The following is a 57,671-nucleotide window of genomic DNA, read 5'->3' on the forward strand; positions in this document are numbered from 1 at the left end:
GACGTTATATGCTGCATGAGGAAAAGTTGATTCAGGCGATTACGGAGCATGACCAATTAATGCATGACCTGAGGCGGGTTCGCAGTCTTGATCTGCCTCAGTGTTACATAGGTGCGGGGTATATTCGCAATTATATCTGGGATGTGCTTCATGGCTATCCTCTTCGCGAACTACACAGCGATATTGATGTGGTTTACTACGATACGGAAGACATGCGTGAGAAGCGTGACCTGCTGCTGGAACAAATGCTTCGCGATCAGACAGGCAATTCCAAATGGTCGGTGAAAAATCAGGCTAGGATGCATCTGCGCAATGGAAACGAGCCCTATCAATCCACAGAAGATGCCCTTCGATATTGGCCAGAAATCGTCACAGCCATAGGTGTGCGGTTAGATGAACAGGGTCAGGTGCGTATCTGTGCCCCACATGGGCTGGAGGATCTGTATGCGTTAATCGTACGCCAAAGTCCGTTTTTCTCGGATGCAGGCTACTATAATCATCGTGTTGAGAAGAAATGCTGGCAACAGCAGTGGTCCCAGCTCACGATCATAAAATCCTGAATCAAGGCATGTGACGGTAGTGAAGGTCCGAGAAGGAGTGTTACTGGATTTATGAAAAAGTTTATACGAGAAAAAGGCCTGATCCTTGATCTTATTTTCATTGCATGTTTTGTGTTCTTCCTTGTTTTCTGGGGCTGGAACTTCGCGGTGAAGTTTTTTGGCATGATCACTGTAGCCTTTATCGTGTTAAGGCGAATTGATTATCAAAAGCATATCCTGTTGAAACGCATTCTGCTTACTGGCTTCGGGATTGCTGCAGTTTCATTTGTTATTATTGAAGCCCTTGTGTTTACTCAGCTTAACGCGAATGATCCGGAAGAAGCGGACTATGTCATTATTCTCGGGTCGGGCATCAAAGGAACGGAACTGTCATTGACTTTGAAACAAAGGCTGGATGCCAGTCTGGACTATATCCGCAGTCATCCTCAGACGCCTGTGATTGTATCCGGCGGTCAGGGGCCGGGGGAATCCATTCCTGAAGCACTCGCCATGAAAAACTACCTTGTTGATCAGGGGATCAGCCCCACACAAGTCATTATGGAAGATCGATCGACGAGCACTCAGGAGAATATGGCTTTTTCCAAAAAAATCATTGATGCATCCGGGCTGGAGCATCCCAAGATCATGATTGTCACAAGTGATTATCATATGTTCAGATCCAAGTACCTGGCCGCTAAGAACGGTTACGCTGCCGAATACGGCATCTCCGCTCCTTCACCGGGTTATTTGAAACCGATCAATATGATACGGGAGTATTTTGCATCGGTTAAAGCATTTATTTAATGGATAATGCGCGAATTCAGTAATGGATTACAAACTTCAAGATATCAGATCCAAAAAAAGGCAACGATCAACTCCTAATCGAGTGAACGTTGCCTTTTTTGTTATTTCTTATCGTACGTTTTGAAAATTTCAGTGATCACATTGAGAGTCATAGCTATTTCATGTGGTTCATTGGTTCTCAGGATGGTAATTAGTTTCTGAATGTTGCTATCTTCATAGGAGAGTTGCCTCGTTTTCATTCACATAGGCTGTTTTTTGTTGGAACACGCCATCAATTGAAAGAATCTTGTACAATGAGGTAGTTGGAAAATTGAAACATAAATAGGGATAAACATGAGAGGATGCATTAGTTACTAATCAAGATCATTTTATGTGAAATAGAAGAGCGGGATTAAAAAGCATTTTATCCAGCTGCGGGATTCAAATGATGCCCACAACTAATTTTTGAGAATGGCCCATGATCATCTGATCAGAAATAACATCAGTATGCTTTAAAACTTTTGCGGACTGATATGTATCGAGGGTAGAAGGATAAAAAGAAGGGGGGCAGCTGATTTGAAAACATACATATTATTATTTGAAGGATACGTATCATTTGAGATTATGTTAGCCAGCTATTTTATGAAAACGCAAGGAGACATCATAACGGTGGCGTTGGAAAAGGGACCGTTACAGTCATATGAGGAATTTTCAGTTAATCCCTCTGTTCTATTAAATGAGATTGATCCGTCCCAAGTGGACCTTTTCATAATTCCCGGAGGAGATGTTGAGGCGATGCTGCAACGTCCGGAGTTGCTGAACTTCATCAAATTACTTAATGAGCGCAAGACGCCCATTGCAGCCATCTGTGCAGGAACATTATTGTTCGGTCAAGCGCAAGTATTGGAGAGCAGAGCATTTACCACTAATGCTGAATCCGAGATGAGAGCAGTCACGGCCCAAGGGGAATATGTGAATGAAGGTGTTGTTGTTGATGGACATATCATTACAGCCAAGGCGAGTGCTTATGTGGATTTTGGAATCGAAATCGGTAAAGTTATGAATATCTATTCAGGTCCTGAAGATCTGGAAGAAACGATTCAAGTGTTCAAATATTTCAATGCCAAATCATGATATAATATATGTCATTAATAGAAGAACGATGTAGGAGTGAATGATCATTACAGCATATATGTTACCTGCTCTCTATGAGCAAAAGAAAGTTTCAGCGCACGACATGGAAGAGATTGTACGTCTGTTGGCACACGCACCATTACTATACGATGACGGGCTGACAATTCAAGTTCAGGACTTCATGGAAGGGTTGGAAATCGAGCTTGAGCATGAGGTACGGCGCGCAGTTATCGAGTTGTATGAGCTGGCTGTGCAAGCTTGTCGTCCCTTCTACGAGCCATCTGCTTATGAGCAGCTTCAGGATGCACTTGGATTACAGGCCGAACTATGGCAGGCAGAAGTGCTGACGCTTGCCGAATGGATGGAATGGTTGAAGCAGATCGGTAAAGGACAAAGAAAACTGCCTGAATACAATTTTACAGCCATGCTGGGGAATTTGCCTGAAGGGTTCATGATTCATGATTTCCATGATGAGCTTATGTATCAGTTGGAGCAAAATTCAACGAACGCATGGGCGATTGAAGAACGCAATCGTTTATACGCAGCATTGGGCGCAAATTAAAATCAAACAAAACGGTCGCAGATGGTGTTAGTCCTATATAGCGTACTTGCTTTACCCAGTATGGGGAAATGAGGGGATACCGTGAAAAAGGTTGTGTTGGCGGGTGGAACAGGGTTTGTAGGTCAGGATTTTGCCCAAAGATTCAAGAAGCTTGGTTATGAGGTGTTTATTATCTCACGCCAGCCCGGTCATATTGCCTGGGAGAACCAGGCTGGAATTATACAGGCACTTGAAGGTGCAGAATTGCTGATTAACCTGGCTGGAAAATCCGTAAACTGCCGTTACACGGATGAGAACCGCAAAATCATTTTGGAATCCAGAACACGCACAACCCGCATTTTGGGCGAGTCTGTTCTGGCTTGTAGCAATCCTCCTGAACTATGGATTAATTCAAGCACAGCCACCATATACAGACATGCAGAAGATCGTCCCATGACGGAGAAAGAGGGCGAGATTGGCTCTGGATTCTCGGTGGATGTCGCCAAGGCGTGGGAAAAGGCTTTTTTTGAATTCAGTCTGCCGTCTACACGTCAGATTGCATTACGGATTGCCATTGTGCTTGGAGAAGGTGGCGTCATGGAGCCACTGACCAATCTGGTCCGCTTTGGGCTGGGTGGATCACAAGGACCTGGAACCCAGCAGTTTAGCTGGATCCATATAGAGGATTTGTTCCGCATGGTTATCTATGTTCAGCAGCATCCGCAACTGGAGGGTGTATTTAATGCTTCCTCTCCGCATCCTGTCACGAACCGCCAGCTTATGGAGAGTCTGCGGCGGCAGATGGGAGTTCGGATTGGACTTCCTTCGCCTCGCTGGATGTTAGGACTGGGAGCGCGATTCATTCGGACCGAAACGGAACTGGTTCTCAAAAGCCGTTGGGTTATTCCCGAGAGGCTGGAAAGAGAAGGATTTACATTCAGATATGATACGCTCGATCTTGCACTGGCCGAGATCTTGAAGTAAGGAAATGAATCAACATGACTGAATAAAAAAAGATAACACAACGGGAGGGCAGAGATATCTGCCCTTCTGCTGTATTTTCTTCACTTCGTCATGGCGTTTAGCCAGGCGGAGTGAAGTGTAAATTCAATTAGATATATCTGCTAAACATCTACACGATAACAGCGAGTGAAAGGTTGTTCTGTCATCGGAGTGTTAGTGTAAATATTTATTAGTTGAACTTATATCGTCAGTCAGAAGAAGAGAAAGAGGTAGGTCATATGCAGCTTAGAAGAGTGAGAATTGTTGGAACAGGCAAGTATTTGCCTGAACAGGAAGTAACCGACGAGGAGTTAAATCGCCGTTTGCAGGTGCCTGCGGGCTGGGTCAGCAAAGCAACAGGTGTAGGTGTTCGCCATTACGCTTCGGGTGTAGAGACCTCTTCCTTCATGGGAGCGAGGGCTGCCGAAGCCGCACTTGCCGATGCGGGATTGACGTTCGCAGATATAGACTGTCTGGTATGCACGAGCGGTACGAAGGAACAACCTTTACCCAGTACGGCGGTATTCATTCAGCAGGCGATGGGACAGCAGGATTCAGGTGTACCGGCTTTTGACATCGATGCGACCTGCTTAAGTTTCCTGAACGGGTTGGATGTTATCTCCTATATGGTGGATGCCGGGCGTTATAAAAGGGTGCTGCTTGTAGCTACGGAGATCGCTTCAAAGGGGTTGAATTGGTCGAACAAGGAAAGTGCTGCCCTGTTCGGTGATGGAGCTGCTGCTGTGATTATTGAACGCTCTGCTGAAGGAGAGTCTTCGCAGATTGTGCACGCCTCGCTGAAAACATACAGCCGCGGCGCGCGGTTATCAGAAATTGCTGGTGGGGGCACTCGTCTGCATGCCTCAAATTATGTGGCAGAGCAGCCGGAGCCCTATCTTTTTCATATGGATGGACAGGCCATCTTCCGTATGGCTTCCAGGTTGCTGCCAGCATTTATTGACGATATGTTGCAAGCAACCGGTAATCAGATGAAGGATTTCCAATTGGTAATTCCGCATCAGGGAAGTGCCATGGCGATGAGGCTGATCCGCAAGAAGCTAGGAATCGAAGAGGAACGTTTTATGGACATTACACGAAATCATGGCAATACCATTGCCGCTTCCATTCCGATGGGTCTGCATGAAGCGATCAAGCAGCAGCGCATTCAGAGGGGAGATCGGGTGCTAATGATCGGAACAGCCGCCGGATTATCACTGGGAGGACTTATTTTTGACTACTAGATTCATGAAGAATGAACATCAAGCATCTACGTCCTTAAATGTGCTGCTCACGGGCGGCCGGGCTCCGGTAACCCTCGATTTGGCGCGAATGTTTCATCGTGCAGGTCACCGGGTTTACGTCGCGGAGAGCATGGTGCATCATTTGTGCAGATTGTCGAGTGCGGTGGAGCAGTGCTTCATGGTTCCATCTCCACGTCATGAAACAGAGAATTACTTGTTAGAGATGGAGAGTCTGGTTCAAACCTGGCAGATCGACTTGTTGATTCCAATGTGTGAAGAAGTTTTTTATATTGCTCAAGGAGCAGAGCGACTGCGTGATCACTGCCGTGTACTTGTTTCGCCTATAGAGCAGCTGCATGATTTGCATCATAAATATCACTTTATCCAGCTTGCAAAGTCGCTTGGTCTTTCGGTTCCAGATACCCGTCTGATCAACAGTCGGCAGGAGTGGAGGGAAGCGCAGGCTGTTCTAGAAATAGAGGGGGAATGGGTATGGAAGCCCGTATACTCCCGTTTTGCTGCCAGAGTTCGTATGCCGCCGATATCCTCCACAACAGACTTTGATGGAGACGCACCTGATCAGAAGATATACGCAGGTAAAATGAAGCAGCACCGTTTGCGGAATGATCCTCCTGGTGACACGGAAATATCCTCGGCTTCCCCTTGGGTTGCACAGGCTTATGTTGCCGGGCAAATGTTATGTACATACAGCGTAGCTTATGAAGGGAAAATCGTTGCTCATACGACCTACGACAGTCGCTATCGAACGGGTAGCGTAGGGGCGAGTGTTTTTTTTGAACATGTGGAGCATGAAGGAATTTACGAGTGGGTAAGGCAATTTGTACAGGCGACAGGGCTTAGCGGGCAGATTGGTTTTGATTTTATCGAAACAGAGGACGGACAAGTGTATGCTATTGAGTGTAATCCGAGGGCGACCAGTGGAATCCATTTGTTTCACCCTGGTGATGGCTTGGTACGTGCTTTAATTGCACCAGAAGAACTGGTGAAAGCAGCAAAGGTGATCATCCCCAAGCAAGGAAGCAAAGCGATGTTGATGCTTCCGATGTTGGGAAGTGGATTGCAGCAGCTCTGGGGGAAGGGCAGCCTGCGGACATGGATGACAGCCTGGCGGGGAACGAGAGATGTGGTGTATCTGAGACTCGATATGAAACCTTTGTTTGAGCAATTTGCAATTGTACTCTCCGCCTGGCGTCTGGCAAGGAAACATAAGTTTTCGCTGACTGAAGCTTTGACTCACGACATAGAATGGAACGGTGAACAACGATGAATAGAGCTTTGGTTACAGGAGCAACCGGATGTCTGGGCAGGCATCTGGCGATACGGCTTGCAGAGCAAGGCTGGGAAGTTACGGGGATGGGGCGCCAGCTAAAGCACGGTGCACAGCTTGAGGCAGCAGGCATTCGATTTTATAACGGAGATATACGGGATCAGGCGGCGGTGATTGAGGCCTGTTCGGGTCAGGATGTTGTGTTTCACTGTGCGGCGTTATCGTCGCCATGGGGCAAATATCGGGATTTTTACAGCAGCAATGTGGAGGGGACACAGCATTTGGTGGACCGTTGTATGAAAGGTGGCATACAGCGCTTCATTCATGTATCAACGCCGAGCTTATATTTTAACTACAGTCCGCGATATGACATACATGAGAATGACCCCTTGCCATCCAAACCAGCTAATCATTATGCAGCCACCAAGCGGCTCGCTGAGCAGGTGGTTTTACAGGCTCATGCCAAGGGACTTCCATCGATCATGATTCGTCCGAGAGCTATTTTTGGCCCGTATGACCAGACCCTTTTTCCCAGAATCGTAGCAGCAAATGGCAAATCGGGTGTACCTATGATCGGAGGCGGACAGGCACTCATTGATCTGACTTGTGTGGATAACGTGGTGGATGCGCTGTTGTTATGCAGGGATGCCAAGACAGAAGCGCTGGGTCGTGCCTACAATATTTCCAATGGAGATCCGAGACCGTTCCAGGATTTGGTGAGAAAGTTATTTGGAATGCTGGAAATGCCTTTACGCCGTCGAAACATTCCCTACAGAGCAGCATACGGAGCAGCCTCCGTGCTGGAACGTGTACATCGCTTGATTCCTGCGTTAGGTGAACCTCAATTGACGCGTTATACGGTTGGTTCGTTATCTATCCCGCAGACGCTGGATATTACGGATGCCCGTAAGAAGCTGGGGTATGTACCTCGGTTGACCATTGATGAGGGGTTACAACAATTTGCTAACTGGTGGAGGGCTGAATCATGCTGACAACAACTTCGGTAAAGCTTCATCTGGGCGCAGCAGGTTACTGTACACATCCGGAGTTTCTGACGATGCGTGGTGGAAGTTTGCGTCCGGTGGCCTTTCCGGCCGGCTTTGCGTGTATCATTCATCCTGTACATGGTCCGATTCTGTTGGACACGGGATATAGCTCCCGTTTTTTCAAGGAAACCGCTCATTTGCCAAACGCGCTGTACCGTCATATTACACCTGTGGTCTATCGTGAAGAAGACAGTGCGGTACATTTTCTGGCTCGTTTAGGGCTGAAAGCATCGGATATTCGGTACATCATCCTCTCGCACTTTCATGGGGATCATATTGCAGGTGTGCGGGATTTCCCACAGGCGCAATTGATCTATCTGCCAAGAGCCTATGACGCCGTGCGTTCACTTGGACCCATTGCGGCTGTAAAGGCAGGCTTTCTGCCCGGCCTGCTGCCAGAGGACTTTGATGCCCGATCATTGCCTGTTACGAAGCAGCCGGAGCGATGGGTGAGAGCGGGTGAGGATTTTCCTTTTCCCGAGGTATACGATATTTTCGGTGATGGCAGTCTGCTGGGTGTTGACGTATCGGGTCATGCGGAAGGCATGATGGGAATTTTGCTTAGTACGGAGTCGCATGACTATTTTCTGTGTGCGGACGCGGTGTGGTCGAGTCGTGCTTTTCAGGAACAACGCAGACCTCACAAACTCGCTGGAATTATTATGTCGGATCGTCAGGCGTATCGAAGAAACTTTGACAGACTCGTTCAGTTGTATCAGCAGTTTCCAGCGATTCGGATTGTGCCTAGTCATTGCCGTGAAGCGTTGAATGCTTGGGGTACAGAGGGTGAGCACATATGAGCAGTACACTGCGGATTGTCTATCATTATGCACTTGCAAGGGGATTGAGAAAATGGAAAACACGAGCGCAGCTTGAACGCTGGCAGGAACGCCAGATCATTCAGCAAGTGGAGCGGGTTCGTAAAAAGTCATCTTTTTACCGGGAGTGGTGGGGTGATGTTGCTGCATCCAACTGGAGAAGCTTTCCGCTAATTGACAAAACGATCATGATGCAGCATTTCGATCGGCTCAACACAGTGGGCATTTCCAAGGACGAGGCGATGGCTCTCGCCGGGGAGAGCGAGGAAACGCGTGATTTCAAGCCATCGGTTCAGGGAGTGACGGTAGGCTTGTCCTCAGGGACATCAGGCAACCGGGGGCTGTTTCTGGTGAGTGATCAGGAGCAGGATGCTTGGACAGGGACTGTGCTGGCCAAGCTCCTGCCTGGCGGACTGTGGAAGCCGGCCAAGATCGCCTTTTTCCTGCGAGCCAACAGTAATCTGTATGAATCCGTGCAGCGGGGTAAGCTGCAATTTCAATATTTTGATCTGCTGGAGCGTGTCGATACCTTGGTTGAACGTATGGAAACATACCGACCCACCATATGGGTAGCGCCGCCCTCCATGCTGAGAATGTTGGCTGACGCTTATACGTCAGGCACATTGACCACTGTACCGGACAAAATCATTTCGGTTGCTGAAGTGCTGGACCCGCTGGATCGCAAGGTGCTGGAGAGTGTTTTTGGGCAAACCATTCATCAGGTGTACCAGTGTACTGAGGGATTTCTGGGCGCAACCTGCCGCTTCGGCACTTTGCATTTGAATGAAGATATCGTTCATATTGAAAAAGAGTTCATTGATCCCACGACCCGGAGGTTCGTGCCTGTGATCACGGACTTCTCCAGAACCTCACAGCCGATTATCCGGTATCGGCTGAACGACATTCTGACCGAGGCAGCGGTTCCTTGTGCCTGTGGGTCTTCGTTCACTGCCATTGAGCGGATCGAAGGCCGGTGTGATGACACGCTTTATTTTCCACATCGACAAACGGGCGAAGCCGTACCTGTATTTCCGGATTTTGTTACGCGTGCAGTGATTGCAGCCTCTCCGGCTATTGAGCATTATCGGGTCGTACAGCGAGGTAACGGGGTGTTGGAAGTATCACTTCGGCTTGGAGGAGGAAAAGGGATGCAGCAGGTGGAAGCCAATGTGAAGCGGGAGATGACGAAGCTGGGAGAGCGGCTGGAATGCACGGTACCCGAGATCGGATTCGTTCCTTATACGTTTGAACCGGGAATAACGAAGCTGCGCCGAGTGGAGAGACAGCACACTTGAGTGAAGCGTTTTGATGATAGTCTTAACGAAGGAAAATCCATCGAGGGAAGAGGTGAAGCAGATGACAGAACAGAAGATACAGACAGAGGACGATCATATACAGGGCGAAACAGGTTCAACCGTGGGGAAACCGGAAGAGTTCGACTCAAACGCTCCTATTGCGTTAATTACCGGGACATCGAGTGGGTTCGGTATGCTTACGGCGGTTACGCTGGCTAAACAAGGATATCGTGTTGTGGCAACGATGCGAGATTTGAGTCGGAATGCGGAATTGGTAAGGCTGGCGGAGCAGGCGGGCATCTCGGATCGGTTACAGGTTATTCGGCTGGATGTAACGGTTGCTGATTCGGTGCAGGAGGCTGTTCAGACGGTACTTCAAAACTATGGGCGGATCGATATGCTGGTGAACAATGCAGGATTTGCACTTGGCGGATTTATTGAGGAAGTATCCATGGATGATTGGCGTCGGCAAATGGAAACGAATCTGTTCGGCTTGATTGCCGTTACACGTGCGGTCCTGCCAGTCATGCGTGAGCAAAAGCAGGGATTGATCATCAACTTGTCCAGCGTCAGTGGATTGTCCGGTTTTCCAGGTTATGCGCCGTATGCTGCATCCAAATTCGCCGTGGAAGGTTTCACGGAAAGTTTGCGTCATGAGATGTCTTCGTTCGGCGTCCGGGGTGTGCTCGTAGAGCCGGGTGCTTATCGTACACCCATATGGAGTAAAGGTTTGGGTGAAATTCACAGGAGCGAACATTCTCCATATAAAGATAAGCTGGATGCGGTTCTTCGATATTCCCAGCATGCTGGGAATACTGCACCTGATCCGCAGGAAGTGGCCGATCTGATTGCTCGCATTGCACGGATGCGTGCACCAAGGCTTCGTTATGCGCTGGGCAAAGGTTCGCGTTTGCTTATCATCGGCAAGCTGCTGCTTCCCTGGAAATGGCTGGAGTGGATTATTGCGCGTGGACTGAAGTAGGGCAAAATGCACTCAACTAATATGCTGGGGGTAAAGAGCTATGTTCGAAATCATCGTCATTATTTTACTGCTATCCATTGTTGGCCTGCTCTTCCGTATCAACAGTAAACTACCAGAACGTGATTGGGTGAAGGAAGCCATGGAGCGGGATGCGTCGAAATAAAAAACACTGGAGGGCTTCATATGAAAATCGCTTTTGTTTTGTTTGATGGTTTGACTTTCCTTGATTTTGCAGGATTTTATGATGTGATCAATCGGTTGAATTTCTTTGAACAAACCAAAGGCACAACGTGGGAAACATGTGCGATGACAGATCAGGTTACGGACGAATCAGGCCTAACGTTGAAGGTGGACCGGGTGAAGCCTAATTTGGCGGAATATGATCTCGTTTTTGTGCCTGGTGGCATGGGAACACGTAAGCTTCGATTCGATGAAGCTTTTGTGGGCTGGCTGAGACAGGCCGAGAATGTTCCACTGAAGGTATCTGTGTGCACAGGCTCTCTGCTGATGGGGGCAGCGGGGTTTTTAACAGGTAAAAAAGCAACAACGCATCCCAATGTCTATGAACTGCTTGAGCCATACGTTGCCGAGGTGATTCAAACCCGGATTGTGAAAGACGGAAATGTGATTACAGCCGGCGGGGTAGCGACGTCCATTGATCTTGGGGTCTATGTTGTAGGTTTGCTTGCAGGCCAGGAAGCTGCAGATAATGTGAAGCTCCAGATCGATTATCCTTATGACATGCAGGGAGTGGTTGAAGCATGAATGGAGGTCAAAAGGAGAACGTGTTCATCCTTCGCAATTTACGCAGAGATGAGGCAGAGAAATATTGGCCTTTACGGCTGGAAGCGCTGAAAAAACATCCGGAAGCCTTCGGGGCTTCATTTGAAATGTCCATTCAGCTTCCCATGAGTGAAGTGCAGGAACGTATACATAATGAAGCTGATGATTACATTCTGGGTGCATATACAGAAGAAGGCATCCTCGCAGGAACGATGGGGTTCAAAAGAGAACATGGACTAAAGCTGAGGCACAAAGGATACATCTGGGGAGTTTATGTCTCACCGTCTTATCGTGGATGTGGACTTGCTTCCCGCTTGCTCCGCGAAGTGTTGGATCGGGGCAGGGAATTGGAAGGCATAGAGCAAATCAATCTCAGTGTGGTTACCACAAACGGGTCAGCAAGGCGATTGTATGAGCAGCATGGATTTGAAACCTATGGCATTGAGCGCAATGCACTGGTCGTTCAGGGAAAAGGTTACGATGAAGCGCATATGACGTACTTTTATGCTGAGCGTCGTTTGAATATGAGCGATGAGCATGTTGAAGCAGGTGGTGACTTATGACGGACACGGTTCAGCTTGAACTTGACGGCATTCCTTTTGAGTTAAAAGAACCTCATTCATTCGAGTGGATCGCGCGCCTGGGTACTGTATTCCGTGTGTTTGATCAGCAGGATTCCGGCAATTTGTCCTTTGGTATTCTGGGTCTGGACCGAAAGCGGATATTCGTGAAATATGCTGGAGCGTGCACGATACATGCGAACAGTATAAGTGCACCTGCCGAAGCGATTCATTATTTGAAATCATCCGTTTCCATATACGAAGATTTGACACATGACACATTGATTCATTTAAAAGACCATTTTGCAACGGAACATGGCTACGCCTGTGTATTCGATTGGGTGGAAGGAGAATGTCTGCATTCCCATTGGGATTTTCCACCACCAGCCAAGTATGAGGACCCTCGTTCCCCTTATTATCGATTCAGACAGCTTTCGGTAAAGACACGTATTCAGGCGATGGAGCGTATTTTGGATTTTCACATCGAAGTGCAACGGAGAGGATATGTGGCTGTCGATTTTTACGATGGTAGTCTGATCTATGATTTTGACAAACAAACGATGAAAATATGTGATATTGATTTGTATCGAAAGGGCTCTTTCACGAATACGATGGGACGGATGTGGGGATCATCCCGGTTTATGTCTCCTGAGGAATTTGAATTGGGTGCACCAATGGATGGAATCACGAATGTGTTCAACTTAGGAGCGATGGCTTTCTCCCTGCTGGGTGGAGAGTTGGATCGTTCATATGCCAGATGGGATGCGGGAGAAGCGTTGTACCAGGTGGTTATTCGAGCAGTAGACCCTGAGCGGGCAAGTCGTTATACATCGGTTGCTGAATTGGGTGAAGCATGGAAAAAAGCCGTGCTGCAGGATCAATAAACGATATTGAATCACTGTCTAGATTTTAAAGTCCTCAAATATATTACTCATACGCAATTGTGCACATTTGATTCGTATCTGCACGGGATATACCGTATAATGGAAATTAATGAGGGGGTATAGCCAATGTGCAAATATACGATATCAGGATTAATAACTGATTTTCTGAAGAAGCATGACGCTCGAAAAAGAAGTGTAGGCGAACCATTATTACAGAGGTTCATACCGTAGTTATGGATCCCATTTCAAACTTTTCACCCATGGATATGATGAAAATTCAGGCAAATACATTGTATACGATGGACAATCAGAAGCGTCTGTTAAGTATTAACGAACCGGATGGTGGGCAGGCTCCAGCCTTATTTATAGGGATAACTTCTGTCGGGCAATGCTCTTATTATCATGAGCAGTTGCCGCTCACTCTGATTGAGGAGCTAGGCTGTGACACTGAGCTTCCGCTCGATATTGCGAAGCTGATTCGGAGAGTGGAGACGTTTAAGCCAGTGAAGAGTGTATGGATGGGCCCGGCTTATGCATTTCCCGAGAAGTGCGGCGAATGGCATCCGAATGTTCAGCTTATAGAGAGTCATCGTACTTTTCTGCTGGAAAAGCATTTTCCTAATTTAATAGAGCATCTGCATGAAAAAATGCCCGTTATTGCTTATGTTATGGAGGATTCGGCTGTCGCTGTATGTTGTTCGGCCCGTGTATCCCAACAGGGTGCTGAGGCTAGTCTGTATACGGCGCCTAATTTCAGAGGACAGGGTTATGCAGCGGAGGCGGTAAAGTGCTGGCAGTATTATGTTAAAGAGAGCGGGCGCATTCCAATCTATAGTACATCATGGGATAATATAGCTTCACAAACTGTTGCCCGGAAACTGGGACTAATCCAGTTTGGTGTGGATTTCAACATCACGACTTCGTCATAAAAGATGCAATCATTTGTGTTAAATGAAGGACATCAATCCGCTGTGTTGAAACTTGGGATCAAAAGTTGTTATTGCAGCAATGATTAGGAATTTTGTACAAAAGAACCTGCAATAAGTCATTGTAGCGCATATCCGTATCTATCGGGATGAGTATAATTATGATCATAGCTTTGTCGAGTTTATTGAGAGTGCCGTTCATAAGTTTGAGCAGGGACAGGAGTGATTCCATGATTCGCAAACGTATTGCAAGCGGCACGGTGATGCCGTGTGCAGTGTGGATGTTGGTAGCATGCTCGAATCAGGCGGAAAGTCATGACGTGAGCTGGAAAATTGATAGCAATCTTCAGCAAATCGTGAACGAAACTGAGATTCTGACCAGCAGTAATCCAGGTGACTATATTGCTGCTAATACAGAGGCGTATGCACAGATTCTGGATACGGGTGAAGAGGGACTGAACGTTCTGATTCAGCAACTGGAGTCCAGTGCAGATAATGGCCTTAAGGAATGGCTTATGGCTCAGGCAAGTACGGAGCTGCTCGGAGAGCGTAACCCCGTGGAACGCTGGCAAAGTGGCAAAGACTGGCTCAGACAGTATAAAATAAAGGTAGAATAATGGCTCATCATCATTAGTGCATGACTTACAGCGAAGGTTGTGGAGGGAACGGAATCGATTCTGAAGAAGCTCAAGAAAATTTGGAGATAACAGCGATCGAAAGAACGATCCGTAACCGAAACGATCACTGCAGGTCGTCAAACGTTAACGTCTGTGATGACCCAGAATAACATAACTCACCTCCCAGTCATCATGAGCAGGAATGAGAGGTTCCAGGAACCTGAAAGAATACGTTATAGAGGTGAAACCCTTGAAGAAGAAAATTGCATTTTTTGACTCGGGAATCGGTGGTTTAACCGTCTTGCATAAGGCTTTGCATCAATTCCCTGAAGAAGCGTTTCTGTATTATGCCGATACATTGCATGTTCCTTATGGGACCAAGTCCGCCGATGAGGTTAGAGGACATATCTTCAATTGTGTGGAGGCTATTGTTCAGGAAAATGTGCAAGCGATCGTGATTGCCTGCAATACAGCGACCAGTCTGACCGTAAAGGATTTGCGTGCCAAGTATGATATCCCAGTTATCGGGATGGAGCCTGCTGTGAAACCAGCTGTGGAAATGAATCGAAGAACCGGCAAAAGAGTGCTTGTATTTGCTACAGCCCTGACTTTGAGTCAAACGAAATATCATGAATTGGTATCCCGTGTGGATGATCACCATAGTGTTGATTCCATTCCATTACCAGAACTAGTGGAATGGTGTGAACAGTTGGATTTTGATCCACAGAAGATTGCGGCATATTTCCGCCTCAAACTGACTGATCTTGATCTGAGCTTATACGGTACAGTTGTACTTGGCTGCACGCATTATCCGTTCTACACTTCGATTCTTCGTACGGTTCTGCCAGATCATATTCAGATTATTGATGGTAGTACGGGAACAGTTAACCGCTTGAAGCAGCTTCTTGGGTTGGCAGAACAAAAGGGCGTGTGGACAGAGGATAAGGTTACTTTTCTTAGTTCATCTGGCCGTTCGGAAGACCAGAAGAATATGAGAATTGCACTCCAATATCTGGAGAAGTATTGAATGTAAATTGAATCAACAGGAGGTGAGGGGCGATGCAGGCTATTTATCTCATTCGTCATGCCAAAGCAACAGGGCAAGAACCAGACGCCGAGCTTACGGATGAAGGACTTCATCAGGCCGAAGAACTTGCTGAGATGTTGGCGGAGCACCCAATCCAATACATTCTGTCGAGTCCGTGGAAAAGGGCACTTCAGACCGCTGCCCCACTGGGCAAAACCGTCCTGCAACATATACATACGGATGAACGTCTTCAAGAAAGGGTGCTTAGTTCCCTTCATCTGGATAATTGGATGGATGTGCTTGAACGTACATACACGGACGAAGACTGGACAGAAGAAGGTGGTGAATCTTCTCGTTTGGCGACAGCTCGGGGCCTTGAGGTGCTGGACGAGCTGTGGAGCAGGCCGGAGCATAGCGGGGCTGTGATTACACACGGCAATCTGTTATCTCTGCTCATCCGCAGTCATAATGCATCCTTTGGATTCGAGGAGTGGAAAAATCTATCTAATCCTGATGTATATGTCCTGGAAAAACAGCAGGGGGATAAAGTTACACACAGCATTCGCCGTATATGGCGAAGTTAAACATAAAGAGAGTGCTCCAGCGATTTTTGAGATCGGCTAGAACACTCTTTTCAGTTTACGATGTTGGTTTTACAAAGCGGCAACTAATAACATCACCCAACCGGCCAAGAAAGCTACTCCGCCCAGGGGTGTGATCGCCCCCAGTTTTCGAACGCCAGTTACGCTTAGGACATATAGACTGCCTGAGAACAAGAGGATGCCGGCGAATAGCAACCATCCAGCCAGCAACACAAGAGATGGCTGCTCCAGTCGATCAGCGAGCAGTCCGAGCAGGATGATTCCGATTCCGTGAACAAGGTGATACTGAACGCCAGTCTCGTATATTTTGATCATGTCAGCAGACAATCTGCGTTTGAGCGCATGTGCACCGAAAGCTCCAAGGGCAACAGCAAGAAACATCATGATACTTCCAAGTATAATCAAGGTCTGCATGTGGTCTTTTCTCCTTTTAATAGTATTAAGCAGAATATTTCTGCTCATTATGACGCTTATAGCTTACGCAATTGAATGCGCTGAATCGAATGGTCCGCTTCTTTTTTCAAAATCAGTCTGGCTCGTCCTTTAGTTGGCAGGATATTTTCGTGCAGGTTTTTGGCATTAATATCTTTCCAGATCTGACTTGCCGTAAGAACAGCCTCATCTTCTTCCAGATTGGCAAAACGACTGTGGAAGAAGGAATTCTCATTCTGAAACGCTGTATTGCGTAGCAACTTGAAACGTTCAATGTACCAGTGACGGATATGCTCCTCTTCCGCATCGATATAGATGGAGAAGTCAAAAAAATCACTGACCAACAGTGGGGTTTCCTTTTTAACCTGGAGCACGTTAATTCCTTCAATAATGAGGATATCCGGCTGACATATGGCATTTTCTTCACCTGCAATGACGTCGTAGGCAAGATGGGAGTAAACGGGAGCCATCACTTCGGGTTTGCCTGATTTGACATCACCCATGAACTGAATCAGTGACTTGATATCGTAACTTTCCGGGAATCCCTTCCGGTTCATAATGCCTTTCTCTTGCAGCACGGCATTAGGATACAGGAAACCATCCGTTGTGACCAGATCCACCTTGGGATTTCCTTTACCTCTTGCAAGCATAGCCTGGAGCAGGCGGGCAGTTGTACTTTTGCCCACGGCAACACTGCCCCCAATACCGATAATGTAGGGAGCGTGATGTGCTTCTTTTTTAAAAAAAGATGCCGTTAAGCGATTCAGCTCTCGTGAAGCACCTGCATATAAGTCAATAAAGTGGGTAAGAGGTAGATAAATATCCTCAACTTCTTGAATGGATACCTCTTCATTTAATCCCTTTAGCTGTTCCAATTCCGCTTTCGTTAGTGGAAGAGTGGTCTGATATTTCTTCAAGTCAGCCCATTCCTTGCGGTTAAACTCGGTGTAAGGAGAGTATAAATTCATGAGATCCCGCTTTCTGTATGTAATGTTATGTTGGCACAATCATTAGTGTACCAAATTTCAGGGAACTGACAACACCTTTACATTGATGGCTCCATTAGTATATTCCCTGAAAGTTGAATGAAAAGCAACTTATAGGAAATTGTAAACCAAATTATGTTAAAGTCAACGTATACCATGCGGGAGGGTGACAGCAAATGATCGTATATGAGAGAGAGCATGATTTTGTTTTGACCGCACAGCATGAACATGGACTAGTAGCCGGAGAAATGGCTTCCCATTGGAAAACGGAATTGTTAACTGATGAAGCTCATCGAGAAGATCTGATTTTTGCCGCAAAAGAGCATGATCGGGGATGGATTGAACTGGATTCTGCTCCATTCTGGAATGATTATAGTCAGATACCGTATTCGTTTCGTGATTTCCCGCTACGTCCAAGATTTGTATTTTACCGTAAAGGTATTGAAGAGGTTCGGGAGAAAAACTTGTACGCCGGGTTGTTGTGCAGCATGATGTATACAGATTTGTTTCAAAACAACCTTGGTGCTAACGCCAATGATGATGAAGACATTAGGGAATATCTGAACGATGAACGGGAGCATCAGTTACGTATGGAACAGCAGCTTGGTGGTGGTGAAGCGTTGAAGCTTAGGCTGAAACATGATTTAGAAATTATGCTATTTTGTGATCAGCTCAGCCTTTTTCTCTGTATGGAGGAACCCGGAACACCTGCTGCACGTTATGATTTTTTCGCTGATGGACTGGGCTCTACCTTCGATGCCTGTTCAAGGCAGCCCATTCAGGCCGAGTGGCTTTCCAATGAGAAAGTAGGATTGTCTTTTGTGCCGTTTGATGAGGACTTTACAGTCGTTATGCCTTACAAATCGGTGCCGAAAGCAAGTATTCGCAAATTTGGTCTGCTGCAGGCTTATCGCCGTGCCGAGTGGAAAGAGCGTCGGGTGTTAATTACAGGCATGAGCTGAGTGGCGCATATTTGATATTTGGTTCAGTATTGCATACATCATAAATAGGCGGGCTTCCGAAATTTCCGGTGTCCGTCTTTCGTATGCGTTTATATCAAAATTGACGTTGCAGATAATCAGGAAAGTTCAGAGAGATTCGGAATAGAGATTGAAGCAGGAGAATCTATCTATGTACCAGAAGTGTTAGTGTACAACGAAGTATATAAGCTTAATTCTATGTATGAATTGCAATGGATTAGGTTCTGTATAAGGCAACTGGGAGGATAAACATGGACATTAGAACTGAGATTTTAACGATGTGTATGATATGGGACAAACAAAATGATCAGGTGCTATTAATGAATCGACCCAACCAAAAAGGATTTCCGGGATACATTGCTCCTGGAGGGAAAGTTGATTTTCCAGAAAGTATTGTGGATGGTGCCGTGCGAGAAGTTAAAGAGGAAACAGGACTTGTGGTGAAAGAGATTACATACAAAGGTCTTGATGAATTTTGTGATCCGGAGCAAGGATTGCGTTATATGGTATTTAATTACGTGGCTACTTCTTATGAGGGGGAGCTACTGAGCGAGCCGCCTGAAGGTGAACTGTTGTGGGTGTCTTTAGGTCAAGCGCTAGAACTGCCTATGCAGGATTGGTTTGCGGAACGTTTCCCACGATTTTTTCAAGCAGGTACGTTTGAGCGGAGTGTAATATGGGAGAAATCAACCGGACGTACACTGAAAGAGACGTTTATGGTGTATAGTGATTCGGTTCTTGAATAAAGTGAAGTCAAATAATTCAAAACGCTCAGGAGGCGGAAGAAAATATGGGATACCAGCATGCACTGGAAGGATACATTGCAGCGACAAATACACATGACTTTGATGAGGTAAGCAAATGGTTATCACCGGATGCCGTATATTGGTTTACGGGAACGTCTTGTACTACCCTTAACGAAATTCGGGCTTATTTTGAAAACGCTTGGGAGACAGTCAAGGATGAGGTATATCGTGCAGAAGATGTCACGTGGATTACGACTGGCGAAGAGCAGGCAGTCTGTATTTATACCTATCACTGGAAAGGAATGTATCAAGGGCAGCTGGCTGCTGGAAAAGGTCGGGCTACCAATGTATTTGTTGCAGGCATCAACGGAGAATGGAAATTAATACATGAACATTTAAGTGCGGGTGAATAACGTGAGGAATAGAACGTTGCGTTGTTATAACAGTCTACTTGAATAAAGCTAATAATTAAGCTTCTATCTGATGCATGCCTCATATTTTATCAGCCAATTCTATATATTTATATCCAGATATTATGATATAATGAAGTTTACTTTTTAAAAGGAGAGGACTTGCTATTATGGATATTACATTTCGTGAATCCCTTGAGGGAATAGAAATCGACCAACTTAGCGGGGCTTTTTTCGAAGGTTGGCCAAACCCTCCATCTACGCCTACATTTCTGAAGTTGCTGGAACAATCCTATGCTGTCGAACTGGCTATTGATGAAGAAACCGGAAATGTGGTGGGCTTTATTCAAGCGATTTCAGATGGAGTTCTTAGTGCATATATTCCCTTATTGGAAGTGCTTCCAGAGTATCAGGGTAAAGGTATCGGAACAGATCTCATCAAGCGTATGTTTAATCGTCTGGGTGATCTCTATATGATTGATCTTTTGTGCGATAACGAGCTCCAGGAGTTCTATGAGAAACAGGGCATGCAAAAAGCATCTGGCATGGTGATTCGTCATTATCAAAATCAGGCTGGAGCGGTAAATAGCTAATAGATTTGGTGAATGAGATGGTTGAAATAAAGTATAAAAATCGTTCCGGAGTAACCTGAAGTTATAAAAAGAGAAAAATATGAATTCAGACTACAACATTTATATACGGAAGGTTGTTATATATTTGGTAACTAGCCATACATAGGCTTCTGCAAACGGGACGTAAATGAATATGTACGAGGAAAAGGTGGAGATTGGTGTGAAATTGTCGTTCCGGATTTTGGACTGGGAAGAAGAAAAACCTTATGAACTTTTATTGATGGCTGATCCGTCCAAAGCCATAGTTGACGAATATCTGAGTCGCGGTGTTTGCTTTATCGCTGAATATGAAGGAGAAATGGTGGGAGAGTTTGTTTTGCTTAAGACGCGTCCAGAGACGGTAGAGATTGTTAATATTGCCGTACAGGAAGAGTTACAGGGACAGGGCGTTGGCAAACACATGATCAAGGAAGCGATAGAAGCAGCACGCAAGCTCGGTGGTCGAACGATAGAAATTGGGACAGGCAACTCAAGTTTTCATCAGTTGAAGCTGTATCAACGCTGCGGTTTTCGCATTATAGGGGTCGATCGGGACTTTTTTGTGAAACATTATGAAGAAGAGATTATCGAAGATGGTATTCGCTGCGTCGATATGATTCGTTTGGCTCTGGATCTGGATACCGTGGCAGAGGAGAACAAGAAGTGAAGATATACCGCCTGAAATCAGAGGATAGTCGCAGCATTACCGCTTATGGCAGTGAGGGAGCAGAGATTACGCCGATACTCCGAAGCACAACAGCCTGCCACGTAGCACAACTGAAACTGTCTGCAGGAGGAAGTGTAGGTTTGCATCCAGCAGTGGGTGAGCAGGTGTTTCTGGTGCTTGAAGGGGAAGGTTGGGTGGAAGGTGAGACAGGCGAACGGGTAGCTGTACGATCGGGAGAAGCCGCGTATTGGACTAACGGAGAGAATCATCAATCTGGATCGAACAAAGGACTAACCGCATTGTTGATTGAGGGCGAAGAACTAATTGTTCGGTTTTCGCTAGAGGAGGGAGACTCTTAGATAGGGGCTGATGATTTGAGTGTTTGGGTCATTGTTATTATTATTGGGGTGATTTTTACTCCATCGTTCTATCAGATGAATAAGCGTATTCGTAGATTGGAAGAGCAGGTTAGATATCTTTCAGACGAGAGGAAGAACCTTTAAGTGGATCGGTACACACACATGGGAGTATACGGTTTAGTCACTTGGGAGCAAAAATTCCTGTTAGTTCATAAGGCAAGAGGAGCCTATACGGGGAAATGGGATTTGCCTGGAGGAAGATTGGAATTTGGTGAGCAACCGGAGACCGCTCTGCACCGTGAGATTGAAGAGGAGACAGGCCTTTACAATCTACAATTGGTGATTCGTTCTGCGGAATCGAACGTATTGGAGTGGGTTTACGAAGGCCAGCCGGAAGAGCTGCACCATATTGGAATTTTATACGATGTATATTTGACAAGCGAAAGTCGGCCTTATGAGATCAAAAGGGAACCGGATGGCGAAGATTCGCTGGGCGCACAATGGTTTACTATGGAAGAGGTTGGAGCGTTATCGTTGACGCCATTTGCAGAGTATATGATTAACAATTTTAATAGAAACCTACTTTGATTTGAATTTTAGGACTGGTCAAATGGAACAGAATCGTTTATTCTGTGATAGAATACAATTTTTTTTCAACTGAATAGGACTGACACCTTAAAGCATAAGGCTATGAATCTGCGGATTCGTGGCCTTTTTTTGTGTTTTTTAGGGGTGAATTGGGTCTTTGGAAGGGGAGGTTGCATGCCTTGTAGGGATGGGGATTGCTGAAAAATAATACCAATAGCCTAGATTTGCATGGTAGAATATTGATGAATATTACAAATTTAGGTTTTGGATTGAAGAGTAGTACGAGTGCTGAAGAAGCAGAATTTTGCCCCATACTAAGGTACATAGGAGAGTGATTAGATTGAAGAAAAAGATGAGATTAGCTGATAGTAAGTCAAAAAGGAATGTGTTGATAGTCGGATTGTTGACGACGGCTTTGCTGGCAGGAACGCTGCTGACTACTGGAACCGTGGGTCTGATGTCTACTGTGGATGCTGCTACAAGCACGAATGGAGCGGGTACAACGGCTTCTGCACTTACGAAGTTCAAAGATATCAAAGGGCACTGGGCGCAAGCTACAATTGTTAAAGCCTATGATAAAAATCTGATCTCCGGGTATCAGGATGGTACGTTCCGCCCCAATGCCAAAATCACTCGTGGTGAGTATGCCACCCTTCTCAGCCGTGCAACCAGCTTGGAAAAGGTACAAGGCGAGAATCCTTTTGCTGATCTCAAGGGACACTGGTCTGAATCCGCTGTGACACAGTTGGTGGGCCAAGGCTTTATTAACGCTAATGATTATCCGAAAGGATTCAACCCCAATGCCGAGCTGACACGCTACGAGATGATGAAATGGATTGCGAACGGACTGATCAAGTCCGGAACTAGTTTCAAGGATGCTTTTGACGATAGCAAAAATACACTGCTACCTACCCCTGAAGTAAATCGGGGAACGATTCGTGCAGAACAAATTCCTTATCTTGCACTTGTTCGCGGCACTGGCATTGTGGGTGGATTTGAGGACGGTTCCTTGAAGCCTGCTGATCCAACAACGCGAGCCGAAGTGTCTGCTATTTTGCTGCGTTATATGGATGTTGAGGGCACGGATGCAGGGAAGTACAGTGATTTGAATGAAATGCGCGAGGTTGGTACGACTGGAACGAATTTAACGACGATTAGTAATTACTTTTATACTAAAAATTCTGTTACGGTAAGTGATCTATCTAAGGGAGATATAAAGTTATCTAATAATTCAGGAGTGCTCACGTTTCATAGGTTTATAGTAGTGAAAGTTCAAAATGGTAAACCTCAAGGAATATACACCAAACTATTTGTGGAACCCAAAATTTCAAGTGGTGATTACTATTTAACATTTGCAGATCTATCTTTTACATCAAACACAGATAACACAGATTTAATAACCTATAGTAGTGGTCTGAATAATGGTTTATTGAAGTTTAGAAGATTAGATTTAGATTATGCAAAAAAGAACGGATTCACTACCATTCCTAACAGTCCTAAAGAACTCATTACTAAGGGCAAAAAAGTTAGGTTCTGGACTAGATCATCTTTAGATTTCAAGAATGGGACGTATCATATCACTTCGGAGAATATAGGAGAAATGAAAATACAAAATATGTACTATTAGTGAGGTGATTGTACTTCTATGAAAAAACGAATGCGGTTGCCCGTGTTCACTTGGTCTAAAACAGTGGTTGTATTCTTCGTCATAAGTTTTGGCTTGGCGGGGTTGTCGATGAATAATTCTATTTATGCTGTAAGTGATCCATATGGTCCAAAGTCAATGAAGAGTCCTATTCTTAAATCTATTCAAGCTGAAAAAACAATCGGTACCCCCGGCGTTTACTGGTATCAAATTGATGATGGAAGATTTAGAGCAGACCACAGTGGTGGTCCCACATATTCTAACAATGATGGGGGTTGTTCTACTCCCTATCCCGCTTTAAAAGAGGTGCCGGATAGTGTTGACTTTTCACGCTGGCCAGCTGTTTCTTGGCCCCAATATAACGGGAATAATTTATCAGCCTCGAGTTTCAAGGAAGTGAACATCAAAAGTGTAGAGTATCAAACAAAACCTGAACAAGAATCTTATACAGGAGTAGGAAGAACGGTTATCACACCTCCAAGCACAATTGTGGGTATTCGGACTTTAACTGGTGGAAACCATGAATGGACTCAGAACGACCCATTTGAAAATGGAGGAAAAACAACCGAAGGCTGTATTAAACATAAAGTAGCCTATTTCACCCCGATGGACATCATCTGGGAAGGGGATCTTGAAGAAGAAAAAGAGATCGACGTAACTCCAGATTCCACCCTAACGGTTGGAGAAACTAAACAGATGGTAGCCAAAGTTAAAACGAAAAACTATGGAGCTACTCAATTTAGTGAAGGCATCGATGTAAGTCGTCGCGAGGCTGAGACCACCTGGTGGTCATCTGATCCGAGTATTGTGAGTATTGAACCAAAAACCGGAATGGTGAAGGCTGAAAAGCCGGGTACTGCTTTTGTACGTGCAATCTGGAACAATGGTACATATCTTATCTCGGATACGGCTGACATTACGGTAACGTCCGAACCAGGACTCATTGTGAACCTGCCAAACGCTTGTAAAGCAGACACAGCAACACCGCTGCAAGCTAAAGCTATCCTGACCAAGTCAGATCTTTCTGTTCATGAGCTTACCGCTCATCCCAAATTGACCTGGCAAAGCTCCAATCCAGCAGTAGCGACCATAGGTGCAGATGGGAAAATGACGATCAAAGGTATCGTCGGCAGCTCCACCATCACTGCACGATTTTTGGACACTGCCCAGCAGCTGGATGAGCAAGGAACTCAGGTTTTAGATGTAAAGGATTGCACAGGTAACGGAGGAGATGGGGGAACTGATCCAGGTAACGGCGGTGAAGTTGTGGGTTGCCCCGTGACCATCAGTCCACCTAATAAAGGAGCGTTAATCGAATCGGCTGTCATGGACCCCTCCGTTCGGGGCGTACTGAAAGCTGATGATCGGGGATCTGAGAAGTTTGATGTCACCCGCGGCATCCCGACTTCTGAAGATCTCTATGCAAATGTCATGGCTAGAGGATACTTGTTCCAGCACCGTTGGGTGAACATGACGGGAACAGTGACTTATACGGTTAACGTAAAAAAGAAGTATCACAAAACATGGACGATTCCGGGTAGAGCCTCGACAGGACCGAATGATCCAGGCACACCTCCACAACCTAAGGAACTAGACGTTCCTGTGGAAAAACCAATGCAGGTCATCCGGCAATATAGTTATTGGCAGATTGATAATTTGGAAGTCTATCAGCTAGATCAAGCTACGATATCCAATTATGCACTTGGTGGCTACGGTGGTACAGTAACGTTGACTCCAAACGGATATACACCGCCGACCTTACAATCGGCTAATGATGATGCCGTTACCGCACATGTGAAACCAGCACCTTGCAAGGAAATCGACCTTGGCACTGAAACAAAGTCAGGCGGTGACAGCGAGCCGCCTACACCTGATGAGACGTCATTATTCCAATCCAAAGCAGAGGCCGAGGTCAAAGAGAATTCTGTAAATAATGACATGGTGGTGTTTAATGGTGCCACGGTGATGGATCCTGCTCCGATGGATAAGACTGCTCCGCGACCTGGGACAATCCCTCAGCCTGGTATGATCGATGACAACGTGCTGTACCAAAATCGTTTAACTATTCAGAATACACTGGTCAACAAGGCGGACCAACCGACAACAGGCGAGATCCAATATGGCTTGATTCCTGGCAACATTAAAGGCGGCCAGGATCAGAAGTTTTCTATTCAAGGGATCAATTCTGTCACGGTGCACACGCCTGTCGTTAACTACGCATGGGTGTCTGATGATCAGCCACATAACCAGAAAACAGTGCCTGATCCGACCAGTTCAGCACTTATTCTGGAACGACCGTTTATCGTACGCATCCCGACCTCAGGTCAGCATCTGGACGTAACCAGTTACCCGGGTTATGGAAATAGGGACTATGCCAAGTATTTTCGCATCAAGCAGGTTCGTTTCCCCTTTGATGTCTATAACGCCGATAGAAGTCAGTTCATTCCGGCCAAGACCTGGGTGGACATTCCGGTCAACCAACTGGATACCGTTTTCTATCTTCCAGTGTGGGTGGATGAAGGACATTACCGAATTGAATTTCGCAATATTGCGGAAAATGCTCCTTCGACATTCACCGAACAGCAGGATGCCAATACGAATCTAACCCATCATGTTGCGGCAGATACGGTTCCGGTGGAGGTTATTGGGCGATTGTATGATTTTCATGTTACGGATATCGCCGATTATAATTGGGAGAACGTGTTCCGCAAGCAGCTCGGGAGTTCAGAGCCGACAGGGGTGAGTTACTGGACAGGATTTAACAGTATTGATGGTGATCCGCGAGGGAATCTGGCACCATTTGTGTTACCTGTTCGCCCAGGCAGTCATCCTGTGCAGGGTTTCAGTAATATTGCAGTAAAAACGGGTTACCATATCAAGTTCGACCTGAAAACAAAAGGCAATATGTTTGGCAAACAGGATGGTGTCCGAATTACTCCAACATTCTACTTTGTGAGCAAAGACGGCTCTTCCAGACAAGAAGTCGATCTATACTACCACCGTGGTCAAGAGCGACTTATCAGAATAGGATCGGCGCAGGATTTGGAGAAAAGGTTTGTTGTCCTGAACTCGAGGTTGCGTAATATACCCGGTACGGAATTGGGGGATACGGCGCGTTATCGGTATACGTATGAACTGACCGCCGATGAACGCAACCAGAGTTCGCTTGCTGATTATATGGTTACGCTGGTAGATCAAACCTCTCACCAGAAAACATGGGTAGGCCGCTATGATTGGATGATTCTGCCCGCTTCCATTCGCACATTGATTGGACCTAAGACAGACATTCCTTCGGGTGTTAATGTGGACCGAGCCAATGCGGCGATCCAGCGTTGGTACGGAGAATACAGCCTGCCTGCGGATGTATACGCCGTTCCAAAGGGAACCAATCTCGAAACGCTCGCCAGACAAAATCAACTGGATGAAAAGGCTTTTGTATTTCTGAAGGACGGATATATCGTAGTCAACTTTAATATTGAGACACTTCGAGATGGGAATACAGAAGCTCCACACCTGCAATACATTTATGCTCCACTGATGAATCAGTGGCAGATGGAAGGTTTCAACAATCGCCCAACAGACAGTCAAGGTAGAACTTGGCCCCTGAAGGATGGCGATGTGGTCTTTTACCATGCAGATCAGTCCAGCCGGGGCGATTTTCAGTCTCAGGTTCCACATTAAAAAAAACAAAGTCTGTCAGCCTAAATAAATCAAGTCAAAAAGAAGCCGCCAGGATGCTTTTACGCATTACAGGCGGCTTTTGGTTTATCACATTGTATTGCAAGAAACACCCATTTTTTTGTTGAATACCAAGCCAAATGGTTAATATTTATCTTGACGGTTTGTTTTTGAACATTATGGACCACAATTCTAAATAAGGAGGCTAGAAATCGAGCGAAACCGGAAAATGTGTAGAAACCATCGTAGGATAGGCGATTAACGACAAAACGCCATACAATCAGAGCACATTTGTGGGTCGGAAATGTTCCAATTATTCGATTCATCTAATTTATGCATCAATTGAACTAAAAATAGGAAATGCTCCTGAGCGTAAAAGTTTATAGAATAGATATTAGAACACGGACTTCACTTTAAAAAGTTGAGGAAGGTGTAACCCTCGAACGGATCAGGACAGTATTCGACATCTGTGCGACGGTATATACAATCATCAGTTTACTATGATTTTGAAAACGCAGACAAACCTTGACGGGAGCGTCGGAACAACGTTACTACCACCAACAGCACGATTATTGGACTTCATGAAAAATTTAGCTTAAAATGTTGAACGAACGCAAATTACGGCTTAGTCAATGATTTCCGTCAAAAACTTATGACTAAATCAAGACGGAGGGAACGTCGATGACGATCGAGGAAGGCAACAAGAAACCCTGGGAAAGTTACTATGGCCCGAATATGGGATACGTACAGGAACAATATGAATTATACTCCCAAGACCCGGGTGCAGTTACACCGGCTTATCGGGAATTATTTGAACAATGGGGTGCACCGCCGATGTCTGGCAAGGATGCACATACAGCCTCGTATTCTGGCAACGCCCAAAAGGCTTCCGGAAGCGTGGATATTCAACTATTACAGAAAGCGGTTACAGCAGGGAAACTGGTAATGAATATTCGTACCTATGGTCACCTTGCGGCCGATATTGATCCTCTTGGAATCAGTGAAGATTCAGATACTTCTTTGCTTGAACCGAAGCATTTTGAATTGAATGAAGAAGATTTGAAAGCTCTGCCAGCTTCCCTGATCTGGGAAGGTGCAGATGGACAGACGGTAACAGGATTGGATGCCATCCAGCGCCTGCGGCAAATATATACTGGTCCTATCGCTTATGAATTCAGCCATGTGCATGAAGTTCATGAGCGGGAGTGGCTGAACCGCCGTGCAGAATCTCGTACTTCGCCGGCACCGCTTAATCCAGAGGAACGTAAAGCTTTGCTGGAACGTTTGGTTGAAGTGGAGCAATTTGAAGATTTCCTCCACAAAACATTTGTTGGGCAAAAACGTTTTTCCATTGAAGGTAACGATGTGTTAGTCCCTATGCTGGATGAAGCAGTCCGAATTATGGCACACGCTGGTTCAAGCCATATTCTGATGGGGATGGCTCACCGTGGTCGATTGAACGTACTTGCTCATGTACTGGGCAAGCCGTATAGCAAAATTTTCTCTGAATTCCATCATTCTCCGAATAAAGATTTGGTTCCTTCCGAAGGGTCAACAGGAATCAATTACGGTTGGACGGGGGATGTCAAATATCATCTGGGCGCAAACCGCTATGTAAAAGACGGCGAAACAGTACAAGCGCGTCTTACGCTTGCCAATAACCCGAGTCACTTGGAATATGTCAATCCGGTTGTACAGGGTTTTGCACGTGCAGCACAGGATGACCGCCGTGATCCGGGATATCCGAAGCAGGATGTAACCAAAGCAGCAACTATTCTGATGCATGGTGATGCGGCTTTCCCTGGGGAAGGTATTGTAGCAGAAACGCTCAATTTCAAAGCATTGCCTGGTTACCAAAATGGCGGAACAATTCATATTATCGTGAACAACCGTCTTGGATTCACAACAGACAGCAGTGATTCACGCTCAACGTACTATGCGAGTGACCTTGCCAAAGGATATGAAATTCCGATTGTGCATGTCAATGCAGACAATCCGGATGCATGTATCGCAGCTATTCGTATGGCAGCAGAATACCGTAACCTGTTCAAAAAGGACTTCCTGATTGACCTGATTGGTTACCGTCGTTATGGTCATAACGAAACGGATGATCCGGAAACAACACAGCCGACAGTGTATGACAAAGTAAAAGCTCATCCAACGGTTAGTCACTTGTATCAGGATCATCTGAAAGAGGAATCGGTAATCGACGATGCCTCCATCAACAGCATTCGTGAGGCTGTGACGAATCGCTTAAAAGAAGCTTACGAGCAGATGAAGAACAATGAAGTACATGAATATTACCAACGTCAAATTAGCGAGCCAGAGGCAGTTTCGATTATTCCAACTGCAGTACCATTGGAAAATCTGCGCGCAATCAATGCAGACTTGCTGAAATGGCCAGAGAACTTTAATGTATATCCGAAGTTGCAGCGCATTTTGCAGCGTAGAAGCACATCTCTGAACGAAGGCGAGAAAGTAGACTGGAGCCTTGCAGAGACGCTTGCTTTTGCTACCATTCTTGCGGATGGTAAACCGATCCGGATCAGTGGACAGGATGCAGAACGTGCAACGTTTGCCCATCGGAACTTGGTGTTGCATGACTCCGAGAACGGTGCGAAATTCTGCCCACTGCATCATCTGCCACAGGCGAGAGCATCCTTTGCTATCTACAACAGTCCGTTGTCTGAAGAGTCCGTTGTTGGTTTCGAATACGGATATAATGTCTATTCACCAGATACGCTTGTAATCTGGGAAGCGCAATTCGGAGATTTTGCCAACTGTGCACAGGTTATTTTTGACCAATTCGTATCTGCCGGTCGTGCCAAATGGTCACAAAAATCCAGTCTGGTCATGCTGCTTCCGCATGCGAACGAAGGTCAGGGACCTGAGCATACAAGTGCTCGTCTGGAACGTTTCTTACAGCTTTGTGCTGAAGACAATATGACCGTTGCGAATTTGACAAGTGCATCGCAATATTTCCATCTGCTGCGTCGTCAGGCTTCGTTGACTGAAACGGAAGATGCTCGTCCGCTGGTTATGATGTCGCCGAAAAGTCTCATTCGTAATCCGCGTGTTGCTTCACCTGCAACAGAGTTCAGCGAGGGCAAGTTTGAACCTGTGCTGGAGCAAGCAGGATTGGGCACGAAACCGGATCGCGTAGAGCGCATCATTTTGTGCAGTGGTAAAATCGCCATCGATCTGGAAGATGCTTTTGAGAAGGATAAAGCAGATTGGTCTTGGCTTCACATTATTCGTGTCGAACAGCTGTATCCGTTCCCGGCGGAAGAAATCAAGCGTGTACTTGCACGTTTCAGCAAGCTGAAAGAGCTGGTGTGGGTACAGGAAGAAAACAAAAACATGGGTGCCTGGACATACATGGAGCCTCGTCTTCGTGAAATCGCGCCAGAAGGAACAACCGTTAAATACGAAGGTCGTCCGGAACATGCCAGTCCTTCCAGCGGTTATCAACTTGTGCATGGCATGGAACAGCAACAGATCATTACATCCGCATTGAAGCAAACGACGAAGAATAATATTCCACTGGGGAGGTAACAGCTGTGAGTGAAATTAAAGTACCTGCAATGGGTGAGTCGATAACGGAAGGAACTGTATCCAGATGGCTGGTCAAAGAAGGCGAAACCGTTAATCAGGGTGATGTTCTTCTGGAACTGGAAACGGATAAAGTAAATATTGAGATCAGTGCTGAAGAGAGCGGTGTTCTTGAGAAAATTGTTCGCCAGGAAGGCGAGACTGTAGAAATTGGTGAAACGATTGGAACACTTTCAGCTGGAACTGGAGGAGGAAGCGGCGCGTCCGCTTCCCAACCAGCAGCAACGGAGCAGAAACAATCAGCTCCTGCACCGGAAGCTCCAACTCCTCCACCAGCGCCAGTTGCTGTAGCACCGGAGTCTTCGGATAGCAGCTCGAAGACAGCTTCACCATCTGCTCGTAAACTTGCACGTGAGCGTGGTATTGAGCTTGATCAGGTACAGAGCAAGGATCCGATTGGCCGTGTTTATCAGGATGATGTGAAAACTCACAACACCCAGTCTGTGGCTCCTTCAGCGCCTCCTGCTAAAGCTCCCGCTGCAGCACCTAGTGCTCCGGCAGCAGGTGGTTCCACGTATACCAAACCAGTAGAACGTCAACGTATGTCCCGCCGTCGTGCTACCATTGCGAAACGCCTGGTGGAAGCACAGCAGACTGCAGCGATGTTGACTACGTTTAACGAAGTGGATATGACGGCTATCATGGATGTTCGTAAACGTCGTAAGGACAAGTTCAAAGAGAAACATGAAATCAATCTCGGATTCATGTCCTTCTTCACCAAAGCGGTTGTAGGTGCACTGAAAAAGTTCCCCACCATTAACGCTGAAATTGATGGCGAAGATGTAGTTCTCAAAAAGTACTATGATATCGGCATTGCGGTATCCGCCAAAGAAGGTCTTGTCGTACCGGTTGTACGTGATGCAGATCGTCTTGGCTTCGCTGAGATCGAGAAAAGCATTGCTGACCTGGCATCCAAAGCGCGTTCCAACACGCTGGCTTTGTCTGATCTGCAAGGAGGAACCTTCACCATTACCAATGGCGGAACGTTTGGCTCCCTGTTGTCCACACCGATTTTGAATACACCTCAGGTGGGTATTCTGGGTATGCACAAAATCCAGCTTCGTCCAGTAGCGATTGATGCAGAGCGGATGGAGAACCGTCCGATGATGTATATCGCGCTGTCGTACGATCACCGTATCATTGATGGTAGCGAAGCTGTACGTTTCCTCGTGACGGTGAAAGAATTGCTTGAAGATCCAGAGTCTTTGCTGATCGAAGGGTAATCCATAACGATTAACATTAAATTGCCATCTTATAAATAAAAAAAAGAAAGCCTCTGAACGAGCACAGTGTATGCTGTGCACCCGTTCAGGGGTTTTCTTCATTGTATAGGCAATTTATGCCGCATTATATGGAATCGGCTGTTTCGCCATGTGCTGTGGAATGATAGGCACTGTAGTCGGGCGTATGCCTCTCCAGCCACTCGACGACATGTCCTGCAACCTCAGTCCGATTCGTCTCGTGCAGCATTTCGTGGCGTCCGCCCGGATAGAGACGGTATTCAATATCCTCAAGCTGAAACTCCCGATATTGGGAGACCAGATTAAGCACTCCTTTGCCATGAAGTCCCACCGGATCTTGTTCACCCGAGAACAGATATACAGATTTATCCCTGGGAATACGTTTCATGTTGCGTGGCAAGTGAATGTCCAACAGCAGTTTGAAAAAGTCACGGAAAAAACCTGCGGAGCAGATGGCTCCACACAAAGGGTCATCCATAAACCGCTTGACCTCTTCGGGGTCACGAGACAGCCAATCAAATGGCGTTGTTGCCGGACGGAAAGAGCGATTGAATCCGCCAAATACGAGCGCATTGAGCAGCATACTTGGATGACCGGCCCCCTGAATGCCACACTGCAAGAAAGCCAGTTTCTCTCCAATCCGAAGAAGACCACGTTTGCCATTGGTGCCGGACAAAATAAATGCATGGTAACGCTCGTGGCCAGCATACATTAAATGCTGTACCAAAAACGACCCCATACTATGCCCCATCAGAAAAAGGGGCACATCAGGATTTTCTTTGGCGGCAACTTCGCCCAGATTCATCATATCACTCGCCATCCAGCGGAAAGCATCGACGCCGGCATTGCCCAACAAATTCGAATTTTCTACCGTTTTACCATGACCACGATGATCATTGGCGTAGACTGCGTAGCCGTGCGTGGTGAGATGTTGGGCAAATTCAGCATATCGGGCAGCAGTCTCGCTCATGCCATGTGCAATCTGGACTACACCTTTGATGTTGCACTCCGGATCGGGAAGCCAGCGGTACACATGAATACGGGTACCTTCATTGCCAATCAGGCTAAAGGTAGATTCCTGCATCTCGTGTAAATCCTCCTTCACAGGTCACATTAGAGCCATTTAAGCTAACAGCAATCACTTGCATAGATCATTGTTTATTGGATTAAGGCAAATAAGAACGAAGAACAGTAGTGTTACCATCCAGCGTATAGGAGCCCAAGTTGGCAGGCAGTAAGTAACATTGTCCAGCTTTTAGTTCAATCTTATCCGATTCCGCGTTATCCCACTCCAGCGTTCCGCTACCTTCACAGACCACAAGGATAGTGAAGCTTTCAGCACTTGTAGAGAGCTCCCAACGTCCTGTAACAATCCCTTTTTCCACTACAAAATAAGGGCATTCCGCAAGCTTCAGCCACTCACCTGGAGTTGCGTTGTTGGTTTTCATCGTCGTGGCGCCAGCGCCCTCATAAGCTGTTACATTCAATGAATCCTCAACATGTAGCTCACGTGGTTTGCCATCCAGGCCCGGACGATTATAATCGTAAATCCGGTATGTTGTATCCGAGTTTTGCTGGATCTCAGCAACAACGACACCTGCACATAAAGCGTGTACCGTTCCCGCAGGAATAAAGAACGTATCTCCAGCCTCTACAGGTACTTGACGAAGGGTATCCATGACCGTACCATTTTCCAGCGCTTCCTTCAGTACTTCACGATCAACGCCTTCATTTAAACCGTAGATGATATGTGCTCCTGGTTTGGCATCCAGCACATACCACATTTCCGTTTTGCCAAGCTCGCCGGGAGGGAGCGCTTCGTACTCATCTGTTGGGTGAACTTGTACGGACAGATCATCGTTACAGTCAAGCAGTTTGATCAGAAGCGGGAATCGTCCGCCCTTTTCCGAAACTCCTTTAGTTCCAAGCCATGCTGTGCCCAGCTGTTCACGAACTTCGTCCAGGCCTTTTCCAGCAAGTACTCCATTTAATACCTTGGTTGTACCATTGGGATGATCCGCAATCATCCAGCCTTCTCCTATATGTCCTTCAGGTGGCGTCAGGCCGAATTGCTCCAGCGCGCGTCCTCCCCATACACGTTCTTTAAACTCTGGTTGAAATTGCAGTGGGTATGGCGTAGGCATTCCTAATCTCTCCTCTAGTATATGAAATGGTGGATCGCTTTAATCAATCATGACCGCGTAATTGGCATGAATGTAACAGTGAATACGGTTGCACGTCTTTATGTAGAACACAAATCGCATAAATTGAACCCAAAGAGTGCTTTGTTGCGATTGTGTCTAGTTTATTGCATTTGTGGAACAAAGGAAATTATTTTTTCTCGATGCCAATCAGAAAAGGGGAGGTATCACGCTGCAATTGGCGATAAATCACCACTTGTACCTGCTCTACAGGTAGAGCAGAGGACCACTCCAATACCGCATCCGCTTCCTGTGATCCTCCATCATGACCTGGATACAGCACAACGGTAATAATGCCGCGCGGCTTGAGCAATGCCAGTGCAGCCTGGAGAGCAGCAATAGTACTGTCTGTTTCCGTAATTATGGTGGAGTCCGCACCTTCCGAAGGCAGGTACCCCAGGTTGAACATTACAGCACCCACATTACCCTGCCATGCTTCAGGAACGGCCTCAGCCATTCGATCATGGCTTAATTGAAGCATGGAGATGGACCCCAATTTAGTGCTGTCCTCTTGTTTGCGAATACGGGCTTGTGCCAAGGTAAGTGCCTCGCTCTGAATATCGAAACCAATGACTTGCCCGCGTTTACCAACTTTTTGTGCCAGAAACAGAGTGTCCGCCCCCGTTCCAACCGTTGCATCAATAGCTAAATCTCCAGGCAGTAGACGGGAAGAAATCCATTGATGGGCACAACTTAAAACCGAAAGAAAACCCATCTTAAGCACCCCTCCAGTATTTACCTTGCCAGGAATCCCGCTCACGCAGCTCACGATCAATGGAATTTAACACTTCCCATTTGTTCATGGACCACATCGGCCCAATTAGTAAATCACGCGGTGCATCCCCTGTAAGGCGGTGTACAATCATTTCGGGTGGAAGCATCTCCAGCGTATCGACGATCAGTTTAATGTACTCGTCTTGTTCGAGGAAACGAAGGAGCCCGGCTTCATACTGCTTCACCATTGGTGTTTTGCGCATCAGATGAAGTAGATGAATTTTGATTCCCTGCACATCCATGTTGGCAACAGCTCGTCCGGTATCCAGCATCATTTCATGGGTTTCCTGCGGCAGTCCGTAAATAATATGTGTGCACACCCGAATATTCCGATTGCGCAACTTCGCAACGGCTTCTTCATAGCAATGAGTATCATGTGCACGGTTAATTAGGGTTGACGTGGACTCGTGAATGGTTTGCAGACCCATCTCAACCCAGAGGTAGGTGCGTTCATTCAATTCAGCCAAATAATCAACGACGTCATCCGGTAAACAGTCAGGCCGAGTGGCGATGGACAGACCGACAACACCGGGCTGTTTCAAAATTTCTTCAAAATATTCACGCAGTTCTTCAACGGGTGCGTATGTGTTCGTATAGGCTTGGAAATAGCCAATGTAGTGAGCTGTAGGCCATTTCAGATGCTGTTTATCCCGAATGGTATTAAATTGGGTGACCAAATCATCCCGTCTGCTACCGGCGAAATCACCCGATCCACGAGCGCTGCAAAATGTACAGCCCCCTTTGGCAATAGATCCATCTCGGTTCGGGCAGGTGAAACCCGCATCCAGCATCACTTTGAAGACCTTATTGTTAAACTCGTCTCTCATTTCGTAATTCCAGGTATGGAATCGTTTATCTCCCCATAGAAGAGGAGGTTGTATTGAAGGTGCATTCATCTTCAGGGTACTCCTTTGACTTACCTAATGGCTTGCTTATTATAATACCGAATTCGACTCTTTTTGAACTTTTACCATTGTATCAAAAAACTCAAAAAAAGGGGAATCTAGTCGCAAAAATAGGCCGTATAAACGAGGTTTTATCCTTGCTATAGTTTACACATTATGTTATATTTAAATCAGCGTCAGACACCATCTAATGGGTACTATTCATCATAGCATTTGAATCAATGTTGACGTCATGGACCATACTATACCGTGAGGTGATATGAATGAATTCCCAAGTTAAAAATAATGATCTTCATCATGTTTCTGTAGAACTGACGGCAGAAGAAGCTCTGGCTTTGACAGGTGTTCGTTTCAATGGCAATCCGAAAGTGAAAGCGGCTGCAAGACAAAAAGTTCGCGATGCTTTCGAAAAGACATTTGATTTTTCACACCAAGATAAGGTAGACTATGAACTATTAAAGTAGTTGGACCCCAATTCCAAATAAATCGAAGAGGGAATCTTTGAGATTTGCCCCAAAGTGGCAGATCCGAAGATTCCTTTTTCATTGCTCTTTACAATTAGCCAGTTCTTCGGCAAAATGATTCTGAGACAAGTATGGATAAACGGAGGAATAAGATGCGTTTACGTGGCAGAAAAGGGATTCGTGAAAATTTGGAGCAACAAGTTGACCTCGTTGTTCTTGATCCCAAACAGTACAAAGGAAAATGGTCTGAATTGTTTGGCAATGACCATCCGATCTTTGTGGAATTTGGCATGGGTAAAGGTCAATTTATCAGCCAAATGAGTTATAAATATCCGGAATTTAATTTTATCGGTATTGATATGTATGATGAATTGGTACGTCGTGCCAGCGAGAAGGCTCGGAAAGCATGGAGTCAGGCAGAAGTGGAGACACCACCCAACCTGAAGCTGGCGCTTGCTAATATCGAACAGATTGAAGATGTATTTGAACCGGAAGAACTGGAACGGATTTATCTGAACTTCAGCGATCCTTGGCCAAAAGCCAAGCATGCACGCCGTCGTTTGACACATCCACGTTTCCTGAAGAAATATACGGAACTGCTTAACACCAAAGGACAGATTCATTTCAAAACAGATTCGGAGACATTGTTTGATTTCTCTCTCAATGCGATTGCCGACTTTGGCCTGCAAATGACCAATTTGTCCCTGAACCTGCACCGTGATGGATTGAATGAAGAGCATGTCATGACAGAGTATGAGCAGAAATTCATGGGTAAAGGCATGAACATTCACCGGGTTGAAGTCATCGTTGGTGAAGAAGCCTTGCGCGAGTATCAAGAGATCCGCTTGGACAAGTATAAAGTTCGGGAAGCTGCGGACGAGTCTGGCGAAGATCAAGAGTAATATTATAAAAAAGCGTGATATGCATCTGGCTACCAGACTCTCATATCACGCTTTTTTGCTATTTTGGATGAACTAAACCTCATGCCGTAACTTGTGGATGTCCATTTTACTTCTGCTAAAGCTCCGAATGAAGCTCCTTACGTCGATAATCGTTGGGAGTAACCCCGTTGAATTTCTTAAACATCCGATAGAAATAAGAACTGTTGGTGAATCCGGTTTGCTCGGCAATATCAGCTACAGAGTTTTCCGTCTCAATGAGCAGGAATTGCGCTTTGGCTATGCGAGTCTCGTTAATAACATCGGTTAGACCTTTTAACGTTAGTTGTTTATAGAGTCTGCTGACATAGATGGGTGACATGGCTAGTTCATCTGCAATCGAGGTCAGACAAAGATTGGTGTCTGCGTAATCTCTCTCAATAATGCAGTTAATTTTGCGAATGAGTTCTTCATGTCTAAGCGTTCTTTTTTCCTCAACTTTGGATCCAAGCTCGTCGAACATGCGATAGAAGTGTGCGTGAACTTCACTGAGATCCTCGGCATCATGGATCGGCAGCATTGAACGATCGGAGATGGATTCAAGTGTAAGCTGGTTGTTCTTTTTGAGTGTGTTTCTTACATGATTCAGGGTCATGGTCAGATGGGACAGAGCCAGTTGAAATACGGTAAATGGATATGTTGCCGTTTCGCTCACGATGTCTGCATAGACCTGTTTGGCTTCACCTGTTTTGCCTGTCATCAGGCAATCAATCAACTGTCTCTCTTTTCCAACAGGGAAAGCATATTCTTTGGCATGGTACGCCATGATGTCCGAGGTGTAAATAAGGCATCCAGGACCCATGAACAAACGATGAAGAGATGCTTCTGCTGATCGGGTATAAGAAGCAATACTGTTTTCCAGTGAATCTTCCACAGGTCCAATGGTAAATGAAATGGAACATCTTAGATGTGTCATCACGGCAGCCTGCATCATGCGCAGCAGGTCCTCAATAGGGTTATTTTCATAATCAGCTTCATCCTGAACTTTATCATTAAAGATAAGTGTGATCAGATCGCCGCCCATATCCACAGCTTCGGTGTGGTAGTAAAGGTCAGCCGTTTCCGTGCAAATGTTCATCATCGCGTATTTTATAAGTTGGACTTCATCCCGGTAGGTATCATTGAAATCGGTAAAATGATCAATACGAAGCAGTACGAGTCTGGTTAGACAATGAACATCAACAGAAGAGCCATAAAATTTCATTCGGTCCTCCAGCATACCTCCTGTTACCGTTTCACGTCCTTGCAAAGCCCCGCGTAGAAAGTCCTGTCGTAATAGATGCAGACTGCCACGACGCTCTGCTTCCATCACACGCATACGGACAAGTACTTTATCAATAGGATGATATAGCTTTCGGGACACGAGGTAGGACAAGAGTACTCCCGCAATTAATAGCCCAAGACAAAACAGAACAGTGTGTGTCCGCATATTACGAATATCTGAGGTGATCAGGTCATATGGCGTGATTCGTACATAGCGCCACCCGAGGTTATCAGGAGCGGTGTAGGTAATAAGTGACTTTTTTCCATCAACCTCTGCGGTAAAGTAGGCGGACTGCTCCTTGTTTTCCAGAATTGGCTGCATAAACGTTTCATTGGACAAATCTTTCATCAACGCACGATTGCTGAAATCGGACAATAACTGTCCCTGTTCATTGATAATAAACGTTTTCCCAGGCTGATCGGCTGAGTTCATATTGGGACTGAGCCAGTCGTCCTTGATATTTACGACGACCGCATAATTCAATGTGGCATTGTCATTGATCGTGTCATAACAGAGGTACGTATAACTGCTGACTTGAGTTTCCTCTGTGGAGCCAACCTGGTATGTACGCGGAATGGGGACAAATGGTTTGTAGTCATGGAACCTGTCGAGGATGCTTGTAATCCCCTGATCGTCAATTTCCGAGATGGACTGTTGTCCATTGCGAACTTCATTTGAACTGATAAAGAACTCATCATTTTTGGAGTTATAAACATAGATGGATTCGATAAAAGGGAGGGACATGCGATAGTTGTCGAGTTGTTCCATCGCTGATGTAATTTCATAGATACTCGGATTCGAATAGAGCAGGAGGGCAGAGATGGTGTAATCCTGATAAATCTGGTAAGACAGTGATTTGGCGGTCTCGGTCATCTTGGAGACTTCCCGACTGGTCTGGGTAAGACCATTCATATCAGTTCGGTAGACCTGACGAAGGGCAATACGATTATAGTTGACGTACAAAATGGTAGAAGCCACAAGCAAGGTGGCAACGGTGCTAACAATAATGCCGATGAGAATCCGTGCAAACACCTTCTGGCTGTCCTCTGAACGTTTGCGCATGACCTTTCCTCCCGTGGACCTCCTGTTTTGGATGAACAAAGTTCGACTTCATAGCGAAGGATAAGACTTCATATATGGGCGTGGTGAATCACGGATGTATCTTGAATTATATATTATGTATGCGTTTACATCAACGAAGAACGGCTGCTATGCCCGATTTCCTTAGCTAAAGTTCAACTTTCGCTTTATTGTTCACTAGGTTCAACCTATGCACGATATCAACTTTTGTGAACGCTCAGGCATCATTTCAGTGTTCGTTCATATTGTTCATATTCTGTTTCGCAGAATCGTTCATGATCCGGCCGAATGATTCAGTATCCGGTAGCACTTAGGGCAACTACAATAAAAACAGAGCTCCACTGCGCGCCGCGCCGTAAGAAATTCGGGAGGGATCGAGCCATGCTCAAAGAATTGAACAAAAACAAAATCATGTTCCTGATGCTGCTGCCTACATTGATCTTTTTTCTGATTAACTCGTATTTTCCGATGGTCGGCATCTATTATGCGTTTACTCGTTATGATTTTGAAGGTGGTTTGTTCGGTAGTCCATTTGTTGGACTGGAGAACTTCAAGTTCCTGTGGCAATCCGGAATGCTGCTCAAGCTGACAACCAACACGGTGGGGTACAATCTGGCCTTCATTATATTAGGAAACGGGCTAGCGATCTTCTGTGCGATATTGCTCAGTGAAATTCGGGGAAAAGTGTTTAAGAAAATTACGCAGTCGGTCATGTTTTTACCGTACTTCATCTCGTTTGTACTATTAAGTGTAATCGCTTACAACATGTTTAACTATGAATCCGGTTTTGTGAACACGGTACTCAAACGTTTTGAGGCAGGCCCAATCGATATTTACAATACACCTTGGATATGGGTGTTCCTTATCATCATTTTTTATCTGTGGAAAAATCTCGGATACAGCATGGTCATCTACCTTGCAGCTATTACAGGGATCAGCGATGAGTTTTACGAGGCAGCCCGGATTGATGGGGCCAATATCTTTCAGCGTATTTGGTATATCACCGTACCAATGCTAAAACCGACCTTTGTCATCCTGTTGTTATTCTCGCTCGGAAGCATTATGAAGGGACAGTTTGATCTCTTTTACCAACTCATTGGAAACAACGGTGTCTTATATAACGCTACAGATATCATCGATACGTATGTGTATCGTTCCCTGAAAGTGACGTTTGATATCGGAATGGCTACTGCGGCGGGTCTGTATCAATCGCTGTTCGGTTTTATCCTGATCATGACCGTCAACTATATCATCCGTAAAGTGAATGAGGACTACGCCTTGTTCTAAAACGCCTATAGGCAGAAGGGAGAGCTACTATGCATACTCGTGCCCGAGATACGGAATTCACCATGTTGTTTCAAATCATCGCTTACAGCATGATCCTGATTCTTTCCTTAATCTGTATCATTCCATTTCTTTTAATTTTATCCGGCTCATTCAGCAGCAACGAATCCATTGTAAGAGATGGGTATCACCTCTTTCCCACCGATTTCTCCCTGGAAGGTTATAAGATGGTGTTCAAATTTCCGACCCAGGTGCTTAAAGCTTATGGCGTGACGGTATTTACAACCGTTGTGGGTACGGCTCTTGGACTATTTCTCATTACGATGGCGGGATTTGTACTGCAACGCAAAGATTTCAGGTACCGGAACGCCTTCTCATTTTTCATATACTTCACAACTCTCTTTGGTGGGGGATTGGTTCCTTGGTACATCATGCTGGCAAACTATTTCAATCTTACGGACACGTATACCGTGTTGATTTTTCCCGGACTGATGACGCCATTTCTCATTATTCTGATGAAAAACTTCATTCGTTCAGCCGTACCAGATGAGCTGATTGAGTCAGCCAAAATTGATGGAGCGAATGACTTTCGCATTTATTTTAGCGTAGTGCTGAAACTGGCGATGCCCGGCATTGCCACTGTAGGGTTATTTCTGGCACTGGGATACTGGAATGACTGGTTCACATCATCCTTGTTCATTAACAACCCGGATATGTACCAGCTGCAATTCTATTTGTATAACACCATGAACACGATTACCTTCATTGACCAGATGGCGATTGGTACCGGCATAACACTTAGCCAGGATGTACCTACCGAATCGACCAAAATGGCGATGGCTATTGTGGTTACTGGCCCGATCTTGTTCCTGTATCCATTTGTGCAGCGTTACTTTGTCAAGGGTCTTACCATTGGTGCGGTAAAAGGTTAGAACGTGCACGCGTTGTGGGTGCAGATTGCGGGATAGCTGTCTGTCCGTCTGCGTCTGAACTATGGCGAGTCTGCGATAACATATAAGGTTGACCACAAAAAGGGAGGATGCGTATGCGTAACAAAACAATTCGGCACCTGTCTATGGTACTTGCCCTGATGTTGTTTGCCGGGGTGCTTGCTGCATGTAATAGCGGTTCGGGGGGATCTGTGCAAGGAAGTGAGCAGGGAGGTTCTTCTGAAAACAAAGGGGAGAAGGTAACACTGCAATTCTACATGCTTGGTGATGCACCTAAGGATCTGCCTGTGATTGAGTCGGAAATCAACAAGCTGGCTGAGGCCGATCTGAACGTCAATGTGAAATTTAACTATACCTCTTGGACAGACTGGGACCAAAAATATAAACTGCTGCTGTCCTCCGGTCAACCGATTGATCTGATCTTTACCGCAGATTGGACATTTTATCAGTCCTATGCGAAAAAAGGAGCATTCCTGCCTCTGGATGAACTACTGCCTAAGGCAGCACCAACGCTCAAAGCTTATGTACCTGATGACATGTGGAAAGCGGTAAAAGTCAATGACAAGATCTATACTGTACCATCGACATGGACTGAATATGTTACTGAGGGTATTGCGTACCGAGAGGATTTGCGTGAGAAGTACAATCTGCCCAAACCGGAATCTCTGGAGACACTCGAAGCTTATCTGGATGGAATCAAAGCTAATGAACCGAATATGATTCCAATTGCGGATAGCAATGCGAACCATACCCATGGTATTCGACAATTGACGTCCAAGCTGGTGAATACGGCAGGTCAGCTCCCTTATGGCCTGGATATCATGTATGATACACCATCCAATATCACTTCCTATTGGGGATCTGCACAGCATCTGGAAGACCTGAAAACGTACAAACGTTGGATGGACAAAGGCTTTTTCCCGAAAAACGTGCTGAATGTGAAGGATACATCCAACTCATTGCTGCAAAATGGAAAATCTGCCGTTGTACTGTCGGGTGAGAACCCGAACAAATTTAATGCGGATGTGATCAAGGTCCAGTCCACTCACCCGGATTGGAAGCTCGGTTATTTCCCTTACCCGAATGCCAAAGGATTTGCACAACCAGTTCACCCGATCCACAATGGTTTTGCAATTCCACGCAGCAGCAAAAACCCGGAGAAAGCACTCGCATTCTATGAGAAACTGGTTACCGACAAACGTTACAACTGGCTTACCGAATATGGTGTGGAAGGCAAGAACTTTGAAGTTCAAGACGGTTATTATAAAATGGTGGGCGATGCCCAGACCAATGGCTTCCCGCGCGAAGGCATGAATGGCTGGGCTTGGCGTAATCCGGAATTCATGCTCTATGATAAGAGTTTTGATGATGTGCTGGCTATTTTCAAAGAGCTGGACAAAATGAAAAAGCCGGATATCTTTACTGGATTTGCTGAAGATTGGACGCCATTCCAAGCTGAGAAAGCTGCACTGGAGCAGGTAGAAAAGCAGTATCTCTATCCGTTGAATGTGGGATTGGTAGAGGATGTAGAAGCAGGTTTGAATACATTCATGGAAAAAGCCAAACAGGCAGGCCTTGAGAAAATTCAGACTGAGTATACCAAACAGTGGCAGGAATACTTGAAGTCGGCTGGGATTCAATAGTTTGTACTTTTCTTCATATTAAAAAAGGTGCCTTCGATTCGAAGGCACCTTTACTGTGTATATGCAAGCTTGTTTGAAGCCGTTACAGTCCGGCTTGGTCTGCAGAGTAGGGACGCAGGTCCAAAAGGTCGATAATACTTTGTGCGCTCTGCATGGGGTGATACTTGGCGATCTGCGCCATGTGGCGTTTACGTTTGCGGACAATGTCAGGGTAGTTATGAAGCAGTTTATTCATCCATTTTACAACAACGTCGAGGGAAGTAATGGGCTCTCCCAAACCTCGTGCGGTGAAATACTGAACATTTTCTTCTTCCTGACCCGGTATCGGATTATGGAAAAGCATGGGGATTCCTTTTGCCAACCCTTCACTGCATGTCATTCCGCCCGGCTTGGTGATCAGGAGATCAGATACTTCCATTAATTTGTCCACTTCATTGGTGTAACCGATGATATGAATATTATCTTTTTGATACAACGGATTCTGTTCCATATTGATACGGCTTTTGTCATTGCGGCCAAGACAGAAAATAATCTGAACATCCTCATGCCAGCGTGTCAATAATTGGTTAACCACTTCATCACTGAGCATTCCCCAACCACCGCCCATCACAAGTACAGTAGGCATGTTCTTCAGATTAAATTTGCCTCGGATCTCATCCCGCCCGGGATGTTCCCAGAAGTTGGGGTGGATCGGAATGCCGGTAACCCGAATTTTGTCTAAAGATACACCCCGCAGCATTAATTTGGACTTTACCTCATCTGTAGAAACAAGATACAGATCCACTTCTGGGCTAATCCATGTCCCGTGTGCGTCATAATCGGTGATGACTGTACAAAGTGGAACCTGCACACCCAGACGCTTCAGTCTGGATATGACGGCACTGGGAATAGGGTGGGTGCATACAATAACATTCGGACGAAGCTGACGGACAATGCTGCGTGTATGGGTATAAAACAGTTTATGCAACGCGAGTGTAGTCAGCCGATTCAAGGATTTTTTATATTGGTGCTTGTATACATACCCGATGAGCTTGGGCTGGTTAATGACCGTTTTTTTGTACGCTGTAATGATGAGTGGCGCAACTCTGGGGTTCAGAAAACTTCCCAACTCAAGTACTTTGGTTTGCACATTCGGCGAAAGTTTTCGCAAACTGCTGGACAGCGCATAAGCGGCTTGAGTATGACCAGCGCCAAAGCCTTCAGATAATAGTAATACTCTTTTTTTCTCCACGCTTGCTTCACCTGTTCCTGCTAGGTTTTCCTTAGTCTAACATATTCACATTATGTCCATAAAGCAACTGTTGCAAGTGCGACTAAAGTACCGATCGTAGCACCTGCGAGCACATCTGAGGGATAGTGTAATCCCAGGTAAATTCGTGAAAATCCGACAATTAATGCAACAGGGAGTAACAACAGCAACAGGAACGGCTCCATCGTCATAAAAGGGACCGTAACTGAGAATACGGCAGTAGTATGCCCTGAAGGAAACGAATGGTCCGTCAGGGGGTTGCGGAACGTAATCGTATCCGGTAGAGCCAGGTAAGGCCGAATGCGCGGATACAGTTTTTTGGCGATTGCTACGGGAATGTGGCTAACCGCTAGAGCAATACATGCCTGAAGTCCTGTTGTGCTCCAAGGAGCAGGAGCAAGCAGCCAAATTAGTAAGGATACTGCAATAGAAGAAGTTGCTCCGCCCAGATGGGTGAAATAATACAGCCAAAAGTTCATAAATCGATTATGAAGTCGACCATTAATCCACATAAATACATTTCGATCATACTCTTGAAACTTTACGAATAAACGGCTCATATTGGCCTCCTGCCAGTCAGGCCCCATGTTGGCGGCAGTATTTCCGGTAAATTGCTGTGTCCGGTTTCGTCCTGATTAGTATATAACCGTTTTTTCGTGAACTTGAGGTTATTTCAGGTATATGTTTATCATATTTTTAAATGTTGTCCTTTTCAAGAAGAACACATGTGAATAAGGTAAAATTCATGTTAAAGAGTGGATATACACCCAACTTAACTTTTTGACTCGGACGATCTAAAAAAGATACAATGATTCAACATGGCTGAAATGCGGTTAAAAAAATGTGAGTTTAAGACTGAACTTTTTGAGGTCTGTTTACGTTATTTGATATAGAGCCTCTGTCGATATGTATCAGCCTGATGAAAAAAGCAGGGACTTTAGAAATAAAAATCAAGTAAACGGCTGAAAATAAGATATAACAGGCATGAATGCGAGGTTGGAGTATCACGAGGTGCCTATTCAGCGTTTAAAGTTCACATTTCTGCTTCAGGAAGTGGAATTGCGGTTTTGACAAATGGCTGAAAAGAATACAAAATCGATAAAGCAGCCAACTGGCATCAACCATGCTTGAAACATTGTCTGAAATATTTGCGTAGTAAACAAAAGAACAGGGTCATATTCTGCGCATCACAAAAAAAATAAAAAGTGCAGAATCCAGGAAGAGAAACATTTTAAAGTAATCTGGTTTTGAAAAAAAGGGGGTAACAGAGAACGATGTTGGACGCTATATTCGTCACGATGCAGGTCATTCTGGCACTGCTAGCCGTGTACCAATTCACGTTTTCGCTGTTCGGTCTGATTAAGAAAAAGAAAAAGAAACATTATCCGGCGACAAAATCTTTCGCTGTACTCGTCGCAGCACACAATGAGGAACAAGTTATTGGTGCTTTGATGGAGAACTTGAAACAACTGGATTACCCAGAAGATCTGTACGATGTGTTTGTCATTTGTGACAACTGTACGGATGGAACGGCTCAAATTGTAAGACAGCATGGATTGAATGCTTGTGTACGTACGAATGCTGATCTCAGAGGTAAAGGGTATGCCATTGAATGGATGCTTAAATACCTGTGGAAATTGCCACGCCAGTATGACGCAGTTGTCATGTTTGACGCGGATAACTTGGTTGACCGTAACTTCTTGCTCGAGATGAATGACAACTTGTGCAATGGTTCGCGTGTAATTCAAGGATACATCGATACGAAAAATCCAGAGGATTCATGGATCACTGCAGCTTATGGCGTATCTTACTGGTACATCAACCGTCTGTGGCAGTTGTCCCGTCATAATTTGAATATGGCGAATTTCCTCGGAGGTACTGGAATGTGCTTCGAGACCAACCTGCTGAAGGAAATTGGTTGGGGCGCTACAAGTCTGGTTGAGGATTTGGAGTTTACGATGCGCAGTGTTCAGCGTAATGTATATCCTGTCTTTAACTATGATGCCAAAGTATTTGATGAGAAGCCGTTAACCTTTAAAGCTTCAGCAAGACAACGTCTTCGCTGGATGCAAGGTCACTTTACAGTTGCGCGTAGATATTTTTTCCCGCTGCTGTGGCAAAGTATCAAGGAAAGAAGCTTGGTGAAATTTGACCTTGCTGTGTATGGAGCAAACGTGTACGTTGTTTTGCTTACGTTCCTGATGACAGCTGTCCTGTGGGTGGATACAGCGATATTCAGTGGTCCACATATCGCAAACATATACGGATATTTCCCGCTTTGGGTAGGATTCGTAGCGATTGGTCTGAATGTCCTGACATTCTTGTTGTCCATGGCGTTGGAAAAGGTTACTTTTGCCAAAGTGTATCTGTACCTGATCTTGTTCCCGATTTACCTTCTTTCATGGTACCCAATTACGTTCTACGCGTTCTTTACGCAGAACAACAAACAATGGAGCCATACCCAACATACACGTGTTGTACGTTTGGATGAGGTACAGAGTAAGCAGGGATAATGACAGGTCGCCTTGGATGAAAGCATGTCTGTAAAAAAATATTGTAGAGACGTTGACAATAGTTTTACAGGATGTTATAGTATTCAAGTGCGTTAAATGAATAGCTATGGAATCACAAGTAGAAGTCCGACTTCTCACCTGATCAACAAATATGTTGGCTGGTCAACGATCCCAATGATTTATGAAGTGTTTACTCATGAAGAATTGTGTTGATTACAGGGATGTCGGTAGCTTAACCGGCATCCCTTTTATTTTTGTGTAACAGGATATTCAAAATGACCTGGAGGTGGACGGTTATTAGTAAAGATCACATGATTAATGATGAGATTCGGGCGAAGGAAGTACGCCTTGTCGGAGCTGAAGGAGAACAAATTGGGATCACGCCGATTCGGGAAGCACTGCAAATGGCGATTGACCTGAACTTGGACCTGGTCAATGTGGCACCACAGGCTAAACCGCCGGTATGCCGCATCATGGACTATGGCAAATTCCGCTATGAGCAACAAAAGAAAGACAAAGAAGCCCGTAAGAACCAGAAAATTGTTGACATTAAAGAAGTATGGTTCCGTTCCAATATTGAGGAGCATGATTATCAAACGAAGCTTCGTAATGTAGTTAAGTTCTTGAAAGAAGGCGACAAGGTAAAATGTTCCGTTCGTTACCGCGGACGTGAAATTGCGCATGCCGCCATTGGTCAACGGATTTTGGAACGCGTTAAGGTGGAGGTTGCAGAACTTTGCACCATCGAACGTCAACCAAAATTGGAAGGCCGCAGTATGATCATGATTCTGGCTCCTAAAGCCTGATAACATTGGAGGAGGAAACACAAAATGCCTAAAATGAAAACACACAGCAGTTTGAAAGGACGCTTCAAAATTACCGGTTCCGGTAAAGTCCTGCGTTACAAAGCTCACAAAAACCACTTGCTTTCCCACAAATCAAAACGTGCTAAGCGCGTTCTGAACGGCAACCCAGTTATGGCTGCCGGGGACGTAAGACGTTTGAAACAAGGTTTGGCTAACTTGAAAGGCTAATTCTAATTAGTACATTCCGTATGGGGGATCGGCTACGGCCGTACACATACCACGGATACATTTATATTTATTTGGGAGGTTCTTTAATATGGCAAGAGTAAAAGGCGGTTTTGTAGTACGTCGTCGTCATAAAAAGGTTTTGAAACTGGCAAGAGGTTATTTCGGTTCCAAACACCGTATTTTTAAAACAGCTAACGAGCAAGTAATGAAATCCCTGGTATACGCATACCGTGACCGTCGCAACACAAAACGTAACTTCCGCAGACTGTGGATCGTTCGTATCAATGCTGCAGCACGTATGAATGGTTTGTCTTACAACAAACTGATCCATGGATTGAAACTTGCTGGAGTAGACATGAACCGCAAAATGTTGGCTGATCTGGCCGTTAACGACATCAATGCGTTCAACTCTTTGGCTACTGTAGCTAAAGGCAAAATCAACGCTTAAAATTTTTATGCAAGCCGCCGTACCTATGGCGGCTTTTTTTACGGCTTGAAGATTGATTTGCTCCAAAGAGCAGGGTCGTGTGTAACGAATATGCTGCAGCCTGTAAGGGAACAATGAAAGCATATAACGGGTGAATAACAGGCTGTGATAATACATAAAATACGAACGGTGAAATAATACAAACGAAAACAGGTGAATTCCACATCTTTCTAGGAAGAGTGATATGTATTTGTTATATAACATCACATCGTTGTAACGTTAGTGTGTTAAATCGTTAAATTATTAAGCGCTTTCAATAAAAAAAGAGCAAAAATAAGTGAGATTTGGTGATGAAACATCTGGATTTTACCACGGGTTGAATGTATAATCACCTCTAGTAGGCTAGTCCTAAAATTTTCTCTTCAAGTCATAATGTTCGGTTTTTCGACAGGTGACACAAACTTTAAGGGGTAAGAATGCGCTTTTAATGTCGAAGAAACCATACATTCTGCATAAAAGCCATATTATCGATCTGTTGATCCGTTCCATTTTGGCCTGGACAGGAATTAGGTATATATCATTAAGGGGGAACAAGAGAAATGAAGAAGATGCTCAGCTTGTCTTTGGTCATGTTGCTGGCAGTATCGGTTATGCTCGCAGGTTGCGGTAGCAAACCGAAAGAGGAAACAAATGCCGGAGGAACTACAGGTGGCGAAAACACTGAAGCTAAATCCGATTTGAAAATCGGTATGGTTACTGACGTAGGTGGAGTTAACGACAAATCGTTTAACCAATCCGCTTGGGAAGCTCTGCAAGCAACTGAAACTGAAACAGGTGTAGCTGTTAAATACCTGCAAAGTAAATCCGATGAAGAGTACATTCCAAACCTGAACGAGTTCGTTAAAGGTGGATATGATCTGACTTGGGGTATCGGTTTCCAATTGGCTGATGCGATCAAGACTGTAGCTGAACAAAATCCTGAATCCAAACTCGCGATCATCGACAGTGTTGTTGATGCTCCTAACGTTAAATCGGTAACATTTGCTGAAGAAGAAGGTTCTTACTTGGTAGGTGTTGTAGCTGGTCTGACAACTAAATCGAACAAAATTGGTTTTGTTGGCGGTATGGAAAGCCCACTGATCAAAAAGTTTGAAGTAGGTTTCAGAGAAGGCGTTAAAGCTGTTAATCCTAATGCTGAATTCATTCCGAACTACACAGGTGCATTTGATAAGCCTGACCTTGGTAAAGCAGCAGCAGCTACACTTTACAACAAAGGCGTAGATATCATTTTCCACGCTTCCGGTGCTACTGGTAATGGTGTGTTCAACGAAGCAATCGCTCGTAAGAAACAAGGTCAAGACGTTTGGGTTATCGGTGTAGATAAAGACCAATCCCTGGAGTTTGGTGATGAAGTAACACTGACTTCCATGATCAAAAAAGTTGACGAAGCTGTTAAGCGCGTAAACCAAGAAATCATCGATGGTACATTCAAAGGCGGAGCTGAGAACCTGACTTTGAAAGAAAACGGTGTAGGTGTCGCTGATACTTCTACGAAAAATGTTTCTGCTGATGTACTTGCCAAAGTGGACGAGTACAAAGAAAAAATCATCAACGGCGAAATCAAAGTTCCTACAGAGTAATCTGATTCTGCTATAAAATGAATAATCATCGAGGCCGGTCTTGACCGGCCTTATGATTGTCAAAGTAGGAAAATTTGCTCAGATCATCATAACAATTGTACAAGCTATGTATTATGTGATTGGGGATTAGCCCAAGGCAAAAGCAAGAAGACTTCGTATCAACGCTCCGGTAGGAGCTTTTCTTAAGATTATCGATGATCCTAAGAAAAAGTACCGCTAAAATGCGGTCATCTTCCTTGAATAAACGTCGTTAGACGTTTTTCTTACGTTTGCGGAACCACACTATATCAGGTATAAGGGTGATTACATGGGTGCAGCAACCCCCGTCGTTGAGTTGAAACAAATCACGAAGCGTTTCCCAGGCATTGTTGCCAACGACGCCATCAGCCTTCAGCTTCGTAAAGGCGAGATCCATGCTCTACTGGGCGAAAACGGCGCTGGTAAATCAACGTTGATGAATATTGTCTTTGGTCTCTATCAGCCGGATGAAGGTTCCATTGAAGTGAATGGCAAGCCTGTCATCATCGACAGCCCTAACAAAGCAATCGATCTTGGCATCGGCATGGTGCATCAGCACTTTAAGCTTGTACAGCCGTTCACGGTAACAGAGAACATTATTTTGGGATCTGAACCAAGGAAAGGTCTCAACATTAATTATAAAAAAGCTGCTGCTGAAGTGCAGCGTCTGTCTGAACAGTATGGACTCAAAGTGAATCCGCATGCCAAAATTCATGACATTTCCGTCGGAATGCAGCAACGTGTTGAAATCGTAAAAACGTTGTATCGTGGTGCAGACATTCTTATTTTTGACGAGCCTACTGCTGTATTAACACCTCAGGAAATCAAAGAACTGATGGTAATCATGAAAAAATTGGTGGCCGAAGGCAAGTCCATTATTCTGATTACACACAAACTGAAAGAAATCATGGAAATCTCCGATACGGTGACGATTATTCGTCGTGGTAAAGTGATTGATTCAGTTATAACATCAGAAACGAATCCGAATGAGTTGGCAGAAAAAATGGTTGGCCGCAATGTCACTTTTAAAGTGGACAAAAAGCCAGCTACTCCAGGAAACAATGTGCTTGAAGTTAGCAAATTGACCGCCAAGAATAAAGAAGGTATCTCGGTACTGAACGAACTCAACCTGAATGTACGTGCAGGAGAGATTGTAGGAATCGCAGGTGTTGATGGTAATGGACAGAGCGAACTGATTGAGGCTCTTACCGGACTGCGTAAAGTAGATAGCGGCTCGATTCGCCTCGAGGGTAAAGAACTGTCTAATCATTCTCCGCGCCATATTTCGGAGTCAGGTGTAGCTCATATTCCGGAAGACCGGCACAAACATGGACTTGTACTAGATTTTTCGGTGAGTGAAAATATTGTCCTGGAATCATATTATAAAGCTCCTTATACACGTAAAGGATTCCTTAACTTCGATGCGATCAAGAAGCAAGCGAAGCGTCTTGTCGAGGCATTTGATGTGCGTACACCAAGCATTGAAACGAAGGCCCGCTCCTTATCGGGAGGGAACCAACAGAAAGCCATAATCGCACGTGAGGTTGATAAGAACCCTGAACTGCTTATTGCTGCTCAGCCAACTCGTGGTCTGGACGTAGGTGCTATTGAGTTTGTTCAAAAACAATTGATTGCACAACGTGATCAGGGCAAAGCGGTATTGCTGATCTCATTCGAGCTGGATGAAATTATCAACGTATCCGACCGAATTGCTGTCATCTACGAAGGACAGATTGTGGGCGAGGTGCTGCCGGAAGAAACCAATGACAGGGAGCTCGGCTTGATGATGGCGGGCAGCACCCAAAAGAGAGGTACTGTGCATGAATAACGTATTAAAATGGTTTACCCGTGATTCATTTATATTACCTATTGTAGCCATCATTATGGGTCTGATCCTCGGTGGTATTGTCATGCTGATCGGCGGATACAATCCGATTGAAGCGTACAGTGCATTGTTTACGAAGGTTTTCGGAGACATGTACAACTTTGGTGAAGCAGTCCGAGAAATGACACCGCTGATTATGACAGGACTTGCATTTGCATTTGCGTCACGTGCAGGACTGTTTAATATCGGGGGAGAAGGACAATTTCTCGTTGGTATGACTGCGGCGACTTTTGTAGGTGTGAAGTTTGCAGGTCTGCCAATCTACATTCATGCTCCACTGGCATTGATTGCTGGTGCAGTATTTGGTGGACTGTGGGCAGCTATTGCTGGTTACCTGAAAGCAGCGCGTGGGGTAAACGAAGTTATCAGTAGTATCATGCTGAACTGGATTGGTCTGTATCTGGCCAACCTAATCGTGCGCCAATTCCTGCTGTTAAAAGGTGAAAATCGTTCGGTGGATATCAGTGATACCGCATCGATTAGTCTGACATGGCTTTCTGAGCTGATGGGCAACTCTCGTGTTCACATGGGAACATTGATAGCTCTTGTTATGGCTGTACTCTTTTATATCTACATGTGGAAAACCAAACAAGGGTACGAGATTCGTGCTGTAGGATATAATCCGAATGCGGCAGAGTATGCGGGTATGCATGTCAATCGCAATATCGTTAAAGCTATGTTTATCAGTGGTATGCTTGCAGGTCTTGGCGGTGCATTCCAGGTTCTTGGTGTGTTCCAATACCAGACCGTTATGTCTGGCTCGCCAGGAACAGGTTTTGATGGCATCGCGGTTGCACTGATTGGTTTGAATCATCCGTTTGGTGTGTTGCTGGGTGCGTTGTTATTCGGTACGCTCACTTATGGATCTGCGGGAATGAGCTTTGCTGCGGATGTACCGCCCGAGATTATTCGGATTGTTATCGGTTCGATTATCTTCTTCATTGCGGCACAAGGCATCGTGCGCTGGGTACTTAAACCGTTCTATTCCAAGCGCAAGAAAGAGAAGGTGTTGTAGATGGACTTGTTGACAATTGGGCAAATTATCAATACGACGCTTGTCTTTGCCACGGCATTGATTTTTGCATCCCTGGGCGGGATATTCTCGGAAAAATCCGGTGTGACCAACCTTGGACTTGAAGGTTTCATGGTGTTTGGTGCGTTTGCTGCAGGGATTGCTGCGCATTATGCACAAGAAGCTGGCATGGGTGGAACAACGTCTGCCTGGATGGGGATTTTGTTCGCGGTTGTGCTGGGTGTAGTGGTTTCACTGATCCACGCGGTTGCCTCCATTACGTTTAAGGCTGACCAAATTATTAGTGGTATCGTTATTAACTTTCTAGCAGCAGGAAGCACACTCTATCTGGTAAAGCTGCTGTTTGAAGGATCAGGCGATTCACCATTGGTACAAGGATTCAGCAAGTTTGATGTGCCGCTGTTAAAAGATATTCCTTTGCTTGGGGAAGCTTTCTTCAAGAATGTGTATCCGACAACATATCTGGCTGTTTTGTTCGTCTTTCTGACGTATTACATTATGTACAAAACCCCATTCGGTCTTCGTCTTCGCTCGGTTGGTGAACATCCAAGTGCTGCGGATACCGTAGGTGTTAAAGTGCGTCGTTATCGTTACGTTGCGGTAATGATCAGTGGTGCGCTGGCTGCTATTGGTGGAGCTGCTATCACGCTGACTACGACAGGCACATTCTCTCATAATACCGTTTCCGGCCAAGGTTACATTGCGATTGCAGCAATGATCTTTGGTAAGTGGAATCCGATTGGTGCCTTTGGGGCGGCTGTGTTCTTTGGTTTCTCGCAAGCTATCCGGAACTATGTACAGTTGTTCGAATGGTCTCAAAGTATTCCCCAGGAAATTATTTATATGCTGCCTTACCTACTCACCATCATCGTACTCGTTGCGGCTGTTGGACGCTCTTCTGCTCCGTCCGCACTCGGGGAACCGTATGATCCCGGGAAAAGGTAACGACAGAATTATGATTTCCCACATAATGCTTTACTTGAAAAGGTTCGCCTCGTGCGAACCTTTTTTTTGTTTCACAAAGAAAAATATCAGATTACTAGTTTTTAAACTGTTATAGAGAAAGGCACCCATATTTTCATTTAGGGACAAAGAAACAGGCGAAGCCGGCTCTGGACGAATACACTGTTTTGAACGATCCGAGGAGGAGGGGAAAGTATGAAACAACATGTTACGCGTGATGCAGCGATGAAATTAATAGGCAAAAATATTGTCGCGATCAAAAAAGACGGTACTCGGGTAACCGGAAGACTGTTGAAAGTATCGGGTAATAAATTGGTGCTGAAACGTCACGTTGGCAAAAAAGTACACACTAAAGCTATTTTGCCATTGGTATTATTTGATTTACTCGCCATCGCTACGCTTCCTTATGCTTACGGCCCTGGCCCTGGATTCGGTTTTGGTCCAGGTGGTGGTCCTGGATATGGCCCAGGGCCAAAACCAGGACCGGGGTATGGACCGGGATTTGGTGGTGGATATGGCCCAGGCCCAGGATATGGACCCTATGGACCACGGCCACCGGGCTTTTTCTAAACAGTTTTATAATGTTTTTTCTAACTCGTAACAGCGGCTTAACATAATGTATCGAATGGTGCTATATCCATTTTTTTGGTAAAATCGAAGACCCTTGGTATTGCCTTCGTCCACCATCACTTTGGATCTTTTGCAACCACGAGATGCCGCAAAATTTTCCGCTTTGAGCAGCAAGGTCTGACCGTATTTCTTTCGCTGTTCTTTTGTGGCAACAGCCATCATATCCACATACAGCAGTTCACCGTGCATGAGAAAATGGATGAATGCGACGGCTTCGTTGTCAGGATTCGATGAGACAACAAAGGTCATGCCCCTGTTCATTCGCAGGGGTATTTCTTTGCGTATTTTATTGATTTCACTTTCACTCATATGAGATAGAGGAACAAGTTGAGAGTCAATCAGCCTCATTATGGCGACATCATCCAGCTTGGATTTACGTTGCCGAATCACCATCGGAAGCCTCCTTTCAGGACCAGTCGTGCTGCTCGTATATCCTATGCCTGAGGCAAGTTGAAAGGTGACTGAATGAAGCGTTGGGATTGGGGTAACGTTAAAGATGGAGAGTGAAGGATTAAGGACGTTCTGAATTTTTATACAAAAGGGGTATTGACTTATCGGTTGGAGGAATCATATAATGTTCCTAACATTTAACGAGAATATTTCATCGGCTATGAAGAGGACGAAGTTTTAAGGGCTCTTTTGCTCAGAGAGTGGCTGGAATTGCTGAAACCACCACCATTACCCCTTATATACGAGCTCACCTCGGAGCTGTTTTCCTGAAAAGCATTGGATGTCACTCCATTGGGTTATTAGGGAAAATCGTATGTCTGCGTTACAGACAACAGGTATGGAGAACGGGTATATCCGTTTGATCTATCGTTTTTTGTACCTGGTAAGGTCCGTTATTGCGAAATTTCGGACAAAGTTGGGTGGTACCACGGAAGCAACAACCTTTCGTCCCTCGCAAGCATAAACTTGTTTGCAGGGATGGAAGGTTTTTTTTGTAACTTTAAATGTCAGAATGATGTAAATTCCGAGAGGAGGATGACTGATGGGAGCTCAAATTCCAGAAGTACGATCGACAGATGAATTACGTGAAAAATGGATGAAGCCGGAGGTCATTAGCGGTTCCGAAATTCTGCTGAGAAGCTTGTTGCTGGAAGGTGTAGAGTGTGTTTTTGGTTACCCGGGCGGCGCAGTGTTGTACATTTACGATGCGATGTATGGTTTCGAGGATTTCAAGCACGTGTTAACTCGTCACGAACAAGGCGCCATTCATGCAGCTGACGGATATGCACGGGCGAGCGGAAAAGTGGGTGTCTGTATCGCTACCTCCGGACCTGGAGCAACGAATCTAGTTACGGGTATTGCAACAGCGTATATGGATTCCGTACCACTCGTAGTCATTACGGGGAATGTAATTTCCAGCCTGATCGGCTCAGATGCTTTCCAGGAAGCGGACATTACCGGAATCACAATGCCAATCACCAAACACAGTTACCTGGTAAAAGACGTAGAAGATCTGCCACGTGTCATTCATGAGGCGTTCCATATTGCGAATACTGGTCGTAAAGGTCCCGTATTGATCGACATTCCGAAGGATGTATCGGCAAACAAAACGTTGTTTGAACCCGTGACTGAACCTGTTATATTGAGAGGGTACAACCCACGGACAGTACCGAACAAACTTCAGGTTGATCGTCTGGCTCAGGCGATTCAGGAAGCTGAACGTCCGATGATTCTGGCAGGCGGCGGTGTAGTTTACTCTGGTGGACACGAAGCGCTGTTCGAATTTGTCGAGAAGACAGGCATTCCAATCACGACAACACTTCTCGGACTTGGAGCATTCCCAAGTGGTCACGAATTATGGACCGGGATGCCGGGTATGCACGGAACATACACTTCCAATCAGGCGATACAAAAATCGGATTTGCTGATTAACATCGGAGCACGCTTTGATGACAGGGTAACAGGCAAGCTGGACGGATTCGCTCCACATGCCAAAATTGTACACATTGATATTGATCCGGCTGAAATTGGCAAAAACATCGCAACCGATATTCCAATCGTTGGTGATGTGAAAACGGTTCTCGAAATAGCGAACAAAGAGGTTCAACGTGCTGAACGTGCGGATGCTTGGAGAGATCAGATCAAACAATGGAAACAAGAGAAACCTTACAGCTATACAGATTCAGATGAAGTATTAAAACCGCAGTGGGTTGTAGAAATGCTGAATGATACAACCAAAGGCGAAGCAATCGTGACTACGGACGTTGGACAGCATCAAATGTGGGCTGCTCAGTATTACAAATTCAACCAACCACGTTCATGGGTAACCTCTGGTGGACTGGGAACGATGGGTTTTGGATTCCCTTCTGCAATCGGTGCTCAAATGGCCAACCCGGACAGACTCGTTATTTCCATCAACGGTGACGGCGGAATGCAGATGTGTTCTCAAGAACTCGCAATCTGTGCCATTAACAATATCCCGGTGAAAATTGTTATTATCAACAATCAGGTCCTTGGAATGGTACGTCAGTGGCAAGAGATTATCTATGAGAACCGGTACAGTCATATCGATCTGGCAGGCAGCCCTGATTTTGTAAAACTTGCTGAAGCTTATGGCGTAAAAGGATTGCGTGCAACCAACAAGGAAGAAGCCGAGCGTGCTTGGCAAGAAGCCCTGGATACACCAGGACCGGTCGTTGTTGAATTCGTAGTACGCAAGGAAGAAAATGTATATCCAATGGTTCCGCAAGGAGCGACAATCGATCAAATGCTGATGGGGGATGCTGAGGAATGATAAGACATAC

The 57,671-nt window shown here is 45.5% G+C and carries 56 protein-coding genes (1 of these 56 only partly in view); 46 read left to right on the plus strand and 10 right to left on the minus strand.

Translation table 11 applies throughout. The features are described from left to right. Window positions 1–8 precede the first annotated feature (8 nt). The 19 genes from HP548_RS31810 to HP548_RS31895 all read left to right on the plus strand — a co-directional run bounded on the left by HP548_RS31810 (window position 9) and on the right by HP548_RS31895 (window position 16,050). Window positions 9–560, plus strand: a complete 552-nt coding sequence (locus HP548_RS31810) for a nucleotidyltransferase family protein (RefSeq protein ID WP_343054957.1) — start codon at window positions 9–11, stop codon at window positions 558–560. 51 nt (window positions 561–611) lie between these two features. Continuing rightward, entirely contained in the window at window positions 612–1,343 is a 732-nt protein-coding gene (locus HP548_RS31815; protein ID WP_099854928.1) for a YdcF family protein, read from the plus strand. Window positions 1,344–1,898: 555 nt separating this feature from the next. Further along, the gene (locus HP548_RS31820) at window positions 1,899–2,456 is read left to right on the plus strand and encodes a DJ-1/PfpI family protein (protein ID WP_076289972.1); all 558 of its coding nucleotides are present in this window, start codon (window positions 1,899–1,901) and stop codon (window positions 2,454–2,456) included. Between the two features lie 40 nt (window positions 2,457–2,496). Continuing rightward, window positions 2,497–3,018, plus strand: coding sequence for a hypothetical protein (locus HP548_RS31825; RefSeq protein WP_175383907.1), 522 nt, complete (start codon window positions 2,497–2,499; stop codon window positions 3,016–3,018). Window positions 3,019–3,099: 81 nt separating this feature from the next. Continuing rightward, entirely contained in the window at window positions 3,100–3,981 is an 882-nt protein-coding gene (locus HP548_RS31830; protein WP_175383908.1) for a TIGR01777 family oxidoreductase, read from the plus strand. A 257-nt stretch (window positions 3,982–4,238) separates the two neighbouring features. Further along, complete coding sequence (locus HP548_RS31835) at window positions 4,239–5,240, plus strand: beta-ketoacyl-ACP synthase III (RefSeq protein ID WP_175383909.1); 1,002 nt, start codon at window positions 4,239–4,241, stop codon at window positions 5,238–5,240. Further along, a complete protein-coding gene (locus HP548_RS31840; protein ID WP_246318283.1) occupies window positions 5,230–6,528 on the plus strand; it encodes an ATP-grasp domain-containing protein in 1,299 nt (432 codons plus the stop codon). The genes HP548_RS31835 and HP548_RS31840 overlap by 11 nt, the downstream gene beginning before the upstream one ends. After that, complete coding sequence (locus tag HP548_RS31845; protein WP_175383910.1) at window positions 6,525–7,520, plus strand: NAD-dependent epimerase/dehydratase family protein; 996 nt, start codon at window positions 6,525–6,527, stop codon at window positions 7,518–7,520. Before HP548_RS31840 ends, HP548_RS31845 begins: the two co-directional genes overlap by 4 nt. Continuing rightward, window positions 7,514–8,374, plus strand: coding sequence for an MBL fold metallo-hydrolase (locus HP548_RS31850; RefSeq protein WP_175383911.1), 861 nt, complete (start codon window positions 7,514–7,516; stop codon window positions 8,372–8,374). The genes HP548_RS31845 and HP548_RS31850 overlap by 7 nt, the downstream gene beginning before the upstream one ends. Next, window positions 8,371–9,687: a F390 synthetase-related protein gene (locus HP548_RS31855; protein ID WP_175383912.1), complete on the plus strand. Its 1,317-nt coding sequence runs from the start codon at window positions 8,371–8,373 to the stop codon at window positions 9,685–9,687. Before HP548_RS31850 ends, HP548_RS31855 begins: the two co-directional genes overlap by 4 nt. 61 nt (window positions 9,688–9,748) lie before the next feature. Continuing rightward, window positions 9,749–10,669 (plus strand): SDR family oxidoreductase, encoded by a 921-nt coding sequence (locus HP548_RS31860; protein WP_175383913.1) that lies wholly within the window; start codon window positions 9,749–9,751, stop codon window positions 10,667–10,669. Window positions 10,670–10,709: 40 nt separating this feature from the next. Beyond that, complete coding sequence (locus tag HP548_RS33815; RefSeq protein ID WP_256336659.1) at window positions 10,710–10,832, plus strand: hypothetical protein; 123 nt, start codon at window positions 10,710–10,712, stop codon at window positions 10,830–10,832. A gap of 20 nt (window positions 10,833–10,852) precedes the next feature. After that, window positions 10,853–11,434, plus strand: a complete 582-nt coding sequence (locus tag HP548_RS31865; protein ID WP_175383914.1) for a DJ-1/PfpI family protein — start codon at window positions 10,853–10,855, stop codon at window positions 11,432–11,434. After that, a complete protein-coding gene (locus HP548_RS31870) occupies window positions 11,431–12,015 on the plus strand; it encodes a GNAT family N-acetyltransferase (RefSeq protein ID WP_175383915.1) in 585 nt (194 codons plus the stop codon). Before HP548_RS31865 ends, HP548_RS31870 begins: the two co-directional genes overlap by 4 nt. Further along, complete coding sequence (locus HP548_RS31875) at window positions 12,012–12,896, plus strand: serine/threonine-protein kinase (protein WP_175383916.1); 885 nt, start codon at window positions 12,012–12,014, stop codon at window positions 12,894–12,896. Before HP548_RS31870 ends, HP548_RS31875 begins: the two co-directional genes overlap by 4 nt. Window positions 12,897–13,195: 299 nt before the next feature. After that, complete coding sequence (locus HP548_RS31880; RefSeq protein WP_175383917.1) at window positions 13,196–13,825, plus strand: GNAT family N-acetyltransferase; 630 nt, start codon at window positions 13,196–13,198, stop codon at window positions 13,823–13,825. A 227-nt stretch (window positions 13,826–14,052) separates the two neighbouring features. After that, the gene (locus tag HP548_RS31885) at window positions 14,053–14,439 is read left to right on the plus strand and encodes a hypothetical protein (protein WP_175383918.1); all 387 of its coding nucleotides are present in this window, start codon (window positions 14,053–14,055) and stop codon (window positions 14,437–14,439) included. A gap of 202 nt (window positions 14,440–14,641) precedes the next feature. Then, complete coding sequence (gene murI / locus HP548_RS31890) at window positions 14,642–15,466, plus strand: glutamate racemase (RefSeq protein ID WP_175383919.1); 825 nt, start codon at window positions 14,642–14,644, stop codon at window positions 15,464–15,466. A 32-nt stretch (window positions 15,467–15,498) separates the two neighbouring features. Continuing rightward, the gene (locus HP548_RS31895) at window positions 15,499–16,050 is read left to right on the plus strand and encodes a histidine phosphatase family protein (protein ID WP_175383920.1); all 552 of its coding nucleotides are present in this window, start codon (window positions 15,499–15,501) and stop codon (window positions 16,048–16,050) included. 69 nt (window positions 16,051–16,119) lie between these two features. On the opposite strand, the gene HP548_RS31900 is transcribed toward HP548_RS31895, so the two are convergent. Continuing rightward, on the minus strand, window positions 16,120–16,482 hold the full coding sequence (locus HP548_RS31900) for a DUF423 domain-containing protein (protein ID WP_076289959.1): 363 nt from the start codon (window positions 16,480–16,482) through the stop codon (window positions 16,120–16,122). Window positions 16,483–16,538: 56 nt separating this feature from the next. Beyond that, window positions 16,539–17,468, minus strand: a complete 930-nt coding sequence (coaA, locus tag HP548_RS31905) for a type I pantothenate kinase (protein ID WP_175383921.1) — start codon at window positions 17,466–17,468, stop codon at window positions 16,539–16,541. 194 nt (window positions 17,469–17,662) lie between these two features. Between coaA and HP548_RS31910 the strand changes: the two genes are divergently transcribed. The 11 genes from HP548_RS31910 to odhB all read left to right on the plus strand — a co-directional run bounded on the left by HP548_RS31910 (window position 17,663) and on the right by odhB (window position 32,005). Continuing rightward, window positions 17,663–18,448, plus strand: coding sequence for a DUF3891 family protein (locus tag HP548_RS31910; RefSeq protein ID WP_099854901.1), 786 nt, complete (start codon window positions 17,663–17,665; stop codon window positions 18,446–18,448). Window positions 18,449–18,717: 269 nt separating this feature from the next. Further along, window positions 18,718–19,212 (plus strand): 8-oxo-dGTP diphosphatase, encoded by a 495-nt coding sequence (locus HP548_RS31915; RefSeq protein ID WP_175383922.1) that lies wholly within the window; start codon window positions 18,718–18,720, stop codon window positions 19,210–19,212. 44 nt (window positions 19,213–19,256) lie between these two features. Further along, entirely contained in the window at window positions 19,257–19,625 is a 369-nt protein-coding gene (locus tag HP548_RS31920; protein WP_175383923.1) for a YybH family protein, read from the plus strand. 167 nt (window positions 19,626–19,792) lie between these two features. Further along, the gene (locus tag HP548_RS31925; RefSeq protein WP_217504874.1) at window positions 19,793–20,215 is read left to right on the plus strand and encodes a GNAT family N-acetyltransferase; all 423 of its coding nucleotides are present in this window, start codon (window positions 19,793–19,795) and stop codon (window positions 20,213–20,215) included. 166 nt (window positions 20,216–20,381) lie between these two features. Beyond that, a complete protein-coding gene (locus HP548_RS31930; RefSeq protein ID WP_409347689.1) occupies window positions 20,382–20,900 on the plus strand; it encodes a GNAT family N-acetyltransferase in 519 nt (172 codons plus the stop codon). Continuing rightward, window positions 20,897–21,259 carry a cupin domain-containing protein gene (locus HP548_RS33570; protein WP_175383925.1) on the plus strand — a complete coding sequence of 121 codons (363 nt, stop codon included), beginning with the start codon at window positions 20,897–20,899 and terminating at the stop codon, window positions 21,257–21,259. The genes HP548_RS31930 and HP548_RS33570 overlap by 4 nt, the downstream gene beginning before the upstream one ends. A gap of 162 nt (window positions 21,260–21,421) precedes the next feature. After that, entirely contained in the window at window positions 21,422–21,847 is a 426-nt protein-coding gene (locus HP548_RS31940) for an NUDIX domain-containing protein (protein WP_217504875.1), read from the plus strand. Window positions 21,848–22,232: 385 nt separating this feature from the next. Further along, complete coding sequence (locus HP548_RS31945) at window positions 22,233–23,474, plus strand: S-layer homology domain-containing protein (RefSeq protein ID WP_343054958.1); 1,242 nt, start codon at window positions 22,233–22,235, stop codon at window positions 23,472–23,474. 18 nt (window positions 23,475–23,492) lie between these two features. After that, window positions 23,493–27,173: a DUF5704 domain-containing protein gene (locus HP548_RS31950; RefSeq protein WP_175383928.1), complete on the plus strand. Its 3,681-nt coding sequence runs from the start codon at window positions 23,493–23,495 to the stop codon at window positions 27,171–27,173. A gap of 678 nt (window positions 27,174–27,851) precedes the next feature. Then, a complete protein-coding gene (locus HP548_RS31955; RefSeq protein WP_175383929.1) occupies window positions 27,852–30,725 on the plus strand; it encodes a 2-oxoglutarate dehydrogenase E1 component in 2,874 nt (957 codons plus the stop codon). 5 nt (window positions 30,726–30,730) lie between these two features. After that, window positions 30,731–32,005, plus strand: coding sequence for a 2-oxoglutarate dehydrogenase complex dihydrolipoyllysine-residue succinyltransferase (odhB, locus tag HP548_RS31960; protein ID WP_175383930.1), 1,275 nt, complete (start codon window positions 30,731–30,733; stop codon window positions 32,003–32,005). Between the two features lie 124 nt (window positions 32,006–32,129). On the opposite strand, the gene HP548_RS31965 is transcribed toward odhB, so the two are convergent. The 4 genes from HP548_RS31965 to HP548_RS31980 form a co-directional block, all read right to left on the minus strand. Next, on the minus strand, window positions 32,130–33,107 hold the full coding sequence (locus tag HP548_RS31965; protein ID WP_175383931.1) for an alpha/beta fold hydrolase: 978 nt from the start codon (window positions 33,105–33,107) through the stop codon (window positions 32,130–32,132). 82 nt (window positions 33,108–33,189) lie between these two features. Then, on the minus strand, window positions 33,190–34,167 hold the full coding sequence (locus HP548_RS31970) for a type I phosphomannose isomerase catalytic subunit (protein ID WP_063564180.1): 978 nt from the start codon (window positions 34,165–34,167) through the stop codon (window positions 33,190–33,192). A gap of 187 nt (window positions 34,168–34,354) precedes the next feature. After that, window positions 34,355–34,939, minus strand: a complete 585-nt coding sequence (locus HP548_RS31975) for a tRNA (mnm(5)s(2)U34)-methyltransferase (protein ID WP_175383932.1) — start codon at window positions 34,937–34,939, stop codon at window positions 34,355–34,357. 1 nt (window position 34,940) lies between these two features. Then, window positions 34,941–35,894, minus strand: a complete 954-nt coding sequence (locus HP548_RS31980; RefSeq protein ID WP_076289944.1) for a TIGR01212 family radical SAM protein — start codon at window positions 35,892–35,894, stop codon at window positions 34,941–34,943. Between the two features lie 272 nt (window positions 35,895–36,166). On the opposite strand from HP548_RS31980, the gene HP548_RS31985 reads away from it, so the two are divergent. Then, window positions 36,167–36,367 (plus strand): hypothetical protein, encoded by a 201-nt coding sequence (locus HP548_RS31985; RefSeq protein WP_062320234.1) that lies wholly within the window; start codon window positions 36,167–36,169, stop codon window positions 36,365–36,367. Between the two features lie 152 nt (window positions 36,368–36,519). Beyond that, on the plus strand, window positions 36,520–37,269 hold the full coding sequence (gene trmB / locus HP548_RS31990; protein ID WP_076289943.1) for a tRNA (guanosine(46)-N7)-methyltransferase TrmB: 750 nt from the start codon (window positions 36,520–36,522) through the stop codon (window positions 37,267–37,269). Between the two features lie 115 nt (window positions 37,270–37,384). On the opposite strand, the gene HP548_RS31995 is transcribed toward trmB, so the two are convergent. Then, window positions 37,385–39,631 carry an AraC family transcriptional regulator gene (locus HP548_RS31995; protein WP_175383933.1) on the minus strand — a complete coding sequence of 749 codons (2,247 nt, stop codon included), beginning with the start codon at window positions 39,629–39,631 and terminating at the stop codon, window positions 37,385–37,387. A gap of 399 nt (window positions 39,632–40,030) precedes the next feature. On the opposite strand from HP548_RS31995, the gene HP548_RS32000 reads away from it, so the two are divergent. The 3 genes from HP548_RS32000 to HP548_RS32010 all read left to right on the plus strand — a co-directional run bounded on the left by HP548_RS32000 (window position 40,031) and on the right by HP548_RS32010 (window position 43,526). Beyond that, entirely contained in the window at window positions 40,031–40,936 is a 906-nt protein-coding gene (locus HP548_RS32000; protein ID WP_175383934.1) for an ABC transporter permease, read from the plus strand. Between the two features lie 62 nt (window positions 40,937–40,998). Next, a complete protein-coding gene (locus tag HP548_RS32005; protein WP_409347692.1) occupies window positions 40,999–41,865 on the plus strand; it encodes a carbohydrate ABC transporter permease in 867 nt (288 codons plus the stop codon). 107 nt (window positions 41,866–41,972) lie between these two features. Beyond that, window positions 41,973–43,526 (plus strand): ABC transporter substrate-binding protein, encoded by a 1,554-nt coding sequence (locus HP548_RS32010; RefSeq protein ID WP_373561699.1) that lies wholly within the window; start codon window positions 41,973–41,975, stop codon window positions 43,524–43,526. An 82-nt stretch (window positions 43,527–43,608) separates the two neighbouring features. On the opposite strand, the gene HP548_RS32015 is transcribed toward HP548_RS32010, so the two are convergent. Further along, entirely contained in the window at window positions 43,609–44,757 is a 1,149-nt protein-coding gene (locus tag HP548_RS32015) for an MGDG synthase family glycosyltransferase (RefSeq protein ID WP_076289938.1), read from the minus strand. Window positions 44,758–44,807: 50 nt separating this feature from the next. Further along, window positions 44,808–45,335, minus strand: a complete 528-nt coding sequence (locus HP548_RS32020) for a phosphatase PAP2 family protein (RefSeq protein ID WP_063564190.1) — start codon at window positions 45,333–45,335, stop codon at window positions 44,808–44,810. 714 nt (window positions 45,336–46,049) lie between these two features. Between HP548_RS32020 and HP548_RS32025 the strand changes: the two genes are divergently transcribed. The 9 genes from HP548_RS32025 to HP548_RS32065 all read left to right on the plus strand — a co-directional run bounded on the left by HP548_RS32025 (window position 46,050) and on the right by HP548_RS32065 (window position 54,858). Then, complete coding sequence (locus HP548_RS32025) at window positions 46,050–47,288, plus strand: glycosyltransferase family 2 protein (RefSeq protein WP_175383936.1); 1,239 nt, start codon at window positions 46,050–46,052, stop codon at window positions 47,286–47,288. A gap of 311 nt (window positions 47,289–47,599) precedes the next feature. Next, window positions 47,600–48,094: a translation initiation factor IF-3 gene (infC, locus tag HP548_RS32030; protein ID WP_024628309.1), complete on the plus strand. Its 495-nt coding sequence runs from the start codon at window positions 47,600–47,602 to the stop codon at window positions 48,092–48,094. A gap of 24 nt (window positions 48,095–48,118) precedes the next feature. Then, window positions 48,119–48,322, plus strand: coding sequence for a 50S ribosomal protein L35 (gene rpmI / locus HP548_RS32035; RefSeq protein WP_017689665.1), 204 nt, complete (start codon window positions 48,119–48,121; stop codon window positions 48,320–48,322). Window positions 48,323–48,410: 88 nt separating this feature from the next. Further along, on the plus strand, window positions 48,411–48,770 hold the full coding sequence (gene rplT / locus HP548_RS32040; protein WP_017689664.1) for a 50S ribosomal protein L20: 360 nt from the start codon (window positions 48,411–48,413) through the stop codon (window positions 48,768–48,770). A gap of 578 nt (window positions 48,771–49,348) precedes the next feature. Next, window positions 49,349–50,389, plus strand: coding sequence for a BMP family lipoprotein (locus HP548_RS32045; RefSeq protein WP_076289936.1), 1,041 nt, complete (start codon window positions 49,349–49,351; stop codon window positions 50,387–50,389). Window positions 50,390–50,696: 307 nt separating this feature from the next. Next, on the plus strand, window positions 50,697–52,235 hold the full coding sequence (locus HP548_RS32050; RefSeq protein WP_064639494.1) for an ABC transporter ATP-binding protein: 1,539 nt from the start codon (window positions 50,697–50,699) through the stop codon (window positions 52,233–52,235). Then, window positions 52,228–53,307 (plus strand): ABC transporter permease, encoded by a 1,080-nt coding sequence (locus tag HP548_RS32055; RefSeq protein WP_076289935.1) that lies wholly within the window; start codon window positions 52,228–52,230, stop codon window positions 53,305–53,307. The genes HP548_RS32050 and HP548_RS32055 overlap by 8 nt, the downstream gene beginning before the upstream one ends. Beyond that, entirely contained in the window at window positions 53,308–54,270 is a 963-nt protein-coding gene (locus tag HP548_RS32060) for an ABC transporter permease (protein ID WP_076289934.1), read from the plus strand. Between the two features lie 213 nt (window positions 54,271–54,483). Next, window positions 54,484–54,858 (plus strand): hypothetical protein, encoded by a 375-nt coding sequence (locus tag HP548_RS32065; RefSeq protein WP_175383937.1) that lies wholly within the window; start codon window positions 54,484–54,486, stop codon window positions 54,856–54,858. Window positions 54,859–54,864: 6 nt separating this feature from the next. Here the strand turns inward: HP548_RS32065 and HP548_RS32070 are convergent, their stop codons facing one another. Next, window positions 54,865–55,308, minus strand: coding sequence for a GNAT family N-acetyltransferase (locus HP548_RS32070; RefSeq protein WP_076290142.1), 444 nt, complete (start codon window positions 55,306–55,308; stop codon window positions 54,865–54,867). Window positions 55,309–55,909: 601 nt separating this feature from the next. On the opposite strand from HP548_RS32070, the gene ilvB reads away from it, so the two are divergent. Both ilvB and ilvN read left to right on the plus strand, forming a co-directional pair. Then, window positions 55,910–57,661 (plus strand): biosynthetic-type acetolactate synthase large subunit, encoded by a 1,752-nt coding sequence (ilvB, locus tag HP548_RS32075; RefSeq protein WP_076289932.1) that lies wholly within the window; start codon window positions 55,910–55,912, stop codon window positions 57,659–57,661. Next, on the plus strand, window positions 57,658–57,671 hold the beginning of the coding sequence (gene ilvN, locus HP548_RS32080) for an acetolactate synthase small subunit (protein WP_076289931.1). 469 nt of this gene lie beyond the right edge of the window; only the first 14 of its 483 coding nucleotides appear in the window; the start codon lies at window positions 57,658–57,660; the stop codon falls past the right edge of the window. The genes ilvB and ilvN overlap by 4 nt, the downstream gene beginning before the upstream one ends.

Origin of the sequence: Paenibacillus taichungensis (genome assembly GCF_013359905.1) — a bacterium.
GTDB classification, from domain to species: Bacteria; Bacillota; Bacilli; order Paenibacillales; family Paenibacillaceae; genus Paenibacillus; species Paenibacillus taichungensis.

Bases quoted from the DNA above. Each gene is read 5' to 3' on its own strand.
- HP548_RS31995 (WP_175383933.1), bottom strand. From the start codon at position 39,631: ATGCGCAAACGTTCAGAGGACAGCCAGAAGGTGTTTGCACGGATTCTC.
- HP548_RS32010 (WP_373561699.1), top strand. From the start codon at position 41,973: ATGCGTATGCGTAACAAAACAATTCGGCACCTGTCTATGGTACTTGCC.
- HP548_RS31950 (WP_175383928.1), top strand. From the start codon at position 23,493: ATGAAAAAACGAATGCGGTTGCCCGTGTTCACTTGGTCTAAAACAGTG.
- HP548_RS31885 (WP_175383918.1), top strand. From the start codon at position 14,053: ATGATTCGCAAACGTATTGCAAGCGGCACGGTGATGCCGTGTGCAGTG.
- HP548_RS31925 (WP_217504874.1), top strand. From the start codon at position 19,793: ATGGATATTACATTTCGTGAATCCCTTGAGGGAATAGAAATCGACCAA.
- HP548_RS31985 (WP_062320234.1), top strand. From the start codon at position 36,167: ATGAATTCCCAAGTTAAAAATAATGATCTTCATCATGTTTCTGTAGAA.
- HP548_RS31815 (WP_099854928.1), top strand. From the start codon at position 612: ATGAAAAAGTTTATACGAGAAAAAGGCCTGATCCTTGATCTTATTTTC.
- HP548_RS32020 (WP_063564190.1), bottom strand. From the start codon at position 45,335: ATGAGCCGTTTATTCGTAAAGTTTCAAGAGTATGATCGAAATGTATTT.
- HP548_RS31915 (WP_175383922.1), top strand. From the start codon at position 18,718: ATGGACATTAGAACTGAGATTTTAACGATGTGTATGATATGGGACAAA.
- HP548_RS32045 (WP_076289936.1), top strand. From the start codon at position 49,349: ATGAAGAAGATGCTCAGCTTGTCTTTGGTCATGTTGCTGGCAGTATCG.
- HP548_RS31975 (WP_175383932.1), bottom strand. From the start codon at position 34,939: ATGGGTTTTCTTTCGGTTTTAAGTTGTGCCCATCAATGGATTTCTTCC.
- HP548_RS31970 (WP_063564180.1), bottom strand. From the start codon at position 34,167: ATGCCTACGCCATACCCACTGCAATTTCAACCAGAGTTTAAAGAACGT.
- HP548_RS31900 (WP_076289959.1), bottom strand. From the start codon at position 16,482: ATGCAGACCTTGATTATACTTGGAAGTATCATGATGTTTCTTGCTGTT.
- ilvB (WP_076289932.1), top strand. From the start codon at position 55,910: ATGGGAGCTCAAATTCCAGAAGTACGATCGACAGATGAATTACGTGAA.
- infC (WP_024628309.1), top strand. From the start codon at position 47,600: ATGATTAATGATGAGATTCGGGCGAAGGAAGTACGCCTTGTCGGAGCT.
- HP548_RS31860 (WP_175383913.1), top strand. From the start codon at position 9,749: ATGACAGAACAGAAGATACAGACAGAGGACGATCATATACAGGGCGAA.
- HP548_RS32000 (WP_175383934.1), top strand. From the start codon at position 40,031: ATGCTCAAAGAATTGAACAAAAACAAAATCATGTTCCTGATGCTGCTG.
- HP548_RS32065 (WP_175383937.1), top strand. From the start codon at position 54,484: ATGAAACAACATGTTACGCGTGATGCAGCGATGAAATTAATAGGCAAA.
- HP548_RS31865 (WP_175383914.1), top strand. From the start codon at position 10,853: ATGAAAATCGCTTTTGTTTTGTTTGATGGTTTGACTTTCCTTGATTTT.
- HP548_RS31845 (WP_175383910.1), top strand. From the start codon at position 6,525: ATGAATAGAGCTTTGGTTACAGGAGCAACCGGATGTCTGGGCAGGCAT.
- trmB (WP_076289943.1), top strand. From the start codon at position 36,520: ATGCGTTTACGTGGCAGAAAAGGGATTCGTGAAAATTTGGAGCAACAA.
- HP548_RS31880 (WP_175383917.1), top strand. From the start codon at position 13,196: ATGGACAATCAGAAGCGTCTGTTAAGTATTAACGAACCGGATGGTGGG.
- HP548_RS31940 (WP_217504875.1), top strand. From the start codon at position 21,422: ATGGGAGTATACGGTTTAGTCACTTGGGAGCAAAAATTCCTGTTAGTT.
- HP548_RS31965 (WP_175383931.1), bottom strand. From the start codon at position 33,107: ATGCAGGAATCTACCTTTAGCCTGATTGGCAATGAAGGTACCCGTATT.
- HP548_RS31980 (WP_076289944.1), bottom strand. From the start codon at position 35,894: ATGAATGCACCTTCAATACAACCTCCTCTTCTATGGGGAGATAAACGA.
- HP548_RS31855 (WP_175383912.1), top strand. From the start codon at position 8,371: ATGAGCAGTACACTGCGGATTGTCTATCATTATGCACTTGCAAGGGGA.
- HP548_RS32050 (WP_064639494.1), top strand. From the start codon at position 50,697: ATGGGTGCAGCAACCCCCGTCGTTGAGTTGAAACAAATCACGAAGCGT.
- HP548_RS32025 (WP_175383936.1), top strand. From the start codon at position 46,050: ATGTTGGACGCTATATTCGTCACGATGCAGGTCATTCTGGCACTGCTA.
- HP548_RS31895 (WP_175383920.1), top strand. From the start codon at position 15,499: ATGCAGGCTATTTATCTCATTCGTCATGCCAAAGCAACAGGGCAAGAA.
- HP548_RS31955 (WP_175383929.1), top strand. From the start codon at position 27,852: ATGACGATCGAGGAAGGCAACAAGAAACCCTGGGAAAGTTACTATGGC.
- HP548_RS33815 (WP_256336659.1), top strand. From the start codon at position 10,710: ATGTTCGAAATCATCGTCATTATTTTACTGCTATCCATTGTTGGCCTG.
- HP548_RS31920 (WP_175383923.1), top strand. From the start codon at position 19,257: ATGGGATACCAGCATGCACTGGAAGGATACATTGCAGCGACAAATACA.
- HP548_RS31870 (WP_175383915.1), top strand. From the start codon at position 11,431: ATGAATGGAGGTCAAAAGGAGAACGTGTTCATCCTTCGCAATTTACGC.
- HP548_RS32060 (WP_076289934.1), top strand. From the start codon at position 53,308: ATGGACTTGTTGACAATTGGGCAAATTATCAATACGACGCTTGTCTTT.
- HP548_RS31930 (WP_409347689.1), top strand. From the start codon at position 20,382: ATGAATATGTACGAGGAAAAGGTGGAGATTGGTGTGAAATTGTCGTTC.
- HP548_RS31910 (WP_099854901.1), top strand. From the start codon at position 17,663: ATGATCGTATATGAGAGAGAGCATGATTTTGTTTTGACCGCACAGCAT.
- HP548_RS32005 (WP_409347692.1), top strand. From the start codon at position 40,999: ATGTTGTTTCAAATCATCGCTTACAGCATGATCCTGATTCTTTCCTTA.
- rplT (WP_017689664.1), top strand. From the start codon at position 48,411: ATGGCAAGAGTAAAAGGCGGTTTTGTAGTACGTCGTCGTCATAAAAAG.
- HP548_RS31875 (WP_175383916.1), top strand. From the start codon at position 12,012: ATGACGGACACGGTTCAGCTTGAACTTGACGGCATTCCTTTTGAGTTA.
- HP548_RS31850 (WP_175383911.1), top strand. From the start codon at position 7,514: ATGCTGACAACAACTTCGGTAAAGCTTCATCTGGGCGCAGCAGGTTAC.
- HP548_RS31835 (WP_175383909.1), top strand. From the start codon at position 4,239: ATGCAGCTTAGAAGAGTGAGAATTGTTGGAACAGGCAAGTATTTGCCT.
- HP548_RS31810 (WP_343054957.1), top strand. From the start codon at position 9: ATGCTGCATGAGGAAAAGTTGATTCAGGCGATTACGGAGCATGACCAA.
- coaA (WP_175383921.1), bottom strand. From the start codon at position 17,468: ATGAATTTATACTCTCCTTACACCGAGTTTAACCGCAAGGAATGGGCT.
- HP548_RS31825 (WP_175383907.1), top strand. From the start codon at position 2,497: ATGATCATTACAGCATATATGTTACCTGCTCTCTATGAGCAAAAGAAA.
- rpmI (WP_017689665.1), top strand. From the start codon at position 48,119: ATGCCTAAAATGAAAACACACAGCAGTTTGAAAGGACGCTTCAAAATT.
- HP548_RS32055 (WP_076289935.1), top strand. From the start codon at position 52,228: ATGAATAACGTATTAAAATGGTTTACCCGTGATTCATTTATATTACCT.
- murI (WP_175383919.1), top strand. From the start codon at position 14,642: ATGAGAGGTTCCAGGAACCTGAAAGAATACGTTATAGAGGTGAAACCC.